This window comes from Arthrobacter sp. 35W (assembly GCF_000482545.1).
Classification (GTDB): domain Bacteria; phylum Actinomycetota; class Actinomycetes; order Actinomycetales; family Micrococcaceae; genus Specibacter.
The window spans coordinates 862788-920458 of the sequence record NZ_KI519454.1 but is presented as its reverse complement, the minus strand read 5'-3'; the positions used below and the strand labels follow the sequence as shown (position 1 = coordinate 920458).

Annotated in this window: 42 protein-coding genes and 1 pseudogene (2 of these 43 cut by a window edge); 16 read left to right on the top strand and 27 right to left on the bottom strand. The window is 68.4% G+C overall.

Annotated elements, in window-relative coordinates; genetic code table 11:
* The 3 genes from K254_RS0103895 to K254_RS24720 form a co-directional block, all read left to right on the top strand.
* Positions 1 to 561, top strand: the end of a protein-coding gene (locus tag K254_RS0103895) for a thiolase family protein (protein WP_026554274.1). Its footprint begins 744 nt before the window's first position; only the last 561 of its 1305 coding nucleotides appear in the window; its start codon lies off the left edge, out of view; its stop codon occupies positions 559 to 561.
* Positions 558 to 2699: a 3-hydroxyacyl-CoA dehydrogenase NAD-binding domain-containing protein gene (locus K254_RS0103890; protein WP_026554273.1), complete on the top strand. Its 2142-nt coding sequence runs from the start codon at positions 558 to 560 to the stop codon at positions 2697 to 2699. Before K254_RS0103895 ends, K254_RS0103890 begins: the two co-directional genes overlap by 4 nt.
* Positions 2700 to 2837: 138 nt before the next feature.
* On the top strand, positions 2838 to 3284 hold the full coding sequence (locus K254_RS24720) for a Rieske (2Fe-2S) protein (RefSeq protein WP_051388774.1): 447 nt from the start codon (positions 2838 to 2840) through the stop codon (positions 3282 to 3284).
* Between the two features lie 78 nt (positions 3285 to 3362).
* On the opposite strand, the gene K254_RS0103880 is transcribed toward K254_RS24720, so the two are convergent.
* The 10 genes from K254_RS0103880 to K254_RS0103835 form a co-directional block, all read right to left on the bottom strand.
* Positions 3363 to 4340 carry an aldo/keto reductase gene (locus K254_RS0103880; RefSeq protein ID WP_026554272.1) on the bottom strand — a complete coding sequence of 326 codons (978 nt, stop codon included), beginning with the start codon at positions 4338 to 4340 and terminating at the stop codon, positions 3363 to 3365.
* A gap of 61 nt (positions 4341 to 4401) precedes the next feature.
* Positions 4402 to 5784 carry a pyridoxal phosphate-dependent decarboxylase family protein gene (locus K254_RS0103875; RefSeq protein ID WP_026554271.1) on the bottom strand — a complete coding sequence of 461 codons (1383 nt, stop codon included), beginning with the start codon at positions 5782 to 5784 and terminating at the stop codon, positions 4402 to 4404.
* 155 nt (positions 5785 to 5939) lie between these two features.
* Positions 5940 to 6566 carry a hypothetical protein gene (locus K254_RS0103870; RefSeq protein ID WP_026554270.1) on the bottom strand — a complete coding sequence of 209 codons (627 nt, stop codon included), beginning with the start codon at positions 6564 to 6566 and terminating at the stop codon, positions 5940 to 5942.
* Positions 6563 to 7129, bottom strand: coding sequence for a DUF402 domain-containing protein (locus tag K254_RS0103865; RefSeq protein ID WP_026554269.1), 567 nt, complete (start codon positions 7127 to 7129; stop codon positions 6563 to 6565). Before K254_RS0103865 ends, K254_RS0103870 begins: the two co-directional genes overlap by 4 nt.
* Complete coding sequence (dxs, locus tag K254_RS0103860) at positions 7126 to 9099, bottom strand: 1-deoxy-D-xylulose-5-phosphate synthase (RefSeq protein ID WP_026554268.1); 1974 nt, start codon at positions 9097 to 9099, stop codon at positions 7126 to 7128. The genes K254_RS0103865 and dxs overlap by 4 nt, the downstream gene beginning before the upstream one ends.
* A gap of 120 nt (positions 9100 to 9219) precedes the next feature.
* Positions 9220 to 10596 (bottom strand): alpha/beta hydrolase, encoded by a 1377-nt coding sequence (locus K254_RS21625; protein WP_196810861.1) that lies wholly within the window; start codon positions 10594 to 10596, stop codon positions 9220 to 9222.
* Positions 10597 to 10919: 323 nt separating this feature from the next.
* Positions 10920 to 13760: an aconitate hydratase gene (locus tag K254_RS0103850; protein ID WP_026554267.1), complete on the bottom strand. Its 2841-nt coding sequence runs from the start codon at positions 13758 to 13760 to the stop codon at positions 10920 to 10922.
* Positions 13761 to 13827: 67 nt separating this feature from the next.
* Positions 13828 to 16431 (bottom strand): HAD-IC family P-type ATPase, encoded by a 2604-nt coding sequence (locus K254_RS0103845; protein WP_026554266.1) that lies wholly within the window; start codon positions 16429 to 16431, stop codon positions 13828 to 13830.
* Positions 16428 to 17849, bottom strand: a complete 1422-nt coding sequence (locus K254_RS0103840; RefSeq protein WP_035748968.1) for a class I SAM-dependent RNA methyltransferase — start codon at positions 17847 to 17849, stop codon at positions 16428 to 16430. The genes K254_RS0103845 and K254_RS0103840 overlap by 4 nt, the downstream gene beginning before the upstream one ends.
* A complete protein-coding gene (locus K254_RS0103835) occupies positions 17846 to 19861 on the bottom strand; it encodes an APC family permease (RefSeq protein WP_081709869.1) in 2016 nt (671 codons plus the stop codon). The genes K254_RS0103840 and K254_RS0103835 overlap by 4 nt, the downstream gene beginning before the upstream one ends.
* A 184-nt stretch (positions 19862 to 20045) precedes the next feature.
* On the opposite strand from K254_RS0103835, the gene K254_RS0103830 reads away from it, so the two are divergent.
* A complete protein-coding gene (locus K254_RS0103830) occupies positions 20046 to 20720 on the top strand; it encodes a potassium channel family protein (protein ID WP_026554263.1) in 675 nt (224 codons plus the stop codon).
* A complete protein-coding gene (locus tag K254_RS21620; protein ID WP_035748966.1) occupies positions 20717 to 21397 on the top strand; it encodes a potassium channel family protein in 681 nt (226 codons plus the stop codon). Before K254_RS0103830 ends, K254_RS21620 begins: the two co-directional genes overlap by 4 nt.
* Positions 21398 to 21475: 78 nt before the next feature.
* Here K254_RS21620 and K254_RS0103820 read toward each other — a convergent pair whose 3' ends face one another.
* From K254_RS0103820 to dut, 4 genes are read right to left on the bottom strand one after another with little or no spacing between them, the layout of a single operon-like run.
* Positions 21476 to 22192 (bottom strand): DUF3159 domain-containing protein, encoded by a 717-nt coding sequence (locus K254_RS0103820; RefSeq protein ID WP_026554262.1) that lies wholly within the window; start codon positions 22190 to 22192, stop codon positions 21476 to 21478.
* Positions 22193 to 22534, bottom strand: coding sequence for an OB-fold nucleic acid binding domain-containing protein (locus tag K254_RS0103815; RefSeq protein WP_026554261.1), 342 nt, complete (start codon positions 22532 to 22534; stop codon positions 22193 to 22195).
* Positions 22535 to 22538: 4 nt separating this feature from the next.
* Positions 22539 to 23318, bottom strand: a complete 780-nt coding sequence (locus tag K254_RS0103810) for a DUF3710 domain-containing protein (RefSeq protein ID WP_026554260.1) — start codon at positions 23316 to 23318, stop codon at positions 22539 to 22541.
* Positions 23319 to 23377: 59 nt separating this feature from the next.
* The gene (gene dut, locus K254_RS0103805; RefSeq protein ID WP_026554259.1) at positions 23378 to 23896 is read right to left on the bottom strand and encodes a dUTP diphosphatase; all 519 of its coding nucleotides are present in this window, start codon (positions 23894 to 23896) and stop codon (positions 23378 to 23380) included.
* Between the two features lie 127 nt (positions 23897 to 24023).
* On the opposite strand from dut, the gene K254_RS0103800 reads away from it, so the two are divergent.
* The gene (locus tag K254_RS0103800; protein ID WP_026554258.1) at positions 24024 to 24485 is read left to right on the top strand and encodes a DUF3093 domain-containing protein; all 462 of its coding nucleotides are present in this window, start codon (positions 24024 to 24026) and stop codon (positions 24483 to 24485) included.
* 171 nt (positions 24486 to 24656) lie between these two features.
* The gene (gene sepH / locus K254_RS0103795; RefSeq protein WP_026554257.1) at positions 24657 to 26084 is read left to right on the top strand and encodes a septation protein SepH; all 1428 of its coding nucleotides are present in this window, start codon (positions 24657 to 24659) and stop codon (positions 26082 to 26084) included.
* A gap of 72 nt (positions 26085 to 26156) precedes the next feature.
* Here sepH and K254_RS21615 read toward each other — a convergent pair whose 3' ends face one another.
* From K254_RS21615 to K254_RS0103780, 3 genes are all read right to left on the bottom strand, one after another.
* Positions 26157 to 27365, bottom strand: coding sequence for an alkaline phosphatase family protein (locus K254_RS21615; RefSeq protein ID WP_035748962.1), 1209 nt, complete (start codon positions 27363 to 27365; stop codon positions 26157 to 26159).
* A 4-nt stretch (positions 27366 to 27369) separates the two neighbouring features.
* Positions 27370 to 28053, bottom strand: a complete 684-nt coding sequence (locus K254_RS21610) for a DUF5998 family protein (RefSeq protein WP_051388772.1) — start codon at positions 28051 to 28053, stop codon at positions 27370 to 27372.
* Between the two features lie 69 nt (positions 28054 to 28122).
* Positions 28123 to 30798, bottom strand: a complete 2676-nt coding sequence (locus K254_RS0103780; RefSeq protein WP_026554256.1) for a bifunctional acetate--CoA ligase family protein/GNAT family N-acetyltransferase — start codon at positions 30796 to 30798, stop codon at positions 28123 to 28125.
* A gap of 107 nt (positions 30799 to 30905) precedes the next feature.
* On the opposite strand from K254_RS0103780, the gene K254_RS21605 reads away from it, so the two are divergent.
* The gene (locus K254_RS21605) at positions 30906 to 33599 is read left to right on the top strand and encodes a DNA gyrase/topoisomerase IV subunit A (RefSeq protein ID WP_231391738.1); all 2694 of its coding nucleotides are present in this window, start codon (positions 30906 to 30908) and stop codon (positions 33597 to 33599) included.
* Between the two features lie 7 nt (positions 33600 to 33606).
* Here K254_RS21605 and K254_RS0103770 read toward each other — a convergent pair whose 3' ends face one another.
* Entirely contained in the window at positions 33607 to 33981 is a 375-nt protein-coding gene (locus K254_RS0103770; protein WP_026554255.1) for an Imm8 family immunity protein, read from the bottom strand.
* A gap of 145 nt (positions 33982 to 34126) precedes the next feature.
* Here K254_RS0103770 and K254_RS0103765 point away from each other — a divergent pair, with 145 nt between their 5' ends.
* On the top strand, positions 34127 to 34645 hold the full coding sequence (locus K254_RS0103765; RefSeq protein ID WP_026554254.1) for a DinB family protein: 519 nt from the start codon (positions 34127 to 34129) through the stop codon (positions 34643 to 34645).
* 74 nt (positions 34646 to 34719) lie between these two features.
* Positions 34720 to 36558 (top strand): HNH endonuclease signature motif containing protein, encoded by a 1839-nt coding sequence (locus tag K254_RS24715; RefSeq protein ID WP_051388771.1) that lies wholly within the window; start codon positions 34720 to 34722, stop codon positions 36556 to 36558.
* 306 nt (positions 36559 to 36864) lie between these two features.
* Here the strand turns inward: K254_RS24715 and K254_RS0103755 are convergent, their stop codons facing one another.
* From K254_RS0103755 to K254_RS0103740, 4 genes are read right to left on the bottom strand one after another with little or no spacing between them, the layout of a single operon-like run.
* Complete coding sequence (locus K254_RS0103755; RefSeq protein WP_035748959.1) at positions 36865 to 37848, bottom strand: GNAT family N-acetyltransferase; 984 nt, start codon at positions 37846 to 37848, stop codon at positions 36865 to 36867.
* Positions 37845 to 41699: a thiol reductant ABC exporter subunit CydC gene (cydC, locus tag K254_RS21595; RefSeq protein ID WP_051388769.1), complete on the bottom strand. Its 3855-nt coding sequence runs from the start codon at positions 41697 to 41699 to the stop codon at positions 37845 to 37847. The genes K254_RS0103755 and cydC overlap by 4 nt, the downstream gene beginning before the upstream one ends.
* 3 nt (positions 41700 to 41702) lie before the next feature.
* On the bottom strand, positions 41703 to 42734 hold the full coding sequence (gene cydB / locus K254_RS0103745; RefSeq protein WP_026554252.1) for a cytochrome d ubiquinol oxidase subunit II: 1032 nt from the start codon (positions 42732 to 42734) through the stop codon (positions 41703 to 41705).
* 33 nt (positions 42735 to 42767) lie between these two features.
* On the bottom strand, positions 42768 to 44375 hold the full coding sequence (locus K254_RS0103740) for a cytochrome ubiquinol oxidase subunit I (RefSeq protein WP_026554251.1): 1608 nt from the start codon (positions 44373 to 44375) through the stop codon (positions 42768 to 42770).
* 142 nt (positions 44376 to 44517) lie between these two features.
* On the opposite strand from K254_RS0103740, the gene K254_RS0103735 reads away from it, so the two are divergent.
* From K254_RS0103735 to K254_RS21590, 3 genes are all read left to right on the top strand, one after another.
* The gene (locus K254_RS0103735; protein ID WP_026554250.1) at positions 44518 to 44898 is read left to right on the top strand and encodes a BlaI/MecI/CopY family transcriptional regulator; all 381 of its coding nucleotides are present in this window, start codon (positions 44518 to 44520) and stop codon (positions 44896 to 44898) included.
* A gap of 41 nt (positions 44899 to 44939) precedes the next feature.
* Positions 44940 to 45890 carry a M56 family metallopeptidase gene (locus tag K254_RS0103730; protein WP_026554249.1) on the top strand — a complete coding sequence of 317 codons (951 nt, stop codon included), beginning with the start codon at positions 44940 to 44942 and terminating at the stop codon, positions 45888 to 45890.
* Positions 45891 to 45958: 68 nt separating this feature from the next.
* Positions 45959 to 46894 (top strand): carbohydrate kinase family protein, encoded by a 936-nt coding sequence (locus K254_RS21590; protein ID WP_051388767.1) that lies wholly within the window; start codon positions 45959 to 45961, stop codon positions 46892 to 46894.
* A 60-nt stretch (positions 46895 to 46954) separates the two neighbouring features.
* Here K254_RS21590 and K254_RS0103720 read toward each other — a convergent pair whose 3' ends face one another.
* A complete protein-coding gene (locus tag K254_RS0103720) occupies positions 46955 to 49075 on the bottom strand; it encodes a DNA gyrase/topoisomerase IV subunit B (RefSeq protein WP_026554248.1) in 2121 nt (706 codons plus the stop codon).
* A 218-nt stretch (positions 49076 to 49293) separates the two neighbouring features.
* On the opposite strand from K254_RS0103720, the gene K254_RS0103715 reads away from it, so the two are divergent.
* Positions 49294 to 49518 carry a DUF7455 domain-containing protein gene (locus K254_RS0103715; RefSeq protein ID WP_026554247.1) on the top strand — a complete coding sequence of 75 codons (225 nt, stop codon included), beginning with the start codon at positions 49294 to 49296 and terminating at the stop codon, positions 49516 to 49518.
* A gap of 201 nt (positions 49519 to 49719) precedes the next feature.
* On the opposite strand, the gene K254_RS0103710 is transcribed toward K254_RS0103715, so the two are convergent.
* From K254_RS0103710 to K254_RS21585, 4 genes and pseudogenes are all read right to left on the bottom strand, one after another.
* Positions 49720 to 51045: an RNA polymerase sigma factor gene (locus K254_RS0103710; RefSeq protein ID WP_026554246.1), complete on the bottom strand. Its 1326-nt coding sequence runs from the start codon at positions 51043 to 51045 to the stop codon at positions 49720 to 49722.
* Between the two features lie 341 nt (positions 51046 to 51386).
* Positions 51387 to 52661 carry a DUF4192 family protein gene (locus K254_RS0103705; RefSeq protein WP_026554245.1) on the bottom strand — a complete coding sequence of 425 codons (1275 nt, stop codon included), beginning with the start codon at positions 52659 to 52661 and terminating at the stop codon, positions 51387 to 51389.
* Positions 52662 to 52779: 118 nt separating this feature from the next.
* Positions 52780 to 54102 (bottom strand): MFS transporter, encoded by a 1323-nt coding sequence (locus tag K254_RS0103700; protein WP_026554244.1) that lies wholly within the window; start codon positions 54100 to 54102, stop codon positions 52780 to 52782.
* A gap of 306 nt (positions 54103 to 54408) precedes the next feature.
* Positions 54409 to 55344, bottom strand: a pseudogene (locus K254_RS21585) (proteasome assembly chaperone family protein); the annotation flags it as partial.
* A gap of 310 nt (positions 55345 to 55654) precedes the next feature.
* On the opposite strand from K254_RS21585, the gene K254_RS0103690 reads away from it, so the two are divergent.
* Together K254_RS0103690 and lpdA are read left to right on the top strand one after the other, a co-directional pair.
* The gene (locus tag K254_RS0103690; protein WP_442853052.1) at positions 55655 to 57145 is read left to right on the top strand and encodes a leucyl aminopeptidase; all 1491 of its coding nucleotides are present in this window, start codon (positions 55655 to 55657) and stop codon (positions 57143 to 57145) included.
* A gap of 203 nt (positions 57146 to 57348) precedes the next feature.
* Positions 57349 to 57671: the beginning of a dihydrolipoyl dehydrogenase gene (gene lpdA / locus K254_RS0103685; RefSeq protein ID WP_026554242.1), read on the top strand. Its footprint extends 1060 nt past the window's final position; the window shows 323 of its 1383 coding nt (coding positions 1-323); its start codon is at positions 57349 to 57351; its stop codon lies beyond the right edge, outside the window.

Sequence of the window (57671 nt, the reverse complement as noted above, 5' to 3'; positions counted from 1 at the left end):
GGTTTGAACGACGGCGCGACGGCGGCCCTGCTGGCCTCCGCCGAGACGGCCGAGGAACTGGGCCTGCCGGTGAAGATGCGGCTGGTCTCCTACGCCTATGTCGGCGTCGAGCCCGATGTCATGGGCATCGGCCCGGTCCCGGCCACGGAGAAGGCCCTGAAGCTGTCCGGACTGTCCATCGAGGACATCGGACTCTTCGAAATCAATGAGGCCTTTGCCGTGCAGGTGCTGTCCTTCCTGGACCACTTCGGCATCGCCGACGACGATCCCCGGGTGAACCGCTACGGCGGCGCGATCGCCGTCGGACACCCGCTGGCTTCCTCCGGCGTGCGCCTGATGAACCAGCTGGCCCGGCAGTTCGAGGAGGACCCCTCGGTCCGCTACGGCATCACCACCATGTGCATCGGCCTGGGCATGGGCGCCACCGTCATTTGGGAGAATCCCCACTGGGAACCGGCCGCCGAGGTTTCGCTCCCCACCCGCCCCCTAGCTTCGCAAGCTCAGCCAGGGAACCCTGCGGCCGTGGCCCCAGGCTCAACCACCGAAGGGAGCGCCGCATGAGCGCCAAGGATTTCACCGAACTCGCCGAGCTCTTCCCGGACGAGGTCGTCACCCATTCCTACATCCAGGACGTGGCCCTTCCTGGGAACGCCGGCACCTTTGCCCTGATCACCCTGGACAACGGGCTGGACCACCGCCGCCCCACCACGCTGGGCCCCAACACCCTTGTGGAACTGGGCACCGTGCTGGAGGCCCAGCGCGAGCGGGCCGCCCGGGGCGAGATCACCGGCGTCGGCGTCACCGGCAAGCCGTACTTCCTGGTTGCTGGCGCGGATCTGTCCGCCATCAAGAAGCTCAGCAACCCCGAGGCCGGCATTGCCATGGCCCGGCTCGGCCACGATGTCTACTCCACGCTGAGCGACCTCGGCGTCCCCAGCTTCGTCTTCATCAACGGCCTGGCCCTTGGCGGCGGGCTGGAGATCGCCCTGAACGCCAACTACCGCACCGTCTCCACCGGCGCCGGCGCGCTGGGCCTGCCCGAGGCGTTCCTGGGCCTGGTCCCGGGGTGGGGCGGCGTGTACCTGCTCCCCCGCCTGATCGGACCGGCCAACGCCGTGAAGGTCATGCTGGAGAACCCGCTGGCCAACAACCGCACGCTCAGTGGACCGGCGGCCTTTGAGCTGGGCATCGCCGATGCCCTCTTCGAACCGGCCGACTTCGTCGAGCAGTCCCTCGCCTGGGCGGCCAGGGTCATCACCGGCCAGACCACGGTGGAGCGGCCCAACGCCGTCGCCGAGCCGTTGTCCGCGGCCGACGACGCCGCCTGGGATGCCGCCGTCGCCGGTGCCAAGGCGTATGTGGAGGCCAAGACCTCCAATGCCGCTCCAGCACCGGGCCGTGTCATCGACCTGCTCGAGAAGGGCAAGACCTGGACCAAGGCCGAGTCCTTCGCGGCCGAGGACGTGGCCCTGGGCGAGCTCATCCAGACGGACGAGTTCCGCGCCACGGTCTACGCCTTCCTCGACCTGGTGCAGAAGCGTGGCAAGCGCCCCGCCGGCGCACCGGACGCCAAGCTCGCCCGGCCCGTCACCAAGGTGGGCGTGGTGGGCGCCGGCCTGATGGCGAGCCAGTTTGCGCTGCTCTTTGCGCGCCAGCTCAAGGTGCCGGTGGTCATGACGGACATCGACGCCGAGCGCGTGGACAAGGGTGTGGGCCACGTCCACGCCGAGGTGGACAAGCTGCTGGCCAAGGGCCGGATCAGCCCCGACGCCGCCAACCGCACCAAGGCCCTGGTCACCGGCTCGGTGTCCAAGGCCGCCTTCGCCGACGCCGATTTCGTGATCGAGGCCGTCTTTGAGGAATTGAACGTCAAGAAGGCGGTCTTTGCCGAGGTGGAGGAGATCGTCTCCCCCGAGTGCATTCTGGCCACCAACACCTCCTCGCTGTCGGTCACGGCCATGGCCGCGGACCTCAAGCACCCGGAACGGCTGGTGGGCTTCCACTTCTTCAACCCGGTGGCCGTAATGCCGCTGCTGGAGATCGTCCGGGCCCCCGAGACCGACGACGCCGTGCTGGCCACAGCGTTCGCCACGGCCAAGACCCTGCGCAAGACGGCGGTGCTGGTGAAGGATGCCGCCGCCTTCGTGGTGAACCGTGTGCTGCTGCGCCTGATGAGCGAGGTCTTCGCCGCCTTTGACGAGGGCACGGACGCCGCCACGGCCGACGGCGCGCTGCGCCCCATGGGCCTGCCCATGACGCCGTTCAACCTGCTCGCCATGGTGGGCCTGCCTGTGGCCCAGCACGTCACGGAGTCCATGCATGCCGCCTTTGGCGAGCGGATTGCCGTCTCGGCAAACCTGCAGCGGCTCATCGATGCCGGCAGGAAGAGCATCTGGGAAACGGCGCCGGACGGCAGCCAGTTTGTCCCGCAGGAAACGCTTGACCTGCTGTCCTTCGGCAGCAACCCCTCCACGGCGGAGCAGCTGCTGGTCCGCACCCAGGACGCCCTGGCCGAGGAGATCGGCCTGATGCTGGCCGAGGGAGTAGTCGCCGGCCCGGAGGACATCGATCTGTGCATGATCCTTGGCGCCGGCTGGCCGATGCACCTGGGCGGCATCACGCCGTATCTGGACCGCGTGGGCGCCTCGGTGCGCGTGAACGGCCACCCGTTCCACGCCCCGGTGCTCGCCTCGGTCTAGCAGCGCAGTCGAGAACGACGGCGGCCGTCCCACCACCGGGACGGCCGCCGTCGTCGGTCCCACCAGATTCGGCTCCCTCAAATTCGCCTCCGGCAGACTCACAGCAAGCGTCCAAGGAGTTCTGGCAGACTGGGAAGCATGACGATTGAGCCCACACTGACCCGCCGCACCGTTTTGGGTGTCTCAACCGCCGCCTGCGGCCTCGCCCTCGCCGGTTGTTCCGCGACGAGCCAGGGAGCCGAACCGGCAGGCAGCACCCCCGCACCCATCCCCACGTCCTCCTCCAGCACGCCGGTGCAGGTGGGCAGGCTGGCGGATGTCCCCGTGGGCGGCAGCGCCGCCGGCAAGGCCAATGGCAAGGGTGTGCTGATCTTCCGCCCCGATGAGACCACTGTGCTGGCCTACAGCGACGTCTGCACGCACGCCGGCTGCACGGTGGCGGCGGCCGGCACCAAGTTCACCTGCCCGTGCCACGGCTCCACCTTCAAGGCCGAGGACGGCACGGTGGTGGTCGGCCCCGCACGCCAGGCACTGGAGCGCTACGCCGCCGCGATCGACGGCGAGTTCATCACCGTCAGCATCTAGGCGGCCCTCCCTTTTCGCGTCGCAACCATGTGTGGCCGGGCCCGTACGGGCCCGGCCACAGTCATTTGATCCGGCTCCCTAGAACAGGGCGACCTTCGGCACCACCGGGAAGATGATGTCGAGGGCGGCCAGATCCTCGGTGCTGGGAACCCAGGACGCGGCCGCCGCATTGGCCTGCACCTGGGCCACCGTCGTCGCGCCGGCGATGACGGAGCCCACGGACGGGCGCGAGGCGAGCCAGGAGAACGCTACCTGGACCTCGCTGACGCCACGATCCGCGGCGAAGGCGGAGAACTCCTGCAACTGGCCGAAATCGGCCTTCTCCAGCAGGTTCTGCCGCGAATGCGTCAACCGGCTGCCCTCGGGGGCCTTTCCGGAGCTGTACTTGCCGGTCAGCAGGCCGTTGGCCAGCGGGAAGTACGGAAGCACGCCCAGCCCGTAGGCCTCGGCGGCCGGGGTGACCTCAAGCTCGGCCCGGCGGTCCAGCAGGTTGTAGTGGTTCTGGCTGGAGATGAACGGCGTGTAGCCACCCATCCGGGCGGTGAACTCGGCGTCGGCAATCTGCCATCCGGCCCGGTTCGAGTGACCAATGTAGCGGACCTTGCCGGCGGTGACCAGATCGTCCAGCGCGGCGAGGGTCTCCTCGACGGGGGTTTCATTGTCCGGGGTGTGGAACTGGTAGAGGTCGATCCACTCGGTGCCCAGGCGGCGCAGGGAGGCTTCCGCGGCCTTGATGATGTACCGGCGCGAGCCGCGGCGGCCCCAATCGGCACCGTTGGCCCCGCCCATGTCCAGACCGAACTTGGTGGCGACGATGACGTCGTCGCGTCGTCCCACCAGCGCCTTGCCCAGCATTTCCTCGCTGAGGCCCGGCGTCTTGCCGTAGACATCCGCCACGTCGAAGAGCGTGATGCCGGCGTCGATCGCTGCGTGGATGACGGTGTCGGTGCCTTCTTGGGTTTCGGTGGGCGTGCCGTGGCGGCCCAGATTGTTGCAGCCGAGTCCGACGACGGAAACGGTGAGTCCAGAGTTGCCTAGCTGGCGGTAGTCAGTCATGGATCCACCCTATCGGCCCCGGCAGGGAAGGATTGAGGGTGGAATCATCCGGCGGCGGGGTTCAGGCGGCCGCCACGGCACGCGCCACGGCCGCGATGGAGGCCTCGACGTCGGCGGCATCGGTGGACCAATTGCTGACCGAAATGCGCACAATCTCCCGGCCGCGCCACCGCGAGCCGGACATCCACACCGTCCCATCCTCGATGAGCAGCTCCGCGACCCGGCGGGTCTTCTCATCGGAGCCGAAGGCCAGCGAGATCTGGGTGAAGACGACGTCGTTGAGCACCTCCACCCCGTCCAGCGCGCCCAGCCCCTCCGCCAGCGCTCTGGCGTTGGCCGCCAGGGACTCGATGAGGGCAATGGCACCGCTGCGCCCCAGCGACCGCAGCGCCGCCCACACGGGGACTCCGCGGGCCCGGCGCGAAAACTCCGGGACCCGTTCGAAGGGATCGCCCGGGCCGTCGTCGTCCTGGATGAAATAGCTGGTGTTCACGCCGAACTCGGCCCGCAGGACGTCCGCCTGGGCCACCATGGCAATCCCACAGTCATAGGGGACGTTGAGCGTCTTGTGGGCATCGGTGGCCCACGAGTCGGCGGTGTCCAGCCCGTCCACCAGGTGCCCGAAGGCGGGGCTGGCCGCGGCCCACAGGCCGAACGCGCCGTCCACATGCACCCACGCGCCATGCCGGTGGGCGAGGGCCACGGCCTCGCGCATGGGGTCGAAGGCGCCCGAGTGGAGGTTGCCCGCCTGCAGGGCCACGATCACCGGCCCGTCGATTGCTTCCAAAGCCTCGGACAAGGCGGCCGGGATGATGCGCCCCTGCTCATCCGCGGCGACGGCCACGGGGGCGCCCAGACCCAGATAGCGCAGGGCGAGGTCGATGGAGACATGCCGCTCACCACCCACCAGCACGGTGATGCGCGGCGCACCGCTGAGCCCGTCCCGCTGGACGTCGTGGCCGAGGCGGGCCAGGACGCTCCGCCGGCCGCAGGCAAGCCCCGTGAAGTTGGCCATGGTCGCATCGGTGGTGAAGCCGACGCCCGATGCCCGGGGCAGGTTGAGCAGGTCCAGCAGCCAGCCTCCTGCGGCCTCCTCGGCCGCGGCGATGGCGGGTGTGGCATAGCGCAGCACGGCGTTCTGGTCCCAGGCGCTGACCATCCAGTCCGCGGCGAGGGCCGCCGGGAGCGTGCCGCCGATGACCCAGCCAAAGAACCGGCCGGAGGGCATGGCCATTAGACCGGGTTCGGCCAGGGCAGCCAGCTCGTCGACGACCGCGGCGGGGTCCGTGGGGCCGTCGCGCAGCGGCCCGCCGAACAGCGGAACCAGGGTGTCGGCGTCGGCCGTGGGGCCCATCCGGCGGGTGGACAGCGACTCCAACCACGCAAGCGAGTGCTCCCGCGCCCGGTCAAGGGCCCTGGCATAGGCGTCCATCTCGGCAGACATGGTCCCATGCTAGCCCCGCACATGCCCGCCCGACAGGGGAAGAGTCCCGGTGGATGAGCCAGCGACGCAGCTCCCCTTCCGGGATGCAGTACTAGACGCATCCTGGAAGGGGAACTGCGTCACGAATGCACTTGCGCGTCCCGGAGGTCCCGGACCTAGAGGCTGAAGGCTCCGGGCTTGGGTTGGTGCTTGGCCTTGATGGCGGAGAGATCGTCGTAGGGGGCGACGCCGATGCTGAGCTTGGTGAAGTCCTGCTTGGCTTCGCGGATGGCGATCTTGATGCCGGCGACGGCCTTGGCCGCGTCCGGGCTGAGGGTGTAGATGTTCAGCTTGCCGGTGCCGTGGCCGCCCGCGACGATCTCCGTGCGGTCCACCACGCCGATGCCGCGCCAGGCGAAGTAGGAGGTGATGGCCTCGGAGGCCTTGCGTTCCAGATACTTGTCGCGCTCCCCCGCCGCAGAGTTCTTCAGGGCAAACTGGGCCACAACCCAGGACTGCTCAGCCAGCGGCACCTCGGCAAAACCGTCGGTGACACACTGGTCGTGGAACGCGGCCAGCAGGGCCTCGGCCTCGGCGACGTCTGCCACCTTGTTTTCCTTGGTGGAGCTCTGGAAGCCCACCGGTCCGTGGTTCACCACAAACCAGACACCGTCGTCGTCCGCGTCGCGCGCGTCAATGTCATCGGCGCCGTCGGCATCCTCCGGTTCCGGTGCGTCGATCCATGCCTCGCGGAAGCTCAGTGCCCCGTCGTCGTCCTTCTTGTACAGCCTGACGATGCTCATGCGTCTACCCTTCCCTTGGCGAACCAAGCGGTGTCTCGTCCGTCAAATGGTGCCGCTCCGTCGGTGACGGCGGCAAAAATCCGCTGGCATTCAGCCTCGATGGCCGCCGCTACTGCGGGCGGATAGTCCATCAGCACCCGGTGTTCGGCGAACTCGTCCTCATCATCGATGAAGACGCCGCGCGACCGGGTGGAGATGACATCGAGGTCCATGTCGATCATGTGGAACTCAAAAATGCCCGGCCGAATCTGCTGCCAGTCCAGATCCAGGGCCAGGTCGATGTACATGCGGCAGCCCGTGGGGTGCGCGTCATCGTAGAACGTGGCCACCCAGCTGCCCGTGTGCGGGATCAGCAGGACGGCATCGGATTCCGTGTAGAGGGCCGCTCCCGGGCGGGAGATGAACTCGTTGGTGCCCTGGAAGATCCAGTGGCCGTGTTCGTCCGTACCCAGATAGCGCCCGGGGACCACCCAATGCGCCTTGCCGTTGAACTTGCGGTTCCGTGCCACCACCAGATCGCCCGGCTGGATCCCCACGGGGGCGGGATGTGCGCCGGTGCTCACAGGCGGGGCAGCTGTCCGGTGCGGGGGGCTTCCTGGCCCGGCAGCGGACGGGCGAAAGGAACCTTGGTGCCCAGCACCTGCTCCACGATGTCCTGGGCCACACGCGGGGCGGTCAGGCCAATGCGCTCCAGCACCTGGGACCGGCTGCCGTGCACCAGGAACTCGACGGGCAGGCCCACCTCGTTCAAGGCCGTGTCCACGCCGGCCGCCCGCATTTCCTGGCGGATGCGCGAGCCCACGCCGCCGGCCCGGACGCCGTCCTCCAGGACCACCACGATGCGGTGCTCGGAGGCCAGCTGGACCACGGACTTCGGCACGGGCAGCACCCAGCGCGGATCCACGACAGTGGAGCTGATGCCCTGGGCCCCGAGGCGCTTGGCGACATCCAGGGCCATCTCGCTCATCGAGCCGACGGACACGAGCAGCACGTCAAAGCTGCCGTCGTCGGAGGGGCGCCGGGCCAGGACGTCGACGCCGTCGGCAAGCCGTTCCAGCGCCTTGACCTCCGGCCCCACCACACCCTTGGAGAAGCGGACCACCGTGGGGGCGTCCGAGACGGCCACGGCTTCGCGGAGCTCCTCGCGCAGGCGCACGGCGTCGCGCGGGGCGGCCAGGTGCAGGCCGGGGATGATCTGCAGCATCGCCATGTCCCACATGCCGTGGTGGCTGGGGCCGTCGGGGCCGGTGACACCGGCACGGTCCAGGACCACCGTGACGCCGGCCTTGTGCAGGGCCACATCCATCAGCAGCTGGTCGAAGGCGCGGTTGAGGAAGGTGGCGTAGATGGCGACCACTGGGTGCAGGCCGCCGAAGGCCATGCCCGCGGCGCTGGTCAGGGCATGCTGCTCGGCGATGCCGACGTCGAACACGCGCTCGGGGTGATTGGCCGCCATCTTGTGCAGGCCCACCGGGATCAGCATGGCCCCGGTGATGCCGACGACGTCGGGCCGCTCATCGGCGATGTCGGCGATTTCATCGGCAAAGACGGAGGTCCAGGACTTGCCGCTGGGCGAATCCATCGGCTCCCCCGTCTCCGGGTCGATGACGCCGACGGCGTGGAACTGGTCCGCTTCATGGGCGCGGGCCGGCGCATAGCCGCGGCCCTTTTCGGTGATGGCGTGGACGATGACCGGGCCGGCATAGTTGCGGGCGGTGGCCAGTGCGGCCTCCATGGCCTTCTGGTCGTGGCCGTCCACCGGGCCGATGTACTTCAGGCCCAGATCGTCAAAGAGGCCCTGCGGGGCCCACCAGTCCTTGACGCCCTTCTTGGCGGCGTGCAGGCTCTTGTAGATGAACTGCCCGGCCAGATTGCCGGACTGCAGCTTCTGCTTGGCCCAGCTCATGGTGTCTTCGTAGCGGCGGTGCGTGCGGACCTGGTCGATGGCCGGGCGCAGCGAGGCGAGGTAGTCGGCCAGGCCGCCGACGGTGGGCGCGTAGGAGCGGCCGTTGTCGTTGACCACAATCACCACACGGCGGCGCTTGTCCGCGGCAATGTTGTTCAGCGCTTCCCAGGTCATGCCACCGGTCAGGGCACCGTCGCCGATGACGGCCACCGTGTAGCGGTCGCCGTCGCCGGTGAGCTGGCGGGCGCGGGAGATGCCGTCGGCCCAGGACAGCGAGGAGGAGGCGTGCGAGCTCTCCACAATGTCGTGCACGGATTCGCCGCGGTCCGGGTAGCCCGAGAGGCCGCCCTGCTGGCGCAGCGTGGAGAAGTCCTGCCGGCCGGTGACCAGCTTGTGCACATAGGACTGGTGCCCCGTGTCGAAAATGACGCTGTCACGGGGCGAATCAAAGATGCGGTGGATCGCCAGAGTCATCTCGACGACGCCGAGGTTGGGGCCCAGGTGGCCGCCCGTCTGGGACACATTGGCCACCAGAAATTCGCGGATCTCCGCAGCTAGCTGGACCATCTGCTCGTCAGTGAGCCTGCTCAGGTCCTGCGGATGCCCGATCGTTTCCAAAAGTCCCATACGTCCCCTCCTTGGATTGACCGTCAACCTACAACTCTATCGCCTGCCGAACCGTGCCCCTGCCAACGGCGGGCGCCTGCCGTTGTGCGCGCGACTCCAGATGCCGCCCGTCCTTCCGGTTCACCGATCCAGCGGCACCCCGCTCCTCAAGGATGAGACGACGTCGAGGATCGCCTGAGCGGTGGCGGCCGCATCCTCCTTCTCCGAGACCAGCGATGCGTGGGTGGCGCCCTCGACAGTACGATGCACGCTGTTGGTCGACAGGGTGGCCAGGGCGTTCTGCGCCGCGGACCAGCCGGCGGCACTTCCACTGCCGGCACTCAGGACGACCAACGGCTTGCCGCCAAAACCACGAAGGGCTGCAGCCTCCTCCACCGAGGATCCACCCTGGACATACTCGTCGATGGTGCTGCGCAGTTGGCTTGCCGTCGCACTGCTGGCTCGGGCCTCATCCCGGGAGAGCGGCGGCAGGCTGCCGTAGTCCAACTGGCCGTAGAGGCGGCCCAGACCAAGGCGGGCCGCGGTTGAAATCACCATGGAGACCCGGCCCGGGAGGTCGTACGAACCTGCACTCCGGGGCGGTGCTGGTCCAGGGTGCGCGGCCGGTGCAGTGGAGTCCACCAGCACCATTCCTGCCACGTCATCTGGATATTGGGCCGCGAAGGCGAGTGCGTAGAGACCGCCGAAGGAGTGGCCCGCCAGCACATAGGGACCTGGCACGTTCCCGCGCTGCAGCAAGGTGTGAAGGTCGGCAGCAATCTGCGCGCCGTCCTGTGGTGTGTCGGCGGGCTCGCTCCAGCCCCGGCCGGCGCGGTCATAGACACAGACCCGGGTGCCGCTGGCCACAGCCGGCGCTATCCACCCGAGAACCGAGGACATCTCACCGGCCCCGGGTTCGAGCACTACCGTGGGGCTTCCCGAGCCGGTGCAGTCCAGGTGCAGGCGGTGCCCGCCGACGTCGACCAGCTGGCCGGCCATCGGGTGGGCCCTGGCATCCACAGCTTCCAGCACCGTCTCGCAGCCGCCGGCCACCGACACAAGGGCCAAAAGCGCCGCCACCGGGTAGAGCAGCAGCCGTCTGCTCCGGCTCAGCAGCCGCCGTCGGGCCCGGACGACCATCCAGACCACCACGACCAACAGGGCCGGGGGCCACACCCAATTCAGCACCCCGTGGACCGGGGAGCCGAACAGGAGAAGAAGCAGGCCGCACCCGCCCAGGAACACCGCAGGAGCCCAGGCCCACCGCTGTGGCTCCTCGGTGAACCGTGCCGAGAGCACGGCCAACAATGCCCAGCCAAGCGCGAATCCGCACAGCAGTGCACCAGTGATGCTGCCCTCCCGGAACGGGACAAAGGGTGCGGCGGCGAATGCCAGAGCCGCGAGGAGGCCAGCGGCCATCGAGCCCAACACTATCCAGCCGAGGTGTCTCCGCGCACCGGAGCCAAGGCGGAACGGGCTGTCCGGGCCCTGGGACTGCGGCGTGGGGTTGGTGGCCACGATCGGCTCGATTCCATGCACTGCCGGCGCCGCGCGAGTCCAGTCGTCTGTCCTCGTGGCACGTACCGTTCCTTCGACCATAGAGCACTATTGCCGCCATGGCCCCGGTTGGCGGAACAAAGCTGCGCCTCGGCCATGAGCAGGGGCTGGATCCAGCGGGCAAACGCAGAAGGGCCCCGGCCCGCCGATCGGAAATCCGATGGACGGGCCGGGGCCCTACTGTGTGGCTATGCCTACAGATTCAGACTATGCAGCCGAGACGATCTCAGCGCACCCTGCAAAACAGACAGCGTTTGTACAGCCACGGCTGTCTTACCGGGGCCCTACGCCGAGATCTGGCGCAGCACGTACTGCAGGATGCCGCCGTTGCGGTAGTAGTCCGCCTCGCCGGGGGTGTCGATGCGCAGCACGGCGTCGAACGAGGTGGCAGTGCCATCCTCGGCCGTGGCGGTGACCTTGAGCGTCTTCGGCGTGGTGCCGTTGTTCAGCTCGGTGACGCCTTCGATCGCGAAGACCTCGGTGCCGGTCAGGCCCAGGGTTTCGGCGTTCTGGCCGGCCGGGTACTGCAGCGGGAGGACGCCCATGCCGATGAGGTTGGAGCGGTGGATGCGCTCGTAACTCTCGGCGACGACGGCCTTGACGCCCAGCAGGGCGGTGCCCTTGGCAGCCCAGTCACGGGAGGAACCGGAGCCGTACTCCTTGCCAGCCAGGACCACCAGCGCGGTGCCCGCGGCCTGGTAGTTCTGCGAGGCGTCGTAGACGTAGGCCTGCGGGCCGCTGTCGACGGTGAAGTCGCGGGTGAAGCCACCCTCGACGCCGGCGCCGTCGTTGAAGGAGGACAGCAGCTGGTTCTTGATGCGGATGTTTGCGAACGTACCGCGGATCATGACCTCGTGGTTGCCGCGGCGGGAGCCGTAGGAGTTGAAGTCCTTGCGCTCCACCCCGTTGGCCAGCAGGTACTGGCCGGCGGGGGTCTCGGACTTGAACGAACCAGCGGGGCTGATGTGGTCGGTGGTGACCGAATCGCCCAGCTTGAGCAGCACGCGGGCGCCGGCGATGTCCTTGACCGGGTCCGGCGTTGCCTTCATTCCCTCGAAGTACGGGGGCTTGCGCACGTAGGTGGACTTGGGATCCCAGGCGAAGGTGTCGCCCTCGGGGGTGTCCAGAGCCTTCCAACGGTCGTCGCCATCGAAGATGGTGGCGTAGGAGTTGGTGAACATCTCACGGTCGATCGAGGCGTCCATGACGTTCTGGACCTCCACCGGGTTCGGCCAGATGTCCTTCAGGAAGACGTCGTTGCCGGCCTCGTCCTGGCCCAGGGCATCGTTTTCGAAGTCGAAGTCCATGGTGCCGGCCAGGGCGTAGGCGATGACCAGCGGCGGGGAGGCCAGGTAGTTCATCTTGACGTCCGGGTTGATGCGGCCTTCGAAGTTGCGGTTGCCGGAAAGCACAGCCGTCACGGAGAGGTCGTTGTCCTGGATGGCCGCGGAGATCTCGGTGTCCAGCGGGCCGGAGTTGCCGATGCAGGTGGCGCAGCCGTAGCCCACGGTGTAGAAGCCAAGCTTCTCCAGGTACGGGATCAGGCCGGACTTCTCGTAGTAGTCGGTGACTACCTTGGAGCCGGGGGCAACGGAGGTCTTGACCCAGGGCTTGGAGGACAGGCCCTTGTTGACGGCGTTGCGGGCCAGCACGGCGGCGGCCAGCATCACGGACGGGTTGGACGTGTTGGTGCAGGAGGTGATCGAGGCGATCGACACAGCGCCGTGGTCCAGCTCGAACTCGACACCCTCGGAGTTCTTCACGTGCACCGGAGAGGACACGCGGCCGTTGGCGTTCGCTGCGGCGGAAACCACTGCGCGCTCGGTCTCGTGGGTGTGGTTGTCCGGGTGGGTGAAGGACGGGGCGTCGGAGGCCGGGAAGCTTTCTTCCAGGGACTCGTCAACCGTGTTGCCCTCGGCGTTGGCGTCGGCTGCAACGTAGTTCTTCAGGTCCGAACGGAACTGGGACTTGGCGTTGGTCAGCTCGATGCGGTCCTGCGGACGCTTCGGGCCCGAGATGGACGGAACCACGGTGGAGAGGTCCAGTTCCAGGTACTCGGAGAACTTGATCTCCACGGACGGGTCGTGCCACAGGCCCTGCTCCTTGGCGTACGCCTCAACCAGGGCAAGCTGGTCCTCGGAGCGGCCGGTCAGGCGCAGGTAGTCGATGGTGACGGAGTCGATCGGGAACATGGCGGCAGTGGAGCCGAACTCCGGGCTCATGTTGCCGATGGTGGCGCGGTTGGCCAGCGGCACAGCCGCAACGCCCTCGCCGTAGAACTCGACGAACTTGCCCACGACGCCATGCTTGCGCAGCTGCTCGGTGATCGTCAGGACGACGTCGGTTGCCGTTGCGCCGGCCGGGATGGAGCCGGTCAGCTTGAAGCCGACGACGCGCGGGATCAGCATGGAGACGGGCTGGCCCAGCATGGCGGCCTCGGCCTCGATGCCGCCAACGCCCCAGCCGAGCACGCCCAGGCCGTTGACCATGGTGGTGTGGGAGTCGGTGCCGACCAGGGTGTCCGGGTAGGCGCGCAGCTTGCCATCAACCTCGCGGGTCATGACGGTGCGGGCCAGGTACTCGATGTTGACCTGGTGGACAATGCCCATGCCCGGGGGGACGACCTTGAAGTCTTCGAAGGCGGTCTGGCCCCAGCGCAGGAACTGGTAGCGCTCACCGTTGCGCTGGTATTCGATCTCCATGTTGCGCTCGACGGCGCCGGAGTTGCCGAAGACATCGATCTGCACGGAGTGGTCGATGACCATCTCGGCCGGAGCCAGCGGGTTGACACGCGTGGGGTCTCCGCCGAGTTCCTTCACGGCCTCGCGCATGGTTGCCAGGTCCACAACACAGGGCACGCCCGTGAAGTCCTGCATGATCACGCGGGCCGGGGTGAACTGGATCTCCGTGTCGGGCTGTGCATCCGGGTTCCACCCGGCCAGCGCGCGCACGTGGTCTGCGGTGATGTTGGCACCGTCTTCGGTGCGCAGGAGGTTCTCCAGCAGCACCTTGAGGCTGAACGGAAGGTTCTGTGCACCTTCAACGGAATTCAGCCGAAAAATCTCATAATCGGTTCCGGCGACATTAAGTACACCCTTTGAACCAAAACTGTCCACATTCGTCATAATTGGACTCCTCTCGCCACAGCTTTATCTTTGCCACGCAGGCACCTACCCGCTAGTAAGGGATGCCTTACTCGCGTTCGGACACGGCCCCATGTTTCTTCAGGGTCCGGTACAGGATTTCGATGCCGGCGCAGCCCAGCACAACTACGCCCATCGTAGCCGCTAGCAGCCCCCCGGAGGGTATCTGCAGGGCGAAGAAGTCGCGGGCAAAGGGGATCGCCAGAATCAGCGACAGCGCCAGCACCATCGCCCCCACCAGCAGCGCCCGCCATCTGTCGAACGGGCGGGCCAGGGCGCCGAGCACCCACAGCGCCACCAGCAGCACCGTCATGGTGGCGGCCGTCTGCGATGCGGCGACGACGCCGGCGTCGTCCAGCTCCGGATCGGGGAACGCCCGGGCAAAGGCGTAAACGCCCAAAATGCAGGCGCTGACGATGGCACCGGCCGGGACGGAGAACATCAGCGCACGCCGCAGGAAGCCGGGCTGGTAGCGGCGCTTGTTGGGCAGCAGGGCCAGGAAGAAGGCGGGGATGCCGATGGTCAGCGAACTCACAATAGAGAGCTGGCGCGGCAGGAACGGGTACTGCCACAGCGCAATGCCTATCACCAGGGAGATGATGACAGCGTAGGAGGTCTTGGTCAGGAAGAGGTTGGCCACGCGCTCGACGTTGGCAATCACCCGCCGCCCCTCGGCGACGACGCCGGGCATCCGGGAGAACTGGCCGTCCAGCAGCACCAGCCGCGAGACGGCCTTGGTGGCCGCGGCGCCCGAGCCCATGGCGATGCCGATGTCCGCGTGCTTGAGCGCCAGCGCGTCGTTGACGCCGTCGCCCGTCATGGCCACCACATGGCCGCGCTGCTGCAGCGCCAGCACGATGCTCTTCTTCTGCTCCGGGGTCACCCGGCCCAGTACGTGCTCGCGTTCGAGCACCTCCCCGATCCCCTCAAGGTCCTGGGGCAGCTGCCGGGCGTCGTAGCCGGAACCGGCGTTCTCGAAGCCCACCTGGCGGGCGACGGCGGCCACGGTGAGCGGATTGTCGCCGGACACCACCCGCAGTTGGACTCCCTGCTCGCGGAAATATGACAACGTTTGGGCCGCGTCGGGCCGGACCTTCTCGCTGAACGTGACGATCACGGCCGGCACCAGATCCACCGGCAGCACGCCGGCCACCAGACTGTCGTTGTCGGCGGCATCGGTCGTCGATGAGTGGGCCAGGATGAGCGCCCGGTGTCCGGTGGCAGCGATGGCGGCGGCCCGTTCCAGGGCATGGGCGTGGCGCCCATGATCGGGCGTGAGCACCATCTCCGGGGCGCCGAAGACCCATTGGCCGGCGGGTGCACCGGGTGCCGCGGGGAAGGCGACGGCGCTGAACTTGCGGGCGCTGTTGAAGGGCAGCTGGGCCGACGGCGCCACGGCAGGCGGCGCCGTGAAGGCCGCTGTGAGCGCGGCGGCCGTGGCGTTGGCATTGGCGTCGGCACCGATCCAGGCCAGCACGGACTCCCATCCCTGCACGGCTGCGGCACCCCCGGCGTCGGCCGCAGAGGCGGACCCCTCCGCTGCGGCGGGCACCGGGGCGGGCAGCACCTGCTGGTCCACCAGCACGATCTCCCCCTCGGTCAGGGTGCCGGTCTTGTCCAGGCAGACCATGTCCACGCGCGCCAGGCCCTCCACGGCGGGCAGTTCCTGCACCAGCACCTGGCGGCGGGCCAGCGTCACGGCGGCCAGCCCGAAGGAGATGGAGGTCAGCAGGACCAGCCCCTCGGGGATCATCGCCACGATGGAGGCGACGGCGCTCACCACCGCCGTGCGCCAGGCACCGGAGGCCAGGGCCTCGATCCAGCCACCGTGGGCCTGCATCTGGCCGTTGACCACCAGGAGCACCAGCGGGATGAGGGCCCAGGTGATGTACAGGATGATCCGGTTGATGGAATTGCGGATCTCCGAGTTCACCAGCGAGAAGCGTTTGGCCTCTGCGGTGATCTTGTTGGCATAGGACTCAGCGCCCACCCGGACGACCCGGGCGGTGCCGTGGCCGGAGACCACGGCCGAGCCGGAGAGGACCTCGTCCCCGGGCTGCTTTTCCACCGGGTCCGACTCCCCCGTCAGCAGGGATTCATCCACAGACAGCCCCTCGCCGGCGAGCAGGAGTCCATCGGCGGGGACCTGGTCGCCGGTGCGCAGCACCAGCACGTCGTCGTGCACCACGGCGCCGACGGCCAGCTCGGCCACCTCGCCGCCGCGCAGCACCCTGGCCCGGGGTGCATGGAGCACCGCCAGACGGTCCAGGGTGCGTTTGGCGCGGTACTCCTGCACTACGCCGATGGCCGCGTTGGCCAGCACGATGAAGCCGAAGAGGGCGTCCCGCGGATCGCCCACCAGCAGCACCACCACCAGGCAGGCGCCCAGCACGCCGTTGAACAGCGTGAAGATGTTGGCGCGCATGATGGCCCAGACGCTGCGGCTGCTCTCGTGCGAGACCTCATTGGTCAGCTCCGCGGCCGTGCGCTCCCCCACTTGGCCGGCGTCAAGCCCCAAGGCGGCCAGCAGCTCCGCGTCCAGCGGAGCCAGGGCCGCCCGCGCCGCCGCCAGCCGTTCATGGCGGGCGGCGGCACGGGCCGCAAGGATGCGGGAAGACCTCGGTGGCTTGTTCCTCGTGAGGTCTTTGGTCAACGGCGCTCCCCGGGCGTCAGCAGGGCGACGGTCTCCAGGTGGTGGGTGTGCGGGTACAGATCGAAGGCCCGCAGCGCGGCCAGCTCCCAGCCGTTGTTGCGGAAGTACGACAGGTCGCGGGCGAAGGAGGCGGGGTCGCAGGAGACGTAGGCGATGGCGCGGGGGCCGGTGGCCGCCAGCTGGCGGACCACTGCCTTGCCGGCGCCGGCGCGCGGCGGATCGAGCACGACGGCGTCAAAGCTGCGGCGGGCGTCGGAGAGGACCCGCTCCACGCGGCCCTGCGTGATGGACACCTGCGGCGCGGCGTGGAGGTTCTTGCGGGCATCGCGGCTGGTGCCGGCCGAGCCCTCCACGGACAGCACGGTGCCGGTCTCGCCGACGGCGTCGGCCAGCGGGGCGGTGAAGAGCCCGGCCCCGGCATAGAGGTCGGCAACGCCGGCGCCCGGGGCCAGGAAGCCGCCGTCGGACAGGTAGCCCAGCGCAACGTCCGTCAGGACGGCAGGGGCCTGGCGGTGGATCTGCCAGAAGCCGGCACCCGTGACACGGAACTCGTGTCCGGCTGCGGTTTCGGAGACCCAGCCGCGGCCGGCCAGCACCGTGGTGGCACCGCTTTCGGGGTTCCACCCGGCCACGGAGACGGGTCCGGTGGCGGCGGCCTTGATGGCATTGGAGACGCGCTTGAGGGCCAGGCCTGCGGCCTTCTCCCCCAGCTCCTCGCCGGGGGCCAGCAGCACCAGCGGCACCGAACCGTTGGCCGGGGCCGCCACCTCGATGCGGGAGATGCCCGTGAGGTCGATCTCCCACAGGCGCAGCTCGTTGATGGCATCCACGGCCAGCGGCATCACTGACACGGGCACGATCTGGGTGGAGCGGTGGGCGTGCATGCCCAGCCTGCCGGAAGGCGTGACGGCGAAGGCAGCGCGTGTGCGCCAGCCCAGGCCCGCCTGCTGCGCCTCGGTGCCATTGGCGTCGATGTCCTCCACGCCCGCGTCCAGGATGCCGGCACGGGCGGCGATCCACTCGGCGTCGATCCCGGCCAGGCGCTGCAGCTGCTCGCGCAGCACGGCCTCCTTCAGCGCCAGCTGGGCATTGCGGCTGATGTGGCCGAACTCGGCACCACCCACGGGCAGCTTGCCACGCCGTCCAGCGGCAACGGCGTCGGCCTCGGGCCAGAAATGCGGCACGCGGTCGGCGGAGGGCTCAAGGATCTCGACGACGTCGGCACGCCAGAAGCTGGCGCCCTCCTCGTGGTCGGTCAGGCGGACCTTGACCACCTCGCCGGGCAGGGCGTGGCGGACGAAGATCACCCGGCCCTCGTGCCGCGCGACGCAGTGGCCGCCATGGGCCACCGGCCCTACGGTGACGATCAGATCGGCGGTGGGCGCGGCGGTGTTTGCCTGGGGCAGCACGGGGGTCATGAACTCAATTCCTGGTATTTCTGGGCATCTTTGGACGATTTCAACTGCCAGGGCACGCTCGCGACCATCACTCCGGGTTCAAAGTGGAGCCTGGTCTTGATGCGCAGGGCCGTCTGATTGTGCACCAGCTGCTCCCACCACTTGCCCACCACGTATTCGGGGATGTAGACCACAATCAGATCGCGCGGCGAGTCCCGCCGCATGGCCGTGATGTGGTTCATGATGGGTGTGATGGTCTCCCGGTACGGGCTGGCCAGCACGGTCAGCGGCACCGGAATTTCCAGCCTGTCCCAATCCGCCACGGTCCGTTCCGTCTCCGTGGCGTCGATGTCAACTGTAATCGCCTCCAGCGTGGACGGGCGCGACGCGCGGGCAAAGGCCAGGGCGCGGAGGACCGGTTTGCGCACGTGGGAGACCAGAATGACGGCGTGCACCCGCGAGGGCAGTGCCCGCGCCGAGGCGTCATCTTCGACGGCCAACTCCTTGGCCACATTGTCGTAGTGGGCCCTGATGCTCCACATGATCAGGAACAGCACCAGCATGGCCAGCAGGGCAATCCAGGCACCCTGTTCAAACTTGGTGATCAGCACGATGATCAGCACCGTCGCCGTCATGGAGAAGCCTACGGCGTTGATGGTGCGCGAGCGGAGCATCAGTCGCCGGGCATGCTTGTCCTTGACCCTGCGCAGCTCGCGGCCCCAGTGCCGCACCATGCCGATTTGGCTGGCCGTGAAGGAGATGAACACGCCCACGATGTAGAGCTGGATCAGCTTGGTGACGTCGGCATTGAAGGCCACGATCAGAATGATCGCACCCAGGGCCAGTGCCAATACGCCGTTGCTGAAGGCCAGCCTGTCGCCGCGGGTGCGCAGCTGGCGGGGCAGGTAGCCGTCCTGGGCCAGGATCGAGGCCAGCACCGGGAAGCCGTTGAACGCCGTATTGGAGGCGAAGACCAGGATGACACCGGTGGCGGCCACGATCAGGAAGAACGCGACCGAGCCGCTGCCGAACACCGTGGCAGCGATCTGGCTGATGGCCGGGTTCTGGACGTAGCCCTCGGGCAGCGGCTCTCCGTTGAGCAGAAACTCCCGGTGCGGATCCAGCACAATGTGGACCTTGGTGGCCTGGGCCAGGAAGAGGATGCCGGCCAGCATGGCAGCGGCGATGGCCCCGAGCAGCAGAAGCGTGGTCGCGGCATTCTTGCTCTTGGGCTTCTGGAAGTTGGGCACACCATTGCTGATGGCCTCCACACCCGTCAGGGCCGCTGCACCGGAGGAGAAGGCACGCAGCAGCAGGAAGCCGCCGGCCAGGCCCACCAGCCCGGATTCAAAACCGGGTTCGGGGACGATCTCAAAGGCGGCCGAAGCGGCCGTGCCGAGCGTGCCGTTGACGGCCTTGAACACGCCCACCGCCGTCATGCCCAGAATACAGAACATGAAGATGTAGGTGGGCACGGCAAAGACGCTGCCCGCCTCCTTGATGCCGCGCAGGTTCACCAGCGCCAGCACCACGACGCCGATGACGGCGATCCAGGCCTGGGTGCCGTGCATGCCGGGAACGGCCGTGGCCAGGTAGTTGGCGGCCGAGGACATCGACACCGCCACCGTGAGCACATAGTCCACCAGCAGGGCCGAGGCCACCGTCAGCCCGGCAAACTTGCCCAGGTTGACGTTGGCAATCTCATAGTCGCCACCTCCGGAGGGGTAGGCGTGCACGTTCTGCCGGTAGGAGGCGACCACCGTCAGCAGGACCACCATGACGGCGATGCCCACCCATGGCGCCATGGTCACCGCGGCGACGCCGGCCAGGGCCAGGGTCAGCAGGATCTCATCCGGGGCGTAGGCCACCGAGGACAGGGCGTCGGAGGCGAAAACGGGCAGGGCTATCCGCTTGGGCAGCAGGGTATGGGCCAGTTTGTCGTTCCGAAAGGGACGACCAACCAGCACGCGCTTGAACGCGTTGAAAAATGTCAGCACGCGGGTAACGCTAGCCGTTCCGCGGGGCAATGTCATGACGGCGGAGCACTGCTTCATCAATGGACATCGCCACCGGCCCTGGCGGACACGGTGTGGACAAGGGCTGGGCAAAGGACTGGCAATTGGTATGGACCGGCCCGCAAGCTGATAATGTCCACAGTCGGACTTATCACCATGCCGGTCCACGCCCCTGCGGGCGCCGGCAGCTAGAGGAGCATCAGTGGCACATTTTGTGATCATGGGCTGCGGCCGTGTCGGCGCCACCTTGGCGCACACACTGGAGGATGCCGGGCATTCGGTGGCCATCATTGACCAGGACGACCGCGCCTTCCGCCGGCTGCGGACCGGGTTCTCCGGCCGCCGTGTGACGGGCGTGGGCTTCGACCGCGAGACACTCAAGCAGGCGGACATTGAAAATGCCTACGCCTTTGCCGCCGTGTCCAGCGGCGACAACTCCAATGTGCTGGCCACCCGCGTAGCCCGCGAGACTTTCCACGTGCAGCATGTGGTGGCCCGCATCTACGACCCGGGCCGCGCCGAGATCTACCAGCGCCTGGGCATCCCCACCGTGGCCGCCGTGCGTTGGAGCGCCGACCAGGTACTGCGCCGCATCCTGCCGGAGGCCAACATCTCCGGCGATTTCCGCGAGCCCTCAGGGCGCCTGATCCTCACCGAGGTGACGCTGCATCCGGGCTGGATCGGCCGGCACATCATGGACATCGAGCGTGCAGCCCGCTGCCGGGTTGCCTACCTGACCCGCTTCGGCGAGGGCATGCTGGTGGCCGAGGACACCAGCTACCAGCAGGGCGACACAGTCCACGTCATGCTGCGCGTGGCCGAGGACGCCGAGATCACCCGCATTCTTGCCAGTGCCCCCGCGAAGGAGTCCGAGTGAAAGTCGTCATTGTCGGGGCAGGCAGCGTGGGCTGTTCAATTGCCCGCGAACTGCTCTCCCATGAGCACGAGATCCTGCTGATCGATCCCAAGCCCGAGGTGATCGGCCGCAGCGGACTGCGCGGCGCCCGCTGGCTGGTGGGCGATGCCTGCGAAATCAGCACCCTGCGCGAGGCCAAGCTGGACGAGGCCGACGTCGTCGTCTCCGCCACGGGCGATGACAAGGTGAACCTGGTGGTCTCGCTGCTGGCAAAGACGGAGTTTGGCGTGGGCCGCACCGTGGGCCGGGTCAACAACCCCAAGAACGACTGGATGTTCGACGACTCCTGGGGCGTCGACGTCGCCGTGAACACCCCGCGCCTGATGACGGCGCTGGTGGAGGAGGCGGTGGAGATCGGCGACCTGGTGCGCCTGCTGACGCTGCAGACAGGCGTTGCCTCGCTGGTGGAGTTCACCGTGCCCAGCGATTCGCATCTCATCGGCAGCACAGTGGGCGTTGTCGAATGGCCCCAGGATGCCACGCTGGTGGCCATCCTGCGCGACGAAGCGCCCATCGCGCCCAGCTCCGACGACGTCATCGAGAGCGGCGACGAGCTGTTCTTCGTCTCAACGATCGACGCCGAGCACGGCCTGCGCACCCTGCTCTCCCCCACCAAGCGGAACCGCCAGACCGACTAGGTGACAGGTATCTCACGTTCCGGTGCCCGGAACGTGAGATACCTGTCACTCAGTTGGGAACGGGCGGCGGAGTCCTTGCTAGGAACCGGCGGTTGTCTCGCCGTCGTCGGCCTTCACTGGACGGCTGATGAGCCAGGCAACCCAGAGCCCCAGCGCGTACAGCGGAACACCCATGATCAGGCGCGTGGCGCCGAGGGCGTCCACCAGCCCGGCCAGGTACAGCGGGAACTGCACGGCCAGCCGCAGGGCCATCACACCCACGATGATCCACGTGGCCGCGGCATAGGCCCGGCGGCGTTCGGCATCGGCACGCCAGCGCAGGCCCTCATTGCGGGCGTAGCCGAACAGGAGCCCGATCACGGGCCATTTGACGAGGATGGACGCCACCATGGCCAGGATGTACCCGGCATTGGTGACGAAGCCCCACAGATAGAAGTTCTCCGCCTTGCCCGTGGTCTGCGCGAGCACTGCCGACACGGCGACGCCGGCGATGCCGGCAAAGGCCTGGGTGATGGGCGTCTTTTGCACCAGCCGGGCCACCACGAACACCGCGGCCGCCACCACGGAGGCCACCAACGCGGGCAGCAGCTCGCGGTTCAGGGTGAAGACCACCAGGAACACCAGGCCCGGCAGCACCGATTCGGCAATGCCGCGCCAGCCGCCGGCGGCCTTGAGGAGGTCGATGTGGCCCTCCTTGGTCCGCTCGAGCGCGGCCTTGGCCGCCAACTCCTGGGCCACGGAGGCCAGGGTGGGCTTCTCCGGCTGCGAAGGGGGTGTGGTGCTCGGGGTGCTCAACTAGGACTCCTGTTTGCCGATGATTTCATAGCGTGGATTGAAGATCGTGGGCAGCCCGTCGCGCATGGACACCATGCCCTCCAGGCGCAGCCGCACGCCCGGCACAATGCCCGGCACCCGCCGACGGCCCAGCCACACCAGGCGCACCCGGTGGTTCTCGCCAGCCTTGGCGGCGCCGTGGTCGTACTTGTCCCGGTCCGTGACGATGGCCGAAAACTGCGGCGCCAGGGCTGCCGGCAGGATGGTGACGGAGTCGATGAACCCACCGCAGACGGCGCGGCCCCGCACAGGGAGGTCGCAGATGGGCGTGGCCTCGGGCCACTTGTCCTGCGGGATGGCCATGGCTCTAGCCGATCTGGGTGATTTCCGGGCCGCGGCGGAAGGGCTCCCCGCCCTGGGCCGGTGCCGGATGGTCCGCTGCCACATGTCCGGTGGCGTCCGCCACGGCGTCCTTGGGCAGGCGCAGCGCCAGCAGATCGCGCGGGGGCAGCGGCGAATCGCCGCGGACGACGACGGTGGAGCGGTACAGCTGCTCCAGGTCGGCCGCCGCATCGCGGTCCATGGCGGCGGATCCGCCGAAGACCCCGCGCAGGAACCAGCGCGGACCGTCGACGCCGATGAACCGGGCCACGCGGTAGCCACGGCTGCCGTCGGCTGCCTCGGCGGGCAGCTTGGCCAGCACCTCCTTGCCGAAGGTGCCGTCAAGGGTTTCGATGCTGCCGCCCTGCGAACCCACGGACAAGCCGATCTGCTCGCGGATGTCCTCCCACAGGCCCTCGGAGCGCGGTGCGGCGAATGCCTGCAGCTGGAGGCTGGAGCCATCCAGGTCCAGCGTTACGGCGATGACGCGCTGCGTGCGCTCCTCCACCTCGAGGCGCAGCTGCAGGCCCTCGCGCGGGGTGATCAACAGGGCGCCAAGGTCCACGTAGCCATCCACGCCAGAGATCTCATCGGCGTCGAAGGGCCCGTGCACGGAGCGGTCGTACGCCACATCGGAGGGGTCCGCCGGCTGCAGCGGGCCCGGCGCAGCGGCGCCGCCGTCGGCTCCGGGAGCTGCGTTCTGCGCCTCTGCGGCCGCGTCGTCGTTCTGCTCCTGGCTGGACTTCTTGCCGAAACCGAAAACCATGTTGCCCTGTTCTCCTTAAGAGTTGTGTGCCATGCACGGACCCAAGGGGCCCGGCGCAATCAGCGGGGTGCGTGCTCGGACGTGAATCCGCCGGTGGAACCGAATCCGCCGGCACCACGGACGGAGTCCTCAAGGGCGTCCACGGCCACAAAGTGGGCGTGCTCCACACGCTGAATGACCAGCTGTGCAATTCTATCGCCACGGGACAGCACGATGCTGTGCGCCGAGTCCGTGTTGAGCAAGGTGACGGCGATTTCGCCGCGGTAGCCGGCGTCGACGGTCCCCGGAGCGTTGACAATGGTCAGGCCGTGCTTGGTGGCCAGACCGGAGCGGGGGTGGATCAGGGCCACGAAGCCAAAGGGCAGGGCCATCGAGACGCCGGTGGGGACCAGGACGCGCTCACCGGGAGCGATCACCAGGTCGATGCGGGTGCGCAGATCGGCGCCGGCATCCCCGGGGTGGGCATAGCTGGGGGGCTCGATTCCGGCGTCGAGCATCTTGAGCTCCACCACGAGGGTCGGGCCACCGTCATGCGGGGCGGAGGAATCGGCGGGCTGCGGAGTGTTCAGATCAGTCACAGCAGATCACTCTAGCCGGTGCACCTTGGCGCCCACGCCCGGCGCATTGCCGTGGTCTGGGTGGCAGCGGAGCTGCCCGGCAGGGGCCAAGGTGAAATCACCGGCGAAAGATGGAAAGCTTACGAGCATGTCCCAAGCCTCCCCGCAGTCCCCCGCCGCGCCCATCTACTCGGAGAAGCTCTGGCCGAACCCCTGGATCTGGCTGATCGTGGCCGGCCTCTCCGGCGCCGGCATCCTGGTCATGGCCCCCATCAGCATGATGGCCGGCTACCTGACCGCCGTAGTGCTCTTCGCCATCCAGGCAGTGCTGCTGATCACCTCCACCCCGCGCATCGAGGTCTCCGCGGACTCGCTCCAGGTGGGCCGGGCGCACATTGAGCGCAAGTTCATCGGCAGGGTGGAATCCTTCACCGGCGAGGACGCCACCGCCCAGCGCGGCACCAAGCTCAACGGGCTGGCCTATCTGTGCATCCGCGGCTGGATCAGTCCCGTGGTCAAGATCGAAATCACCGATCCCTCCGATCCGACGCCGTACTGGCTGGCATCCTCCCGCCGCCCCGAGCAGCTCAAGGCAGCACTGGCCTCCTAGATCCATCCATGGGCCGGCGCCGCACCCCGGTGCCGGCCTGCGGCCCACGGCCGGAAACACCCGCCAAAATCGCCGTGACAGCTTTACGCCACGCCTGCCCCGGTCCTAGGAAATCGACGCGTTCAATGGCAAAGTTTCGTCAGTGTACTACGAAACACTCTGGAGGGCTTGATGCAGGATCTACGGTTGGTGGGTGTCCACGACGATGGCGAACATCTGCTCCTCAGTGGAACCGGCGGTGAGATCTACCGGCTTCGCATCGACGAGGCCCTGAAGGTCGCGTCCTCCAGAACCCCCAACAGGGCCGCGTCGCTGCCCGCCAGCAAGGTGGGCACACGCCTGTCGCCGCGGGAGATCCAGACGCAGATCCGCGCCGGCGCCTCCGCCGAGTCCGTGGCCGCCTCCTCCGGACTGCCGCTGGCGCAGGTGCAGCGCTACGAGGGCCCGGTGCTGGCCGAGCGCGACCACATTGCCATGCAGGCGCGCCGCGTCCAGGTCCAGGCTGCCCTGCCCGGACATGACGGCTACCGGTCAGCCTTTGGCGAGAACCCCGCCAGCCTTGACGAAATGGTCAACCACCGCCTGGCCGCCTTTGGCATCGACCCGGCCACTGTGGTCTGGGACGCCTGGCGCCGGCTCGACGGCACCTGGGCCGTCACCGCATCCTTCGATCCCGGCCAGGGCGGTGCCGCCGCCAGCATTGGCGAGCCCGCACCGGCCCAGTGGATCTTCAACGCCAGCCGCCGCACCCTGGCCAACACCAACCGCTGGGCCCAGCAGCTCAGCGAGCTGGATCCCCTGGACGGGCCCGTGCCGGCACGCCGCCTCGCGGCCGTGGCGGACCGCCCCTTTGACATTGAGACCGACGGCGAGAACGGCGGCGTCCCCGGATCCGCCGGTGCCGCCGGCGCCGCCGGCGCCGCGTCCAGAGAAGCCGAACGTGCCAGCAGCCTGCTGGACATGCTCCGCGCCCGCCGTGGACAGCGCCTGGGCGTCGATGAGGACGAGGATGACGCTTTGGCACTGATGCTGGCACAGAGCACGCCCGAGGCCCCCATGCGCCCCTGGCTGGCCGCCGACGACGCCGCGGCACCCGCCGCTGGAGGCGCCCAGTCCACGGACGCCGCTGAAGCAGCTTTGGCCGAGCCTGGCACCGCCGACGAGGCAGCCGATGGATCAGCCGGCCCCGACGGCGGTGCCGACATCGCCGGGACAGCCGCCGTCGACGCCTTCCCGCAGGAGCCGACGGCCCGCCCGGCCCGCAGCTTCCCGCTGCTGAGCCTGGCGCCGCGGCTGCCCGAAGAGGACAGCAGCATTGCCCTGCACGAGGTCAGCACCGAGACGCGTGAAATCCGCATTTCGGCGGCTCCTCCGCTGGCACCGGTGTCGTCGTCGGTTGATGCCGAGGTGCCCACCACCACCGGACCGACCACTGCCGCCGTCGACGTCGTCGATGCGCCTCCCGCCGCAGACCTCCCCGGACCGGGCCCCGTTGCCTCCGAGGCGGCGGCCCGGCTGGAGCGCAAGCCCCCGGCCAAGGCAAAACGCTCCTCCGTGCCCAGCTGGGACGAGATCGTCTTCGGCACCAAGGGCGACTAACCCTTCATCTGTGCAACAGTAAACGCTCGAAACCGGCCGGTTTCGAGCGTTTACTGTTGCACAGATGAGTCTTTAGCGGCGTTTGCGGCCCGTGGCGCGGCCCGCCCCGGACACGGGGATCTGCAGCAGCGGCACCTCCCGCTCGGCCCGGGTGATCGAGCCATGCTGGCCCACCACCTCCAGCGCCGAGGGGTTCACCCTGCGCGTGTCGTAGAACGCGATCGGCTCGCGGGCGGCGATCAGCACATCACCGATCCGGCCGGCCACCTCGGGGCGCACCTCGGGGCCGAAGAAGCCCGCGGCAATGGCCTGCGCACGGGTGAGCACCCAGGCCTTGTTGCCGAAGCGGGCCAGCCAGGCCGCCACCAGGGCATCGCGGACGGCCTCGCCGGCGTCCGGCTCCAGGTACAGGTGCACCATGCGCGGCTCCCCCGCCGTGTGCCGCACACCGGCCACCAGCTCCGGGTGCGCGGAATAGTCAACGCGGGCGCTGGCCGCAACGTCCACCATGCCGTGGTCCGCCGTGAGCAGCAGCAGCGTATCGGCGGGCAGCTGTGTGGCCAGCCGCTTCACGGCGGCGTCAAGCTCTTCCAGCTGGTGCTCCCACTGCGCAGAACTGCTGCCATGGGCGTGCCCCGCCTTGTCCAGCTCGGCCCAGTAGAAGTACATGAGCATGTTCTTGTGCGCGGCCATCTGCTCCGCCGCCGCCTCGGTGCGGGCGTGGGCAGTGGCGGCACCGACGAAGGTGCTCCCGCGCAGGGCCGCCCGGGTCATGGGCGAGGAGGCGAACTTCGGCAGGCTGATGGTGGTGCTGGGCAGGTGCCCGTCCAGACGTTCAAACACCGTGGGGTACGGCTGCCAGCGCAGCGGATCCACCCCCGGGTCCCAATGGCCCAGCAGGTTGACCACCTTGTCCTGGTCCGGATCCAGCACGTCGTAGCCCACCATGCCGTGCAGTCCGGGCGCGACGCCGGTGCCCAGGGAGGTGAGCGAGGTCGCCGTCGTCGAGGGGAAGGCCGAGCTGATGGTGGCCGGATGCCGTCCGCCGTCGGAGCCCAGCACACCGCGCAGGAAGGGCGCGTGGGCGGCGCGCTGCTTGAGCAGCGCCTTGCCGAGGCCATCGACAAGCACCACGCAAACGCGCGGGGCGTTGGGCAGCTGCAGCGTATTGGCGAAACCCGGGGCGCCGGCGGCTGCGGCGCTGCTGGTCAGGACATCGGCAATGGACGCGTGGCCGTAGCCCGGGGCAGCCGGGAGCGCCGGCTGTGCATCAAGGGACATGGTCCTAGCGCCGCGACGATCCGCGGCCCAGACGGGCGCCAAAGGGGGGCAGCTTGGGCCGAACGTCCTCGTGGACGGCGGGGGCGGCCGCGCTGGAGGTGTTGGCCGCACGCAGCGCACGGGCGAAGGACTTGGCATCCTGGACCGCCTGCAGGCCATCGGCCTCAGCACTGATGCGCAGGGCGATGTCCTCCTGGGCAATGGTGCCGCTGTAGCCGTGGTCGGCATCGCACTGCGGATCAGCGCAGCCCGCCGGGCCCAGGTCCAGACGCTGGCCGCCGGACCACGCGATGGAGAGCGTGAGCTCGCGGACCGGGTCCGAGGGCTTGTAGTTCTGCGGCTGCGAGTACAGGTAGCTGAGCACCACAGAGCGGATCTGCGCCACGGGAACGGACTCCGTGGACACCTGCGCCACCATCTGCTCCCCCGCCTCATCCAACTGCTGGTCGTCCACGTGGGTGATCACCAGCATGTCGTGGGTGAGCACCAGCACGGTGATGTGGCGGTGCACCTCGGTCCTGTCGAAATGCGTCTCCAGGTGCACCAGGTGCGAGAGCGGTTCGCGGCCGTCCAAGGCGTCGTTGACCACATCGGAGACCAGCAGGGGGTAGAAGCCCGCGCGCTGCAGGGCAGCGTCCAGGGCACGCCCGTTGGTGTGCTGGTGGGTGGCAGCGCCGTAGGTGTTCATGGCCCCATTTTCGCAGATGCGCCCCCGCCGCGCGAACCGGCTTGTGGACAACCCGGGCGCCCGAGCGGTCTAGGAGATCATCGCCCGCCGCGCACTGTCGGTGCGCCGGGCCGGATTGGCGATGCGCACATCGGCGGACAGGATGGTCAGCGTGCGCGGACCCACCAGCACCGGGTTGAACTCCACCAGCGCCACCTGGGGATGCTCATCCTTCAGCAGCGCCACGCGGGCCACCAGATCCTCCAACGCCGCCACATTCACCGCGGGCAGGCCCTGGTAGCCGAAGAGCTTCCGGGCCGCCTGCGGCGAGCGGACCAGCTCGGCCGCATCCGCCGTCGAGAGCGGCGGCACACGGTGGGACCAATCGTCCAGAAGATTGACGGCGTCTCCGGCCAGGCCGAAGGAGACCACGGGACCCAGCAGGGCATCCTCGATGGCCCGCAGCGTGCACGACTGCCCCACCTCGGCCATGGTCTGCACCTCCAGGGCCACGGCACCGTAGGGGGCCAGGAGCTTGCGCATGCTGGCAATGTTGCGGCGCAGCGAGGCCTCGTCCTCAATGTTCAGCCGCACGCCGCCCAAGTCCAGCCGGTGCCGCAGGGCCGCATCGGTGGTCTTCAGCGCCACCGGCCAGCCCAGGCGCCCGGCCGTGGCGACGGCGTCGTCGTCGCTGGCAAACGGCACCGACTCCAGCACCTGGATGCCATAGTGCGCCAGCAGGCTCTGCGCCGCGCCGGCGTCCAGCGGCACCAGATCGTCCGCATCGACGTCGTCCATCAACGCCTCCAGCTCCGCGGCGGCAGCGCTCACGTCCACGCCGGCCGGCGGATCGAAGGTGGGCGCGGGCTGGGCCAGCCATTCCCCATAGCGGACGACGGCGGCGAGCGCGGCCACGGCGGTGCCGGGGTTTGAGTAGCAGGGCAGGCCGCCGGCCAGCAGCCCCTCCACGTGGACATTCGGGTCCAGGATGCCCGTGAAGACGGCGAGGATGGGCTTGCCGGCGGCCTGGGAACACTCGTACAGCACAGTGGCAATGGACTCCACGCTCAATCCGACGGCGGGCAGCAGCGTGACCACTGCGGAGTGGACGCTTTCACTGGAAAGCTGTGCCAGCAGCTGGCGGCGCAGGGCGGGCAGGGCCACGGACTGGCCGGTGTCCAGGGAAAGGTCCGCCACTATCGCCTCGATGCGCAGCCCGGCGGATTCGGCGGCGTCGGCCACCACGCGGCCCAGAGCCAGGGAGTTGCTGAAGACGACCACCCCCGGCCCGGTGGGCAGCGGCTGCCCGGCCACGATCTGCGCGACGTCCGCGAGCGCCTCCACGGTGGCCACGCGGATGACGCCGGCCTGGCGCAGCATCGCGTCCAGCGCCCCGGCGGGCGCCTGGGTGGTGCGGACGGCGTGCCCTGGCGGCAGGCGCAGCCCCATCATGTCCGACTTGGCCACGATCACCGGCTTGCTGCGGGCCAGCCGGCGCGAGATGCGGGAGAACTTGCGGGGGTTGCCAAAGGACTCCAGATAGAGGGCGCAGGCGCGCGTGGCCTCATCATCCTCCCAGTACTGCATCAGGTCATTGCCGGAGACGTCGGCACGGTTGCCGGCGGAGAGCATCGTGGACAGGCCCACACCGCGGCGGCTGGCGGCGGCATAGAGCGCGACGCCGATGGCCGAGGACTGGCTGAACAGCCCCAGTCCTCCGGGGCGCGGCATGGACGGTGCCATGGACGCGTTCAGGGACACCTCCGGCAGCGTGTTGACCAGCCCCAGGGACGCCGGGCCGACCACGCGCATGCCGTTGGCCCGGGCTTGGCGCACCAGGGCACGCTGGCGCGCGAGCCCGCGTTCGCCGTCGTCGGCAAACCCGGCCGTCACCACCAGCAGGCCGCGCACCCCCGCGGCCCCGCAGGCCGACACCACGGCCGGCACCTCGTCATAGGGGACGGCGATGACCGCCAGATCCACGGGCCCCGGCACCTCCGCGATGCTGGCATAGGGCATCATGCCGGCCACTTCCAGCGCCTCGGGGTTGACGGCGAACACGCCGCCGGTGAACCGTCCCTCCACAATGTGCTCCAGCAGCTGCTGGCCCACGCTCCCCCAGCGCCGGCTGGCCCCGATGACCGCCACGGAGCGCGGCGCCACCAGAGAGGCCACGCTGCGGGCCTCGGCGCGGTGCTCGCGGGATTCCATCACCGCCTTGGACTTCTCGGTGGGGTCGATGTCGAACGCGAGGGACACCACGCCGTCGTCGAAGTGCCGGTGCACCTCATAGCCGGCGTCGGAGAAGACGGAGAGCATCTTGCGGTTCTCCGGCAGGATCTCCGCGGTGAACTTGCTGATCCCGTTCTCCCGGGCGGCGGCGGCCAGGTGCTCCAGCAGAACGGACCCCAGGCCACGGCCCTGGTGCGGATCCGCGATGTTGAAGGCAACCTCGGCCTCGGCGGGATTGTCCAGGCGGTCGTAGCGGCCGACGCCGATGATCTCCCCGCCCCGGGTGATGACCAGCGCCACCCGGTCGTTGTAGTCAAGCTCTGTGAACCTGCGCACTTCCTTGGGCGTCAGCTTGGCCTTGAAGGTGAAGAACCGCAGGTAGATGGAGTTCTGCGACTGCGCCATGTGGAAGGCCTGCAGCCCCTCGGCGTCATCCGCCGTCAGCGGGCGCAGATGGGCGGTTGCACCGTCCCGGAGCACGACGTCGGCCTCCCAGTGGTGCGGGTATGCCCCGGCCTGTCGGTGATTCACCATAGAATCACTGTACCTACTTGATGCGCAGGCACCGCCCAGATGGGGTGCGCAGCAGGGACTCAGGTTTGATGGCAAGAATTCAATAGCAAAAGGACGCTTTACTCACCATGGCCAAACGGCAACCACCGGCAGAGGCGAACTTCACGGAAAACATCGTCGACATTGATGTGACCCAGGAAATGGAAGGTTCATTCCTGGAGTACGCCTACTCGGTGATCTACTCCCGCGCCCTCCCCGACGCCCGCGATGGGCTCAAGCCCGTCCAGCGGCGCATCCTCTACATGATGAGTGAGATGGGACTGCGCCCGGACAAGGGCCACGTCAAGAGCGCCCGCGTGGTGGGCGAGGTCATGGGAAAGCTCCACCCCCACGGCGATTCAGCCATCTACGACGCCATGGTCCGCATGGCCCAGGACTTCTCCCTGCGCCTGCCGCTGATCGACGGCCACGGCAACTTCGGCTCGCTCGACGACGGCCCCGCCGCCTCCCGCTACACCGAGGCCCGCCTGGCTGCCTCCGCCCTGTCCCTGACGGACAATCTCGATGAAGACGTGGTGGACTTCGTCCCCAACTACGACAACCAGCTGACCCAGCCCGAGGTCCTCCCCGCCGCCTTCCCCAACCTGCTGGTCAACGGCACCACGGGCATCGCCGTCGGCATGGCCACCAACATGGCCCCGCACAACCTCGGCGAGGTCATCGCCGCCGCGCGGCACCTGATCGAATTCCCCGAGGCCACCCTCGAGGACATCATGGGCTTCATCCCCGGCCCGGACCTGCCCACCGGTGGGCGCATCGTGGGCCTGGCCGGCATCCGCGACGCCTACGCCACGGGACGCGGCTCTTTCAAGACCCGCGCCAAGGTGGAGGTGGAGCAGCTGACCGCCCGCCGCACCGGTCTGGTGGTCACCGAGCTCCCGTACATGGTGGGCCCGGAAAAGGTGATCGAGAAGATCAAGGACGCCGTCACCTCCAAGAAGCTCGCCGGCATCTCGGACATCGTGGACCTCACCGACCGCAACCACGGGCTGCGCCTGGTCATCGAGATCAAGAACGGCTTCAACCCCAACGCCGTGCTGCAGCAGCTGTACAGGTACTCCCCCATGGAGGATTCCTTCGGCATCAACAACGTCGCCCTGGTGGACGGCCAGCCGCAGACGCTGGGCCTGCGGGAGCTGCTGCGCGTCTACGTGGCCCACCGCCTCAATGTGGTCCGCCGCCGCACCGCCTTCCGCCTGGGCAAGAAGAAGGACCGCCTGCACCTGGTCCAGGGTCTGTTGATCGCCATTGTCGACATCGACGAGGTCATCCAGATCATCAGGTCCTCCGATGAGACGGCGGCCGCCCGCGAACGCCTGATGTCCATCTACGACCTCTCCGAGATCCAGGCCAACCACATCCTCGAGCTGCGCCTGCGCCAGCTCACCCGCTTCTCCCGCATCGAGCTGGAGAAGGAGCAGGAGGAACTACTCCGCGACATCGCCGAGCTGGAGGCCATCCTGTCCTCCGAACCGCGCCTGCGTGGGCTGGTCTCCAGCGAGCTGGGCGCCATCGCCGACAAATACGCCACCCCGCGCCGGACCGTCCTGCTCGAATCCGAGGCCGTGTCGCCGTCGGTGGCCAAGGCCCTCGCCGCGGGAGCCGCCGCCGGCGTCAAGGGCAAGGCCGCTCCCCTCGCCCTGGAGATCGCCGACGATCCCTGCTGGGTGGTCCTGACGGCGTCGGGGCAGATCGCCCGCACCGCCAACGCCGAGCCCCTGGCGGAGACCGGCGGCCGCACCAGGCACGACATCTTCCGCTCCGTAGTGCGCACCAGCGCCCGGGCGGAGATCGGTGCACTCACCTCCCTCGGGCGCATGCTGCGCCTGCAGGTCGTGGACATGCCCCTGCTGCCGCCCACCGCGGCCCTGCCCAACCTGGCCGGCGGCGTCCCCGCCAAGGAGTTCATCACCCTGGCCAAGGGCGAGACGCTTATTGCCTTCGCCGCGTTGAACACGGTGCTGGCCGTTGGAACGGCCGACGGCGTCGTCAAGCGCGTCACTCCCGACTACCCGCTGAACCGGGACGACTGGGAGTACATCACGCTCAAGGGCAAGGACCGCGTCATCGGCGCCGCACCGGCGGGGGACGACGATGAGCTGGTGTTCACCACCGCCACCGGACAGCTGCTGCACTTCCCCGGTTCCGCCGTCCGCCCCCAAGGCCGCACCGCCGGCGGGATGGCGGGCATCAAGCTCGCGGCCGGCGACACAGTGATCAGCTTCAACGTCGTCTCTCCGAACGATCCCGACGCCGTCGTCGTCACCATTGCCGGTGCCACCGACGCCCTGCCCGGCACCAACACCGGCAGCGCCAAGGTCACGGCCTTCGAGGAATACCCGGCCAAGGGCCGTGCCACGGCTGGCGTCCGCGCCCACCGCTTCCTCAAGGGCGAGGACACACTGCTGCTCGCCTGGGCCGGCCACGGTCCGGCCAAGGCCAGCGCCGCCAACGGCGTCGTCCGCGCCCTGCCCACCGAACACGGCCGCCGCGACGGATCCGGCATTGCCCTGGCGCAGAGCATCGACATCCTCGGGCCGAGTGTGGACACCGGGACGGGATCGGCTGGTCCCGGCTCTTCGGGGCCGGGGTCCTCGGGTCCCGGGTCGACTGGTCCGGGTTCTGCTGGTCCGGGTTCTGCTGGTCCCGGCGGGCTTGACGGGTTTGGCGCCGGCTCCGGCAAGGCCAGGCCGACGGCGGCGCCGTCCGTCGTCGAGGCCGAGGCCTTTGGGCTGGACAACGGCCAGGGCGTGCTGCTCTAACCTCGGTTCAGGACTGCCGGCCCTCCTTGAAGGGCCGGTAGTCCTCGAATTCCGAGTGGGCGTACCTGCCGAATTTATCGCTGATTTCCACCCATGTCGGGGCATCAAGAGCGGTAATCCAACGAACAATTATGCGCCGGGCTTCGACCAGATCCAGCGTGTCCATGATCAGTGTGTGGCGGCCGGTCATTGGACCGTCACGCTCGACCAGCTGCTGAAGCCAAGCAGGAGTGCATGCCAAGAGCTGGAAATTATCCGCGCCTATCGCACCAACCGGCCCCAGTCCAAGCTGGAGCCACACGCCGTCGCAGTTCGGATCAACTGACTGATATGCAGCTATGTCGACATCAGAGCTAAAGATGGTCTTGAGTTCGGCACGCATTGCTCTCCTTCGCATGGCAGTCGGCACATCCCTGGAAGTCCTCTTCGGAGCCCTCAAAGCTCACTTGCATTCTAGAAGCCACGCGTTGCTGGATTGTACCGTAACACCCAGTGCCGCGGCAGTCCCTTAGTCCTAAACTGGCCCCATGGCGATCATCCCCGAAGACAAAGACTGGACCTGGGTTCTGGCCGAGACCTGCCCCGAATGCGGATTTGCCGCCGCCGAGGCCACCCCCTCCACCGTGGCAAGCACCATCCCCACGCTCCTCCCCCGCTGGCAGGCAGTGCTCCGCCGTTCCGAGTCATCCGTCCGCCCGGACGAGGACACCTGGTCGCCGCTGGAGTACGCCTGCCACGTGCGCGATGTGTTCGACATCTTTGAGGCGAGGCTGGAGTTGATGCTGGCCCAGGACAATCCCACGTTTGAGAACTGGGACCAGGACAAGACAGCCGTGGAATCCGACTACGGCGCCCAGGACCCCGCCGTCGTGTCCCACGAGCTTGTCGATGCCGGCGAGGAGGCGGCCTCGGCCTTCGCCTCCGTCAGTGAGGACCAGTGGGAGCGGACGGGCGTGCGCAGCAACGGTTCCGTGTTCACGGTGCACACCCTCGCCGGGTACTTCCTCCACGACGTCGTCCACCACCTACACGACGTCGACGGGTAGCGCCGCCCCGCTGGCCGTGGCCGCCTGGAATCCCCTCAACCTTCAATGTCAGTGGCTCCTGGTCTAATGGGACTATGGACGGTTCACCGGACATGACACCCGGCAACGACGCCGGAATATCTGCTGCGGGGGCACGGCCCACCCCGGCGGATTCCATCGCTGGCGTCCGGCTGCCAATACCTGCTGCGGCCCGCACGGCCTCCCATCAAACACCCGGCAGGCCTGCGGGTGGAAGCGCCGCCGCAGGCCAGTCCGAGGACGCGATCGCTGCGGTTGCTGGCGCCCGGGCGGACTACGATGAGGCCGCCGCTGCGCTTGCAGCACTCGCCGGTTTCACCGCCCATGTTGCGGCAGTCCAGGCCCGTTGGATCGAGCGCCTGCACTCGGCCGCACGGGCTGAAGCATCGGCCCTGGGCCTTGACCACTGGCAGAGCGAGCTCCACGACATCTCCGCTGCCGCCGAGATCGCGACGGCACTCACCATCCCGGAACAAACCGCCCACCGCCTGCTTGACCAGTCGGTCGCGTTGGTCCAGCACCGCCCAGTGGCCCTGGCCGCGTTGGACGCCGGCGAACTATCGTGGCGCCATGCCACGAGCCTGTTGGAGCATATCGAAGCCATTGAGGGCCTTCCAGGTATTGACGCCGCGGCAGTCGATGCCTTTGAAGTGGTACTCGTAGGCCTTGCCTGCGGCGTGACGGTTTCCAAGTTTGCCGAGAAGGCCAGACGCCGGCGCGAGCGCCTGCACCCCGGCAGCATCGACACCCGCGCACGCACCGCTCATGACCAGCGGGCCCTCCTGCTCACCCCTGGTGCGGACGGCGTGTCATTCCTGCAGCTGCAGGTTACGGCAGCCCAGGGGCAGGCTGTGTGGAACCGATGCACAGCCGCGGCCCGCGGGCTGCAGGGAGCCAACGAGGCCCGGACTCTAACGCAGCTGCGGGCGGATGTCGCCGCGGCGCTCCTTCTGGGCCCTTGGGCGGACTCCAGCGCCCTGTCAGGCGCCGGGACCGGCCAGGGTGCCCGTACGGTAGGCGGGACCGATGCGGCAGGCGGGGCCGGCGCCGGGCACGGTCCCGACGCTGCAGGCCTTGCCAGCACGCCGGGAACAGTAGATGGCTTCGGCGAGGCTGGACCAGGCGGAACCCGGGCCGTGGACCGCTCCGACGCCGTGGACCAAGGGAACCAAGGGAACCACAGCGACATCGTGGGACCGGAACTCGAGGCCCTGGGCAGGGTCCCGCTCCCTGCAGCCCAGATTCTGGTGACTGTGCCCGCGCTGGCATTGCTGGGCTTGACTGATGAACCCGCCGAGCTGGAGGGCTACGGCCCCATCTCCGCAGACGTCGCGCGGCAGCTTGCGGCCGAGGCGCCCTCGTTCCTTCGGCTGCTCACCGATCCCGTCACCGGCGAGACTTTGGACCAAGCGCCCACCCGCTACCGCGTCAGCGATGCCATGCGAGTCTGGCTGAGGGCCCGGGACCGCACGTGCACCTTCCCGGGCTGCAATGTGGCCACGGCGGACACCCAGCTGGACCATCTCCTGGCCTGGGAACGGGGCGGCACGACGACGGCGGACAACCTGGCGAGCGAATGCCCCAAGCACCACCTGCTCAAACACGAGAAGGACGGCAAGAACCGCAGGGGACGGCGTCGGAACAGGCCGCGGAGCGGGGCCTTCGGCACGGCTCTGCCCTCATTGCGGGGATGGACACCGGACATGGCTGCAGATGCGGCGGCCCCCGCGGGCAGACCCCCGGCCTGGACGTCGCCTGCGGGCAGACAATTCCGGCCCGCAGCCACAGAGACCTTTCCACCGCAGTATCCGCGTTGGCTCATCGACAAGATCCTCGTCACCAACCTGCGCCTTGAGTGGGAAGCAGACCGGTTGGGCGGCCCAAACACGACGTGATGCACGAGCGGAATGGACTCCAGCCGGTCAGCGGCGCATCCGCCACGGCGGAACAAGACGGCCGGAACGGACGTGCGGAGTAAGACGATGGCTGTCCCACCGGATGGTCCTGCCAGCGTCGGCCACGCTGGCAGGCTGCGACTGCCGTGGCGGCGGTGCACCCGAGGCACAGGCGGGCGTCGACCAACCAGCCGGAGTGCCGGAACCATGCATGGTTTCGGCACTCTGGACCAACCAAGCCATCAACGCGAACACGGCCGCCGATCCATGCCTGGACGAAACGGGCGTGTCCAGGTCTTGCAGTGCCTACAGCCGCTTGTCCCAGGCCATCGACCTGCGGGTGGGCTGGTATCCCATGCGCTGGTAAATGCCCAGTGCGCCCGAAGGGTTCTCGGTGTCGACGTCGAGGCTTGCATGGTCCATGCCGGAAGCCTTGAATTTCGCCATGGCGTCGGCCAGCAATGCCTGGGCCAGGCCCTGGCCGCGCCAGTGCCGGCGCACGCCGAGGAGTTCCGTGTAGCCCTCGTTGCGGCCCTCGTCGGCCAGCACGGCCGGGTCGTAGCTGGACCATTGGTAGCCCGCCACCTCCCCGGTGGCGTCATCAACGACGGCAGCGCTCCAATCCGGCCGGCCCTGCTCGTGGTTGACAACAAACCCCCAGGCCTCTTCATCGCGCGGTTCCGAGCCCCAGTGGTCGGCAAAGGCCTCGTTGTGGGCCTGCCGCATGGACTCGCTGACCTCGGGGCTGAACGGGACGATCCGCAGGCCGTCGGGCAGCACCACCGGGGGCAGTACGGTGTCCAGGGGCCTGATCATTTCGGTGAAATAGCGCACCACGGAAAAGCCCGCGGCCGCATACAGCGCAGCCGACGCGGCGTTGTCCTCCTCGTCATACACGCGCACCAGCGGATCCGGGGTGCCGTCCTGGACAAAGCGGCGGCGGGCCTGCGCGGCAGACCAGCGCAGCACCGCCGTTCCGACGCCACGACGTTGGAACTGCGGGTCGACGCCGCCCATGGCATGGGCCTTGGCGCCATCCTTGTTCTTGGTCACCCGCCCCCATGCCCGCGGCGTCCCGCCGTCGTCAAGGCCGAACACCGTGTTGACCACGGGATCATTCTTGACGGAACTGAAGACATCCTCCAGGTCCGAGCGCTGTTCATGCCACGGAGGCTTCTCGACCGCCGCGATGCGTTTGACCAGGGCAAGCCACTCGTCAATGTCCGCCTCGGTGATGGCACGGAAGGTCAGCCCAGCAGCTGTGGGAAGGGGCACATTCTCCTCAGTCATGAGGCCAGCGTACTAAACCCCATGGCCCGCACTTCGGAGGTGTACCCGGCCGGCTGGGCAAGCATCGTCGAGACATCGCCCAGCTGCGCCAGGGCGGCGTCGTGCGTCACCAGCACGACGGCGCTGTCGGCGAGCGCGGTCTTCAGGTCCGCCACCAGCTCGTGGGCCTCGTCTGCGCCCAGGTGGGCCGTTGGCTCGTCGAGCAGGACGACGGCGGCACCGGCCAGCAGGGCGCGCGCGGCGCTGACCCGTTGGCGCTGTCCACCGGAGAGGTGGTGTCCGCCCGGTCCCACCCGTGTGGACAGGCCATCGGGCAGCCCGGCGTACCAATCCCCCAGCCCCACCGTGGCGAGTGCCGATTCCAGCTCCCCATCGCCGGGGGCATCGGAGGCGGGCCGGGCCAGCGCCAGGTTGGACCGCAGGGTGGAGTTGAACAGGTAGGCGTCCTGCGGGCACCAGGCGACGGAACCCAGCAGCGCAGCCCCCTCCGCCGGTTCCCGATAGGGCTCCACCCAGGCTCCTCCGTCCCGGTGGAGTGCGTAGCGCCCGCGCTCCGGGGCCAGGAATCCCAGCAGGACGGCCAGCAGTGTGGACTTGCCGGATCCCGAGGGACCCGCCACCACCCACCACTGGCCGCGCTCCGCGCCGCCGTCGACGTCAGTGAACACGGGGCCGGGCTGGCCGGGGTAGGACGCTGCAAGCCCCTGCACAGTCAGGGCGTCCACGGACTCCCTGGCGGCGCCGGACATTGAACGGGACGAACCGGCTGGGTTGCCAGTATCGGATGCCACCCTGCGTGCGGGCTCGTCGGAGCCTCCTGCACCGGCAGCGGGCAGGGCCAGCACGGTGGCAGGCGCATCAAGGATCGGCATGGTGCGGCGCATCATCGCTGTCAGGACCGGCAGTTGGAGCACGGCTTCCAGATAGCTTCCCAGCGGCTCGGCCAGGGCCAGCATCAGCAATGCCGCCACCGCGACCGCCTTGGGGTCTGCCCCCTCGCCGGCTCCGGCCAGCACCACAGCGACGGCTGCGGCACCTGTCAGCAGGAAAACCCCGCCCTGGCCCATCCCGGCGGCCCAGGCCGCGCGGCGGGCAGGGGCGGACACGCGCAGGTCCGTCTCGGCAAAGCGCCGCGCCAGTACGCGGCCCACGGAGTTGGCTGACAGCGATCCTGCGGCGGCAAACAGGGTGGTGGTGCGCTCGGCGAGCCAGGACCTGTGCACGGCGGCCGCGGCACTGCTGCGGCGCTCGGCCGCCAGCATCGCCAGCGGGAGCAGCACCAGCGACAGCACACCTGCCACCAGCACCACGGGCACGGCACTGGGCACCAGCAAGCCCACTGCCACCAGGATGGCCGCATAGGACAGCACCGCCGCCGGGAGCGGCAGAACAGCACGCGGAACGGCGTCGCGCAGCTCGTCGACGTCGGCCACGAGGGTGCCCAGGGCGCCGCCGGAGCGTGTCAGGCGCCCCCAGTGGGCAATGCTGGCACCGAGGGAGTCCCAGAGCCGCAGGCGCAGCGTGGAGGCCCAGCGCAGCACGGCGTCGTGGGTGAGCAGCCGTTCGCAGTAGCGCAGCACCGAGCGGGAGATGCCGAAGAAGCGCACGCCGACGATCAGGGACATCAGGTACAGCATCGGCGGACGCTCGGACGCTTCAACGATCAGCCAACCGGACAGGCCGGCCAGGGCCGCGCCGCTCAGGGTGGCCAGGGAGGAGAGCACGACGCCGGCTGCGAAGCGTGGGGAACGCAGGGGCAGCCACGCCAGCCAGTGCCAGCGCAGCTTCGATGCATCCGGGCCGGCTGCCCCACTGCTTGGCGATGCATCCGGGCCGGCGGTTTCCAGTGTGGAACCAGGCAGGGCGGAACCAGTCGGTCTGCAATCATGGGGCGAGGCGCCTGCGTGGCTGCCTGCCTTCTGTCCGGCGGGGGCGTGGTGCCCGGTGGTGCGAAGCTCTTCATCGAATGCCGTGGTGCTGGCGGCAACGCCCCCGTGCGACAGGTCATCGGCACCGTGGGCAGCAGCCGAACCAGTGCGGCCGGTGGCCATGGCATCGTCTGATGCGGTTCCGGCGGCAGTGCGGATCCCTCCGTCCAACAATGCGGCCAAGACCCGGTCGTGGGTCGCCACCAGCACGGTGGTGCTTCCGTGCAGGGCGGCTATGGCGCTCCGGACGGCATCAGCCGACGCCGGATCGAGGTGGGCCGTCGGCTCGTCGAAGAGCGCCAGGCGAACCTCGGGGTCAACCGTGCAGCGGAGCAGTGCCCGGGCCACGGCGGCGCGGCGGAGTTCGCCGGGGCTGCAGTCGGTGGGCGCCCGCTCCCCCAGCTGGTGGGCGTTGACGGAGGCGAGCACCGCGTCAATCTGTTCGTCGGTGACCGGCAGTTCCCGTGGGCCGCCGCCGTAGAGCCGCAGCTCGTCGACAACCGTGGCCTCGGTGAACAAGGGATGCTGGGCTGCGTAGACAGTGCGGCCGCGCTCAGCCCCCGCGGCCGTACCGGTGATGGCGACGCCGGGGCCAGGGCAGAGGGTGCCGGCCAGGACCGCGAGGACCGTGGATTTGCCCGATCCGCTCGGTGTGTCCAGCACGTGCGCGCCGCGGGCGGGAATGGTGAAGCTGGCGTTGCGGACCGCCGGTTCGCTGCGGTCGGCGTAGCGGACGGTCAAGCCCTCCACGCGGACGCCGCCGTCGGACGTCTCGGAGTGGCTTGAAGAGTCGACGGCGGCGCGGTGGGCTCCGGAGGAACCGAAAACCCCGGCGGCACCGCCCCGTGGCGGGGCGGCGGCACCGTCGCCGTCGGCCAGCAGCACCCGCACACGGCGGAGGGCCTCAACGCCGTCCTCACTGGCGTGGTGCGCCGCGCCCACCTCGCGAAAGGGCCGGAAGCATTCCGGGGCCAGCATGAGCGCCAGCAGCCCGGCTTCCAGCGGCATCTGGCCGTAGACAAGCCGGACGCCGATGAACACGGCGACGACTGCCACGGAGATGGTGCTGATGAGTTCCAGGGCCAGGCTGGAGAGAAAGGCCGTCTTGAGCGTGTCCATGGTGCCGCGGCGGTACTGCTCGGAGACGTCGCGCAGGGCCTCGCGCTGGGCATTGGCGCGGCGCAGGCCAACCAGCACGGGCAGCCCGCGGGCCAGCTCCAGCAGGTGGCTGGAGAGCCTGTCCAGGCCGGCGGCGGCAGCGGCCACGCGTTCCTGGGTGTGGAGCCCGATCAGCACCATGAAAAGGGGCACCAGCCCAATGGTCAGCACGACGATCAGCGCGCTGACCCAGTCCGCCAGCAGGATGCGCGCACCGATCATCAAGGGCAGGACGGCGGCGGTGACGAGGGCCGGCAGGTAGGCGGAGAAATAGCTGTCGAGTCCGTCCAGGCCGCGGCTGGCGACCATGGCCTGCGCACCGTCGGCCCCAGTGGCCGGGCCGCCGTCGAGCCGCTTGGCCACCAGCGCGGCGCGCAGCTCCTCCTTGGTGCCCAGCGCGGCCCGGCGGGCCAGGACCTGCTGGCCCCAGACCGATCCGCCCAGCACGACGGCGCCGGCGAGCCCCTGCCACAGCAGCGGTGGGACGTCGATGGGCTGCCCGGCGGCCAGCGTGGACAGTGCCGCTGCCAGGGCTCCCATGAGCACCACCAGGGCCGCGGCCTTGGCGGCCGCGAGGGCACCGAGGCCGATCAGCGCCGCACGTGCCCCGCGCCCAGGCGGAAGCTCCGGCCCCCGCCGGCGGCGGGCAGGCTGTGTGCCCGCCGGCCCGGATTCCTCGGCAATGCCGCCGCGCTGGCCTGTGGGGCTGACAGCCGGGGAGGATTCCGGGCCGGCGGCGCGGGGCAGGGTGCGGGGCTCTGCCACGGCCTAGCCCTTGCCGACGGCGGGGGCGAAGTCGTGCGCTGCGGGCAGGTGTGCGGTGCTCAGGCGCTTGCGGAACACCCAGTACGTCCAGGCCTGGTATGCCAGCACCAGCGGGACGCCGATGCAGGCCACCACTGTCATCAGGCCCAGGGTGTAGGGCGAGGACGAGGCATTGGACACCGTCAGGTCCCACGCCGGATCAAGGGTGGAGGGCAGGACAGTGGGGAACACCGAGACAAACAGCGAGGCCGTACCGGCCAGCAGGAACAGACCCAGAAAGGCGAAGCTGACCCCCTCGCGGTCCCGGGAGTTGAACACCCAGGCTGCCACGGCGCCCGCCACTGCCACCACGATCAGCACCCAGCTGAAGGGGTTCCCACGCTGCACGGCCACGATGACCACCCAGGCGGCGAGCGGCGCCAGGCCCAGGGGCAGCCAGCGGCGGACGGCGGCCCGGGCACGCAGGCGCACGTCGCCGTCGGTCTTCAACGCCAGGAAGGCCAGAGCGTGGACCAGGGCGAAGGCGACGATGGCCAGCCCGCCCAGCAGGGCGTAGCCGGTGAACCAGGAGAATGGGCCGCCCACTCGGTCGCCATTGGCGTTGATCGGCAGGCCGGTGGTGGTCAGGGCCAGCATGGCGCCGATGCCGAAGGCCGAGACGAAGGACCCCAGCGACAGCGCCCAGTCCCAGACGGTCCGCCAGCGCACCGAATCCACCTTGCCGCGGTATTCAAAGGACACTGCGCGGAAGATCAGAGCCAGCAGCACCAGCACCAGCGGCACGTAGAGCGTGGAGAAGAGCGAGGCGTACCAGAACGGGAAGGCGGCAAAGGTGGCACCGCCGGCCGTCAGCAGCCAGACCTCGTTGCCGTCCCAGACCGGACCCACGGTGTTTAGGAGCAGACGCTTCTCCGCGTTGTTGCGGGCGAAGGTCTTCATCAGCATGCCCACGCCCAGGTCGAAGCCTTCGAGGAACAGGTACCCGGTCCAGAGCACGGCGATCAGGATGAACCAGATGGTGGGCAGAGTTTCGATGTTTTCCATTGAAAGAATCCTTTAGTCCAGTGCCTAGTACGCGAACGCGAGGACGTCGTCGCTGTCGGACGTGCCGCCGGGGCCCTTGCCGTGGTCCTTGTTCTGGCCGTCGCCGTCACTTGCGGACTCATGGGCCAGCTCCGGCATGGCCGAGGCCACACCTCCCCGGATGTACTTCACCAGCAAGGCCACCTCCACCACCAGCAGGACTGCGTAGACGGTGGTCAGCGAGATTACGGAGAACAACAGCTCGCCGGTGGAGACCCCTGGCGAGACGGCGGCCGCTGTGAACATGAACACCTGGTCGATGCCCGTCATCTGCGGGTTGGGCGCCACCACAAAGGGCTGGCGGCCCAGCTCGGTGAAGATCCAGCCGGCGGCGTTGGCGCCAAAGGGCGCCAGAATGCCGAACAAGGCCAGGCGCATCAGCCACTTGGATTCGGGCACTGTGCCCTTGCGGACCACGAAGAAGGCCACGAACGCGGCCAGCGCCGCGATCCCGCCGAAGCCGATCATCATCCGGAAGCCCCAGTAGGTGACGGCCATGACGGGAACATACTGGATCTCGCTGCCGGCGCGGTCGCCGTACTTGGGATCGTCGGGCAGGTTGGTGCCATAGTGCGCCTGGTATTCGGGGACCAGCGTGTTGACACCCTTGACCTCTGTGGTGAAGTCGCCGTGGGCCAGGAAGGACAGCAGCCCGGGAAGCTCAATGAGGGCCACGACGTCGTCGCAGTTCTTGGAGCCGACGTCGCCCCAGGACAGGATGGAGAAACTGGTGCCATCGTGGCAGGCGGCCTCGGCGGCGGCCATCTTCATGGGCTGCTGTTCGAACATCAGCTTGCCCTGGATGTCGCCGGTGATGGCGGTGCCGGCGAAGGAGATCATCGCGACGACGGCGCCGATGCGCAGGGAGCGCAGCCACACCTTGTGGTCGTTCTTGTCGCGGCCGGGGATGGTGGCGGATTCACCGACCACCACAAAGCCCTTGGCGTCGACGGTGTCGATGCCGTCGCGGCGGCGGCGCCACAGGTGGTACCAGGCAATGCCCAGCAGGAATCCTCCAGCGACGGCGAGGGCGCCCATGATGGTGTGCGGGAAGGCCACCAGCGCCGTGTTGTTGGTGAAGACGGCCCAGGCGTCAACCATCTGCGGGTGTCCATCCACCAGCTCGACGCCGACGGGGTGCTGCATCCAGGAGTTGGCCACGATGATGAAGTACGCCGAGACAACCGAACCGAGAACGGCGATCCACAGGCAGGCGAGGTGGATTCCTTTGGGGAGCTTCTTCCAGCCGAAGATCCACAAGCCCAGGAAGGTCGATTCAACAAAGAACGCCAGCAGGGCTTCCATGGCCAGCGGGGCGCCGAAAACGTCCCCCACGAAGCGGCTGTATTCGCTCCAGGCCATGCCGAATTGGAATTCCTGGACGATGCCCGTGGCCACGCCCATGATGAAGTTGATCAGGAAGAGTTTGCCCCAGAACTTGGTCATCCGCAGGTATTCTTCGCGGCCGGTTCTATGCCAGGCTGTCTGCAGGATGGCGACCACCAGGCCCAGCCCGATGGTCAACGGAACCATCAGGAAGTGGTAGACAGTGGTGATCCCAAACTGCCATCGTGCGATGTCCAATGCTTCCATCAGTTCCCCCTGGGTGAGTGGGTTCGAACGACACTTCTACGTCCTGTAGAAGTTTTACTTCTACCCACTGTAGAACATTGATCGGATTACAGGTACATTTAACCCCAAGACAACTTGTTGACAACGTGCTTGAAGGATCTACATGGCCACCCTTGGGGAACTCGAACGGGCTGTTATGGATCTGCTCTGGGAACGCCCGGAGGCCATCACTGCCAATGAACTGCGCGACCTGCTGTCGCAGCGGCCCGCCGCGGACGGACGCGGCACAGATGTGAAATCGCTGGCTGTGACAACGGTACTGACAGTGCTGTCGCGTCTGGAAAAGAAGGGGCTGGTGGAGCGTGAGCGCAACACCCGACCACACCGGTACCAGGCCGTGACAAGCCGCGCCGAGCACACAGCCGAGCTGATGCTTGAGGTTCTGGGCTCCGCCCCGGACCGGGAGGCCGTACTGGCCCGTTTCATCGGCACCGTCAGCGACGGCGAGGCAGAGACGCTGCGCAAGCTGCTCGGCCGCTCCTAGCAACGCACCACAGCACGCCGCCGGCACGATAGCCTGATTCCATGTTTGCAACATCGTGGTTTCTGGCTGCGCTGGCGGTTGCCTTGGCGTGGCCCGTTCCGGTGCTGCTCTCGCGCGCCGCGTGGCCGGCCCGCGCACCCTTTGCCGCCCTGATCCTCTGGCAGGCCATAGCACTGGCCGGTGGCCTGTCCATGATCGGCGCGATGCTCTGCTTCGGCCTGGAGCCGCTCGGCGAGAACCTCCTGGCCGGTCTGGAACACCTCATCGGGATTGCCCTGGGTCTGGAGTCCATGGACACGCTGGGTATCTGGCATGCCTTCGCCCTGAGCGCCGCGGCCCTGCTGCTGGCCCATCTGGTCTTCACCCTGCTGCTGACCTTCTACCGGATCCAGACCCAGCGCCGCCGCCACCGGGACCTGCTGCACCTGCTCAGCTCCCCCTCCACAGACCGTCCCGACACGCTGGTGATCAACCACGACGTCCCGGTGGCCTATTGCCTGCCCGGCGGATCCCGCTCGGTGACAGTGCTCTCGGATGGACTGATGAATCTGCTCTCCCCCGACGAGCTGCGCGCGGTGTTGATCCACGAAGAGGCGCATCTGGCCCAGCGCCACCATCTGCTCCTGTGGGCTTTCGCCGCCTGGCGCTCCGCCCTGCCGTGGCTCCCCACGTCTAAGCTGGCCCAGCGCTCGGTGAGTTCGCTGATCGAAATGCTCGCCGACGACGTCGCCCTCCGCGAGGTCAGCCGGGCCACCCTTGTCACGGCCATCGCCCTGGTGGCCAGCGGCTCCGCCCAGCTTCCCGCCACCGAATTGGTGGCCACGGGCGGGGCGAAGATCGACACGCCGGAGACGACGTCGGCCCGGCTGGGCCGGCTGCTCACCCCGCGGCCTCCGCTGGGCCGCGGCCTGCAGGCGCTGGTGCTCGGCGCCTCGGCGTTGCTGCTGGCGGCCCCCACGGCCCTGCTGATCGTCCCGGGCGTGTTCTCCTAGCCCACGCCCGCTCAGTGTGGAAAGGTTCAGGGGAATCCTTGGCAGCCGCCTCAACCCTGGGAGTACTCGTGTCCGACCACATCTTCATCTCCGGCCCAGCATCATGGAACCAGCTGGTGCTGCTGGACAAGCTGCCGGAGCCGGTGGCCCAGACCGTGCACGCACGCCGGCACCACGAGAGCATTGGCGGCACCTCCGCGGGCAAGGCTTTGAATCTGCGCGCACTGGGGAACGAAACAACACTGTTCACCCTTCTGGGAGGCGATCCCCACGGGGTCCGCGTGCGCCGCGCGCTTGAGGAGGCCGGTGTCCAGGTGGTCCCCGGCACAGCTGCGGGGCCGACCGAGCAGCATCTGAACCTGATGACGGAGCGCGGGGAACGGCTGTCGATCTACCTTGCCACGCCCTCACTGGTCGCAGGAGGGACTGCGGTCGGGACCGACGGCCTGGAGTCGGCGGTGGCCGCCCGGGCGCTGGCCGGCGCCCGCGTGGCGGTCATCGACCTGGCGGCGCATTCGGTGCCCATGCTCTCTCTGGCCCGCGGGCTCGGCGTCGACGTCTGGACCGACATCCACGACTACAACGGGACCGCTGCCTTCCACCAACCGTTCATTGACGCGGCCTCGCACATCTTCATGAACGCCGACGGCCTCCCGGACCCCCGGCCGTTCATGGCCCGGACCATCGCGGCAGGGGCGCAGCTGGTGGTGTGCACCCTCGGTGCCGACGGCGCCATCGCACTGGACGCCGGTGGCCGTGAATACGCCGTGGAGGCCGCGGCCGTGGACAGCATCGTGGACACGAACGGCGCGGGGGACGCCTTTCTGTCCGGCTACCTCCATGCACACCTGGCCGGCGGGGATGTGGACCACAACCTGGCAGCGGCGGCGCAACAGGCCGCACTTGTCCTGCGCTCGAACCATCTGCACCCTGTGTTGGACGAAATCCTCGGCGCGGCGTGGCCCGCCACCGCGCCAGCACCTGGTTCCACCCCAACTGGGTGACAGCTATCTCACGTTCCGGAGCGCAGAATGTGTCGTAAGTGTCACCCAGTTGGGTGCGGGTCAGGCGTCGATGCGCTCCCGGTCCAGGGTGTTGCTGCCGGCAATGATGAAGTCCTTGCGCGGTGCCACATCGGAGCCCATGAGCAGCTCGAAGGTCTTCTCCGCGGCGGCTGCGGCCTCGGCGTGCGCCACCGTCACGCGGCGCAGCGTGCGGTGCCGCGGGTCCATGGTGGTTTCCGCTAACTGGTCTGCATCCATCTCGCCCAGACCCTTGTAGCGCTGGATCGGCTCCTTGTAGCGCTTGCCGGTCTTCTCCAGCTTGGTCAGCAGCGTGTGCAGCTCCTGCTCGGAGTAGGTGTAGACCATCTCATTGGCCTTGGACCCGGCGTTGATGACCTCCACCCGGTGCAGCGGCGGCACGGCGGCGTAGACGCGGCCGGCGTCGATCATGGGGCGCATGTAGCGGAAGAACAGCGTCAACAGCAGTGTGCGGATGTGGGCGCCGTCGACGTCGGCATCCGTCATCAGGATCACCTTGCCGTAGCGCGCGGCCTCGAGGTCGAAGCTGCGGCCGGAGCCGGCACCGACCACCTGGATGAGCGCGGCGCACTCGGCATTGGAGAGCATGTCCCCCACCGAGGCGCGCTGGACGTTGAGGATCTTGCCGCGGATGGGCAGCAGCGCCTGGAAGTCGGAGGAGCGGGCCAGCCGGGCGGTGCCCAGGGCGCTGTCACCCTCGACGATGAAGAGCTCGCTGCGGTCGGTGTCGTCCGTGCGGCAGTCGGCCAGCTTGGCCGGCAGCGAGGAGGTCTCCAGGGCGTTCTTGCGCCGCTGGGTCTCCTTGTGGACGCGCGCGGAGATGCGCGACTTCATCTCGGCGACAACCTTTTCCAGCAGCAGCGCGGACTGGGCCTTGTCGCCGCGGGCCGCGGAGGTCAGCTTGGCATTGATCTCCCGCTCGACCACCTTGGCGACGATGTTGCGCACGGCGGGGGTGCCGAGGATCTCCTTCGTCTGGCCTTCAAACTGCGGCTCGGCCAGCCGGACGGTGAGCACGGCGGTGAGACCGGCCGTGACATCGTCCTTTTCGATCTTGTCGTTGCCGGCCTTCAGCTTGCGGGCGTTGGCCTCGATCACCTTGCGGAAGGTCTTCAGCAGCGCCTGCTCGAAGCCCTCCTGGTGCCGCCCGCCCTTGGGGGTGGAGATGATGTTCACAAAGGAGCGCATGGTGGTGTCGTAGCCAATGCCCCAGCGCAAGGCAATGTCCACCTCGCAGTCGCGCTCCACCTCGGTGCTCTTCATGTGCCCGTTTTCATCGAGCACCGGCACTGTTTCCTTGAACGTGCTGCTGCCGTGCAGGCGCCAGATGTCGGTGATCGGGGCGTCCTTGGCCATGAAGTCGACAAACTCGGAGATGCCGCCGTCGTGGTGGAACACCTCCTCATGGACGTCGAACTCGCCCGGGGTGCCCGGCAGGCGGCGCTCGTCGCGGACGGTGATCCGCAGCCCGGGGACGAGGAAGGAGGTCTGGCGTGCACGGGCAGCCAGATCGTCGTAGGAGAACTTGGCATCCGGGGTGAAGATCTGCCGGTCCGCCCAATAGCGGATCCGGGTGCCCGTGACGCCCCGCTTGGTGGTGCCCACGATGTCCAGCTCGGACTTGTCCACAAAGGGATCGAAGCCCACCTCGGGGCTCAGGGTGCGGCCCACATCCTTGAAGTGGCCCGGCTCGCCGCGGCGGAAGCTCATCTGGTAGGTCTTGCCGCCGCGGTCCACCTGGACGTCCAGACGGGCGGAGAGGGCGTTGACCACGGAAGCGCCGACGCCGTGGAGGCCACCGGAGGCGGAGTAGGAGCTGCCGCCAAACTTGCCGCCGGCATGCAGCTTGGTCAGTACGACCTCCACACCGGTCAGGCCCGTCTTGGGCTCGACGTCCACCGGAATGCCGCGGCCGTCGTCGTGGATCTCCACAGAGCTGTCGGGGTGCAGGATCACCTTGATGTCCTGCCCAAAGCCGGCCAGAGCCTCGTCCACGGAGTTGTCGATGATTTCCCAGAGGCAGTGCATGAGACCGCGGGAATCCGTGGAGCCGATGTACATGCCCGGCCGCTTGCGCACGGCTTCGAGACCTTCCAGGACGGAGAGGTGGCGGGCGGTGTAATCGGAATTTTGGCGGGCCACGATCTGGCAGGCTCCTTTATTGCTTTTGCGAATGGTGCGGGGTCCGCAGGCGCCAAAGCGTGCGGGGACCACCTCTAGGCTAGCGTGCCAGAAGGCACCGACATTGCAGCCATGCCGCCCGGCAGGCTCTACGCGGTAAGCGAAAGTGGGGCCGCGGAGCCATCAAATGTCGGTGGCGGGTGGTTCTATTGGTAGACAGATCTACAAAGGAGGCCATCATGACCACAGCCCTCGCCAGCCGCGAGCTGAACACCTTGGACCGCTGCGACCGTTGCGGAGCCCAGGCCTACGTCCGTGTTGTCCTCGAATCCAACGGTGGGGAACTCATCTTCTGCGGCCACCACGCCCGCGGCGTTGAAGCCACCCTGCGTCCCCTCGCTTCCGAGTGGCACGATGAAACCAGCCGGCTCACCGAGAAGACCCCGGTGTCCGTCGAGGACTAGCTCCACCGCCGGGCGGCCTGCTGCACCACGGTGCAAAAACCACAGTGCACCGACCGCCCCCTGAACGTTTGACAGAAAGGGACCCCAACCGGGGTCCCTTTCTTCGTTGGTTCCACCGAACCGCCTGCCAACGCGAAGGAACCCGCCCCCTGCGCGGCCGTGGCACGGCTGCACAGGAAACGGGTTCCTTCGGGGTAAGTCCTAGTCCAGGTAGTCCCGCAGGACCTGCGACCGCGAGGGGTGGCGCAGCTTGGACATGGTCTTGGATTCGATCTGGCGGATGCGCTCACGCGTCACGCCGTAGACCTTGCCGATTTCGTCTAAAGTCTTCGGCTGGCCATCGGTCAGGCCGAAGCGCATGGCCACAACGCCGGCTTCGCGCTCGGAGAGCGTGTCGAGCACGGAGTGCAGCTGCTCCTGCAGCAGCGTGAAGCTGACGGCGTCGGCGGGGACCACGGCCTCGGAATCCTCAATGAGGTCGCCGAACTCGGAGTCGCCGTCTTCACCCAGGGGCGTGTGCAGCGAGATGGGCTCGCGGCCGTACTTCTGGACCTCGACAACCTTCTCGGGCGTCATGTCCAGTTCCAGGGCCAGCTCTTCGGGCGTGGGCTCGCGGCCCAGGTCCTGCAGCATCTGGCGCTGGACGCGGGCCAGCTTGTTGATGACCTCGACCATGTGCACCGGGATGCGGATGGTGCGGGCCTGGTCCGCCATGGCGCGGGTGATGGCCTGGCGGATCCACCAGGTGGCGTACGTGGAGAACTTGAAGCCCTTGGTGTAGTCGAACTTCTCCACGGCGCGGATCAGACCGAGGTTGCCTTCCTGGATCAGGTCCAGGAACAGCATGCCGCGGCCGGTGTAGCGCTTGGCGAGGGACACCACGAGGCGGAGGTTGGCCTCGAGCAGGTGGTTCTTGGCGCGCTTGCCGTCGTGGATGATGTATTCGAGCTCACGCTTGAGCTTGGGGTCCATCGTGTCGCCCTCGTGGGCGATCTTCTCCTCGGCGAACAGGCCGGCCTCGATCCGCAGGGCGAGGTCCACTTCCTGCTCGGCGTTCAGCAGGGCAACCTTGCCGATCTGCTTGAGGTAGTCCTTGACCGGGTCCGCCGTGGCCCCGGCCGACATGACCTGCTGGACAGGTGCGTCGTCGTCGTCGGCGTCGGAGTAGACAAAGCCCGTACCGGTGGCGGCAGGAGCGGCGTTGGCGGCCGCAGGGGCGTCGCCGTCCTCGTGGTCATCGTGCTCAATGTCGACGATCTCGTGGTCACCGGCCTCGTCGTCGCCGTGGTCCTCGTCAGTGGCAGCCTTGCGGCCACGGGTCTTGGGGGCAGCCTTGGCAGCATCGCCGGCAGCCTTGGGCTTGCGTCCACGCGTGGCAGCGGCGGGTGCGCCGGACTCGGTGGCAGCGGCCTTCTTGGCAGCCATCGTGGCTGCCCTCTTCTGCGCGGGAGTCAGCGGCTCGCTGGGCGTTGTTGCGGGGGCGTCGGCCCCGGCAGCAGAGTCAGTGCTCTTGATAGTTGCAGACACAGAAAACCTTTCTTGCGGCGGTCTGTGGTGCCGCCTGCGGGCAACACCACTATGACCCTGTCAAGTCCGCGGTGTCTTTCACACACCTCCCGCGGCCGCAGAGTCACACGGTACAACGGCTGCCATGCCGACATTGTTCCCGTCGGCGCTGCCGCTGGCGTGGAATTCCTCCGCACAGCGAGGTGGTGCATAAAACGCGGACCCAACCGGGTCTCGGCTTCCATTGTCTCATGCTTTTGGGTTCCATTCCGGCATGGACGGGGGCAGCGGAACCGTCCACCCACTGATGGAACAGCCGATGGAACAGGCCCGCCGCCGGGGCGCCGGATGCACCGCCCGGGCTAGCCGATGCCCCGCTGGTCCTGCCGCCATGCTGTGGCCGGATTCCGTGCCCAGCCGCTGATGCAGCCCTGCTCAAGAAGGGCATCGAGGAGGGCCGCCAGCCGATAGCCGGGCTGCTCCGCCAGCGCCAGGTGCAGGTAGGTCCCGGCCACGGAGCTGCGCCCCTTGCACCATTGGATCCAGCCGATCATCGTCAAGGCTGCAGCCCTGGCACTGCCCTCGGCGGCGCGGGCCAGATGGCCCAGCAGCTGCTCGGCACAGTCCATGCGGTCCCAGTTGGGGATTGCGGCCGGGTCCGGCGATGGGGCCGCAGCCGATCCCGGAGCGTCAGCCGTGCCCGCCATGAGGACGACGCCGAAATCGGCACCATCCCAGCCCTTGTCGCGCTCGGCATCGCCGGCGATCCGCGCCCGCTCCGCCGCAGTTGCCGCAGGCATGGTGGGTTTGAACGCCCGGCCGGTGGCCGGCACCAGGAGCCCGGCGCACCAGGCGCCGTCCATTGCGGTCTGGATGCCGGCGGCCGCCATGACCAGTACGGCGTCGCGGACTGCCACGCTGTGCAGGCTGGCCACCAGGTAGCCGGCCACGGCGTCATCGGGCAGCTTCGGCCACCGCAGCAGCGACAACTGCCACACCTTCAAGACGGCGTTGAACTGCGCGCCGCCCGACAGCCGCCCGGCCAGCCGGTCCGCCGCCGCATCGGCAGAACGGCGGATGCCGTTCTGGACTTCGGCCGGCAGTGGTTCCAGGCATTGCGCTGCCCGGGCGCGGGGGTCTCTGTCAAAGCTCCGCCCGGCATAGACCAGCTCCGCCGTCATGGTGCTGCCGGTGATGGAGCGCACCTCGTGCCCCGGCACCGGACAGCAGTGATCCCGCCGGCACTGCAGATGCCGCCAATGGGCCGGCCCCAGATGCCAGGCGTCTTTGACGGGCAGCCCCCACGACGCCAGGGCCGGAAGGAGAGCGTCCAGCAGCAGAGGATGCGGGCGGGCACCGGTACCGTCCCAATCCTCGTCGGTGTAGACCGCCAGCAGCGTGCCGTCGGCACATTCATCCAAGCGCAGGCTCTCCCCCACGGTCTGGACGTATCTGTCGATGCCCTCCGGGTCGCGGCATCCGCCGTCCGGGAGGTCCACCCGCAGCGTGGCCCGCACGCTGCTGCCGGCCAACCCCAGGCAGACGAGGCTGGATCGGGGCCAGAATCCCAGATTGAAGGGAATGATGCTCAGGACATCCTGGCTGCTGGTGGCTGTAAGGCGTTCGTGGCTGCTCATGGATCCAGCGTCGGGGCCGCAGCCTGCAGCCGCAGGAGCCCGGGCCCCGATTGTGGCCGGCGGCGTCGGTCGGTGGCGCTGTGGAGGGAACGGCAGCTGCACCGGGAACGGCCTGGGGTCAGCGGCGTCCGGACCGGCGGCGGCGCCAGTCGTCCGCGAGCGCCTGGCGCAGCGGCGGGACCAGGACACCGTTCTCGGCCATCCTGCGCCGGACCACGCGCCGGCTCATCAGCATGGCGACGGCGCCGATGGCAAGGATCAGGAACTGCACCGACAAGGCAATGCGGAAGGAGTCCAGGGCGTAGAGCTCGGTGGAGAAGCCGCCGTTGTACAAAAGGTCCAGCACCAGCCCCACCAGGTACATGGTCACCAGCGCCGCGCAGAATCCGCCCACGTTGACGATGCCCGTGGCGGTGCCGAGCCGGTGCGAGGGGTTGTACGTGCGGGCGAAGTCGAAGCCGATCATCGAGGCCGGCCCGCCGAGGGCGAGGGTGAGCACCAGAACCACCAGCAGCCACAGGGGTGCCGGACCGGGATAGAGCAGCGTGGCCGCCCAGGCCACCGCCGTCGCCGCGGAGATCAACAGCACCATCGTTGACCGGCGCAGCGGATGCCTGCCCACCCAGCCGCCGAGCAGCGGGCCGCAGACGAGGCCCACCAGCACAAAGAGGCTCATCAGGGCCGTGGCCGTGCCACTGTCCAGCCCCTGTCCGGACCGCAGGAAGGGGTAGCCCCAGGTCAGGATGAAGACGGTGCCGGAGAACTGGACGGTGAAGTGGCTCCACATGCCCAGTTGGGTCCCGGGCTGCCGCCAGGCCTTGGCCAGATCGGCGGCCGTGTCCTTCAACCCGGCCGCCCGCTCGTCATGGCGCGTCCCGTCCGGCTCATTGCGCACCAGCGTCGCGGCGAGCACGAAGGCCAACAGTCCCAGGGCGGCCGTGCTGAGGAAGGCTGCGCTCCAGCCGAAGGTGTGCAGGACGAAGGCAAAGGGGATGATGCTGATCAATTGGCCCAGCTGGCCCAGCTGGCCCGTCAGTTGGGTCAGCACGGGGACCCGTTTGGCGGGGAACCAGGCGGGGATGAGACGGATGACGGCGATGAAGGTCATGGCGTCGCCCGATCCCACCAGGACGCGGCCCACCAGCCCGCCCGGGACGGAGGTTGCCGCGGCCAGCTGCAATTGGCCCAGGCACATCAGGGCCGCGCCGGTGGCAATCATGAAGCGCGGCCCCAGCCGGTCCACGAGGACCCCCACGGGGATCTGCAATCCGGCATAGACCAGCAGCTGCACCACCGTAAAGGCCGACAAGGCCGATGCCGTGGCATTAAAGCGCTCGGTTGCCTCCAGCCCCGCCACACCAAACGACGTGCGCTGCGTGATCGCCACCAGATAGGCTGCTACGCCTACACCCCAAACAAACCATGCCTTCTTGCTATCCACCCCGCCAGTCTAGGTGCCAGACTGGCGGCACCTGACCCAGGCGGTGGCGCGTCAGACCGTTGAGCCCCCTGCGGAGCCGCCACCGGCCGCCCCGCCGGCTCCGCCGTCGTCGAGGTCGGAAGCACTGTCGGAAGGACTGTCGGAAGCACTGTCGGAACCGTTGGCGGCACTACTGTCGGAACCGTTGGCGGCACTACTGTCGGAACTGCTGTCGGAACTGCTGTGGGGGTCGACGGCGGTGTCCCGGGGCCCGCCGCGCGCGGCGTCCCTGCCGGAATCCGCAGGCGTGGTGGCTGCGGATTCCTCCGCGGCGTTGTCCCGGCTGGCCAGGTACGCCTCCACGGCAGCACCGAGCTCATCCGCGCCGGGGAGTTCATCGTTCTCCCCGGCCAGCAGCGAGCGGCGGGCATTGCCGTGGGCGTGCTCGTCGTACTGCTTTTCCAGATTGCCCACCACGGCCGCCACATCGGCGGATCCTTCCGTCTGCTCGGCGATCTGGCGTTCCACGATGCGCCCGGCCTCGCGCAGCCGTTCGGAGGGCAGCATCAGCGACGCCGCGGCACCGATGAATTCCAAGCCGGCGACGGCGGCAGGCGGGTACTCGGCGTCGGAAAGGTAGTGCGGAACATGGATCGCATAGCCCACCACATTGCGCCCCGCCTCGGCGAGGCGGTATTCCAGCAGGTGGCCGATGGCGGAGGGAATGTCCACGGTGCTGCGCCAGGCGGAGATGCCCTCGATCAGATCCGGGCGGTTGCCGTGCACGGTGGCGCCGATCGGGCGGGTGTGCGGCACGGGCATCGGGATGGAGTGCACCCAGGCTACGAGGTTCACGTCGAAGCGCTCCACCAGCCCAAGGACCGCCAGGGTGAACCGTTCCCACTGCAGATCCGGCTCGTTGCCGGTGAGGAACAGGAACGGCTGGCCCATGGAGTCCAGCATGCGGTACAGGCCCAGCTTGGGCTGGCGGTAGTTGGTCAGGTGGTCCTGCTCAAAGGTGATGCGCGGACGGCGGGAGCGGTAGTCCAGCAGCTGGTCGATGTCGAACAGGGCCACGGGCTCGGCGTCCAGCTCATCCACCAGTTCGCCGGCCAGCTGCGTCACCACATGCCCGGCGTCGGAGAAGCCGGTGAAGCCCATCACCAGGTTCAGGCCGCGCAGGTCCTCGCTCTCCAGCAGGACGTCATTGACGGCATAGAGGGACTCGGGGCTTAGGAACGGGGTGTACCTGATGTCTTTCACGCTTCTCTTCCTTCGGGCAGAATCTCTACCGCTACAACGTCAAAGGTGCCCCGAATCATTCCGGGTGCCCGCGGGCAGGGCCAGGGTGGCCGCGCATTGGTGGCCGCTTCCCACCAACGTGGAGCTCCACAAGAGGCGGCTTGTCCACCGTAGCGCCCAGACGGCGCCACCGTGGACGCCGGGGAAGGGCGGAGGTGGAGCCGGTGCCGCGAACGGCGGCTACGATCGAAGGCAACGCCGCCAATGCGGAGACCAAGACAAGTGAGGACGCGTTTTTGTGATTAAGACAGAAGAGATCACCATCCATGCCATGGCTGCCGACCTGAAAAAGGTTGACGCGCAGGCCCTGGTCATTGGCGTAGGCCGGGGCAGCGAGGGTCCGGTGCTGCTGGACAACCCGCTGCCCGCCAAGGCCGCCAACGCGCTCGCCGCGTCCCTGGACATCCTCGGCGTCAGTGGCGCCGCCGATGAGGTCCGCCGCATTCCAGGCATCGCCGACTACGGCGTGGAGGTCCTGGTGCTGGCCGGTGTTGGCAAGGTTGCCGACAACCAGATCACCGAAGAGGCCCTGCGCCGCGCCGCCGGTTCCGCCATCCGCCAGCTGGCTGGCCTGTCCACCGTGGCGCTGGCACTGCCGACGACGACGGTGGCCCAGGTTGCCGCCGTCGCCGAGGGTGCCGCGCTGGGCGCCTACCAGTACGACAGCCACCACTCCTCCACTGAGGGCCGCAAGGCCGCCGTCGAGACCGTCACCATCATCACCCCGATGGCCGCGGCCGCGGGCCTGCCCGAGGCCCTGGAGCGCGCCACCGTGCTGGCCTCGGCCGTCAACGCCACGCGCACGCTGGTCAACGAGCCCCCGAGCCACCTGTACCCGGAGACCTTCGCGGACGCCGCCAAGGAACTGGCCAAGGGACTGCCGGTGAAGATCACGGTGCTGGATGAGAAGAAGCTGGAGAAGGACGGCTACGGCGGCATCATGGGCGTCGGCAAGGGCTCCTCCCGTCCGCCGCGCCTGGTCAAGGTCGAGTACGCCCCGGCCAAGGCCAAGGTGAAGCTGGCCCTGGTGGGCAAGGGCATCACCTTCGATTCCGGTGGAATCTCGATCAAGCCCGGCGCCGGCATGGTGACCATGAAGTGCGACATGGCCGGTGCAGCCGCCGTCCTGAACGCCCTGCTGGCGGTGGCCCGCCTGGGCCTGCCGGTCAAGCTGACGGCCTGGCTGTGCCTGGCTGAGAACATGCCCTCCTCCACGGCCACCCGCCCCTCGGACGTGCTGACCATCTTCGGCGGCAAGACCGTCGAGGTGCTCAACACGGACGCCGAGGGCCGCCTTGTCATGGCCGATGGCCTGGTGGCCGCCTCCCTCGAGCAGCCCGACGCCATCCTCGACGTCGCCACGCTCACCGGAGCACAGATGGTGGCACTGGGCACCCGCACCTCCGGTGTGATGGGCGACGACGGCGTCAGCGCCGCCGTCAAGGCCGCGGCCGACCGCGCCGGCGAACTGTTCTGGCCGATGCCACTGCCCGAGGAGCTGCGCCCCAGCCTGGACTCCCCCGTGGCGGACCTGGCCAACATCGGCGAACGCATGGGCGGCATGATGACGGCGGCCGTGTTCCTGGCCGAGTTCATCGGCAAGGGCAAGGACGGTTCCACCATCCCGTGGGCCCACCTGGACATCGCCGGCCCGGCCTTCAACGAGGGCGCGGCATACGGCTACACCCCCAAGCAGGGAACCGGCGTTGCCGTGCGCACCGTCGTCGCCTATGTCGAAGACGTCCTATCTCGTACGTCATAGGCCCGTGTGAGACTCGCCACAGCCGCTTCTCCTAAGCTGCTTCACAGGTGGAGCATGGAGGTGGCGTTCGCTAAGGTGAGTGCTGAAAGCATTCTTTAGCATTAGCGAGAACTGTGCTGCGCCCCGGTCACCGGGGCGCAGCACGCCATAACGAACAGTGGCGCGCAGACTGCGCGCCAACCGATACGCGAGGGAGCGTTTAAGTGGCCGATCAGGCAGCTGCGCAAGAATTCGACATCCTGGTTCTCGGTGGTGGCAGTGGCGGTTACGCCACCGCGCTGCGCGCCGTACAGCTGGGTTTCACCGTTGGTCTGGTTGAGAAGGCCAAGCTCGGTGGCACCTGCCTCCACAACGGATGCATCCCCACCAAGGCCCTGCTGCACTCCGCAGAGGTTGCCGACCACGCCCGTGAAGGTGCGAAGTACGGAGTCAACGTCGACTTCCACTCCATCGACATGGCCGCCGTGAACGCCTACAAGGACGGCATCATTGCCGGCAAGTACAAGGGCCTGCAGGGTCTGATCAA

Excerpts from the sequence above, each read along its gene's own strand:
- K254_RS0103890 (WP_026554273.1), top strand. The coding sequence starts at position 558 with ATGAGCGCCAAGGATTTCACCGAACTCGCCGAGCTCTTCCCGGACGAG.
- K254_RS24720 (WP_051388774.1), top strand. The coding sequence starts at position 2,838 with ATGACGATTGAGCCCACACTGACCCGCCGCACCGTTTTGGGTGTCTCA.
- K254_RS0103880 (WP_026554272.1), bottom strand. The coding sequence starts at position 4,340 with ATGACTGACTACCGCCAGCTAGGCAACTCTGGACTCACCGTTTCCGTC.
- K254_RS0103875 (WP_026554271.1), bottom strand. The coding sequence starts at position 5,784 with ATGTCTGCCGAGATGGACGCCTATGCCAGGGCCCTTGACCGGGCGCGG.
- K254_RS0103870 (WP_026554270.1), bottom strand. The coding sequence starts at position 6,566 with ATGAGCATCGTCAGGCTGTACAAGAAGGACGACGACGGGGCACTGAGC.
- dxs (WP_026554268.1), bottom strand. The coding sequence starts at position 9,099 with ATGGGACTTTTGGAAACGATCGGGCATCCGCAGGACCTGAGCAGGCTC.
- K254_RS0103850 (WP_026554267.1), bottom strand. The coding sequence starts at position 13,760 with ATGACGAATGTGGACAGTTTTGGTTCAAAGGGTGTACTTAATGTCGCC.
- K254_RS0103840 (WP_035748968.1), bottom strand. The coding sequence starts at position 17,849 with ATGACCCCCGTGCTGCCCCAGGCAAACACCGCCGCGCCCACCGCCGAT.
- K254_RS0103835 (WP_081709869.1), bottom strand. The coding sequence starts at position 19,861 with ATGACATTGCCCCGCGGAACGGCTAGCGTTACCCGCGTGCTGACATTT.
- K254_RS0103815 (WP_026554261.1), bottom strand. The coding sequence starts at position 22,534 with ATGGCCATCCCGCAGGACAAGTGGCCCGAGGCCACGCCCATCTGCGAC.
- K254_RS0103810 (WP_026554260.1), bottom strand. The coding sequence starts at position 23,318 with ATGGTTTTCGGTTTCGGCAAGAAGTCCAGCCAGGAGCAGAACGACGAC.
- K254_RS0103800 (WP_026554258.1), top strand. The coding sequence starts at position 24,024 with ATGTCCCAAGCCTCCCCGCAGTCCCCCGCCGCGCCCATCTACTCGGAG.
- sepH (WP_026554257.1), top strand. The coding sequence starts at position 24,657 with ATGCAGGATCTACGGTTGGTGGGTGTCCACGACGATGGCGAACATCTG.
- K254_RS21615 (WP_035748962.1), bottom strand. The coding sequence starts at position 27,365 with ATGTCCCTTGATGCACAGCCGGCGCTCCCGGCTGCCCCGGGCTACGGC.
- K254_RS21610 (WP_051388772.1), bottom strand. The coding sequence starts at position 28,053 with ATGAACACCTACGGCGCTGCCACCCACCAGCACACCAACGGGCGTGCC.
- K254_RS0103780 (WP_026554256.1), bottom strand. The coding sequence starts at position 30,798 with ATGGTGAATCACCGACAGGCCGGGGCATACCCGCACCACTGGGAGGCC.
- K254_RS21605 (WP_231391738.1), top strand. The coding sequence starts at position 30,906 with ATGGCCAAACGGCAACCACCGGCAGAGGCGAACTTCACGGAAAACATC.
- K254_RS0103770 (WP_026554255.1), bottom strand. The coding sequence starts at position 33,981 with ATGCGTGCCGAACTCAAGACCATCTTTAGCTCTGATGTCGACATAGCT.
- K254_RS0103765 (WP_026554254.1), top strand. The coding sequence starts at position 34,127 with ATGGCGATCATCCCCGAAGACAAAGACTGGACCTGGGTTCTGGCCGAG.
- K254_RS24715 (WP_051388771.1), top strand. The coding sequence starts at position 34,720 with ATGGACGGTTCACCGGACATGACACCCGGCAACGACGCCGGAATATCT.
- K254_RS0103755 (WP_035748959.1), bottom strand. The coding sequence starts at position 37,848 with ATGACTGAGGAGAATGTGCCCCTTCCCACAGCTGCTGGGCTGACCTTC.
- K254_RS0103740 (WP_026554251.1), bottom strand. The coding sequence starts at position 44,375 with ATGGAAGCATTGGACATCGCACGATGGCAGTTTGGGATCACCACTGTC.
- K254_RS0103735 (WP_026554250.1), top strand. The coding sequence starts at position 44,518 with ATGGCCACCCTTGGGGAACTCGAACGGGCTGTTATGGATCTGCTCTGG.
- K254_RS0103730 (WP_026554249.1), top strand. The coding sequence starts at position 44,940 with ATGTTTGCAACATCGTGGTTTCTGGCTGCGCTGGCGGTTGCCTTGGCG.
- K254_RS0103715 (WP_026554247.1), top strand. The coding sequence starts at position 49,294 with ATGACCACAGCCCTCGCCAGCCGCGAGCTGAACACCTTGGACCGCTGC.
- K254_RS0103705 (WP_026554245.1), bottom strand. The coding sequence starts at position 52,661 with ATGAGCAGCCACGAACGCCTTACAGCCACCAGCAGCCAGGATGTCCTG.
- K254_RS0103690 (WP_442853052.1), top strand. The coding sequence starts at position 55,655 with ATGGCTGCCGACCTGAAAAAGGTTGACGCGCAGGCCCTGGTCATTGGC.